This is a genomic window from Streptomyces sp. NPDC107559 (assembly GCF_055657365.1).
On the sequence record NZ_JBVKBD010000002.1, the window covers coordinates 1,026,597 to 1,084,267 of the forward strand.

At 71.1% G+C, this 57,671-nt stretch carries 45 protein-coding genes and 1 riboswitch (2 of these 46 cut by a window edge); of the genes, 13 read left to right on the forward strand and 32 right to left on the reverse strand.

The features are described 5' to 3' along the window. From ACZ7OY_RS10945 to ACZ7OY_RS10955, 3 genes are all read right to left on the reverse strand, one after another. On the reverse strand, window positions 1-422 hold the start of the coding sequence (locus ACZ7OY_RS10945) for an alkaline phosphatase family protein (protein WP_471911093.1). 784 nt of this gene lie to the left of the window's left edge; the window shows 422 of its 1,206 coding nt (coding positions 1-422); its start codon is at window positions 420-422; its stop codon lies beyond the left edge, outside the window. Continuing rightward, complete coding sequence (locus ACZ7OY_RS10950) at window positions 422-1,018, reverse strand: DUF5998 family protein (protein WP_351616559.1); 597 nt, start codon at window positions 1,016-1,018, stop codon at window positions 422-424. Before ACZ7OY_RS10950 ends, ACZ7OY_RS10945 begins: the two co-directional genes overlap by 1 nt. Before the next feature lie 96 nt (window positions 1,019-1,114). After that, window positions 1,115-4,009: a bifunctional acetate--CoA ligase family protein/GNAT family N-acetyltransferase gene (locus tag ACZ7OY_RS10955; RefSeq protein WP_471911094.1), complete on the reverse strand. Its 2,895-nt coding sequence runs from the start codon at window positions 4,007-4,009 to the stop codon at window positions 1,115-1,117. A 174-nt stretch (window positions 4,010-4,183) separates the two neighbouring features. On the opposite strand from ACZ7OY_RS10955, the gene ACZ7OY_RS10960 reads away from it, so the two are divergent. Further along, complete coding sequence (locus tag ACZ7OY_RS10960) at window positions 4,184-4,465, forward strand: HPr family phosphocarrier protein (protein WP_454397434.1); 282 nt, start codon at window positions 4,184-4,186, stop codon at window positions 4,463-4,465. Window positions 4,466-4,691: 226 nt separating this feature from the next. Here the strand turns inward: ACZ7OY_RS10960 and ACZ7OY_RS10965 are convergent, their stop codons facing one another. From ACZ7OY_RS10965 to ACZ7OY_RS10980, 4 genes are all read right to left on the reverse strand, one after another. Next, window positions 4,692-5,387, reverse strand: coding sequence for a GntR family transcriptional regulator (locus ACZ7OY_RS10965; RefSeq protein ID WP_351607372.1), 696 nt, complete (start codon window positions 5,385-5,387; stop codon window positions 4,692-4,694). 213 nt (window positions 5,388-5,600) lie between these two features. Next, the gene (locus ACZ7OY_RS10970; RefSeq protein ID WP_471911095.1) at window positions 5,601-6,353 is read right to left on the reverse strand and encodes a M23 family metallopeptidase; all 753 of its coding nucleotides are present in this window, start codon (window positions 6,351-6,353) and stop codon (window positions 5,601-5,603) included. A 13-nt stretch (window positions 6,354-6,366) separates the two neighbouring features. Beyond that, a riboswitch (cyclic di-AMP (ydaO/yuaA leader) is annotated at window positions 6,367-6,531 on the reverse strand. A 201-nt stretch (window positions 6,532-6,732) separates the two neighbouring features. Beyond that, window positions 6,733-8,121, reverse strand: a complete 1,389-nt coding sequence (locus ACZ7OY_RS10975) for a M16 family metallopeptidase (RefSeq protein ID WP_471911096.1) — start codon at window positions 8,119-8,121, stop codon at window positions 6,733-6,735. Then, complete coding sequence (locus ACZ7OY_RS10980) at window positions 8,118-9,521, reverse strand: M16 family metallopeptidase (protein WP_471911097.1); 1,404 nt, start codon at window positions 9,519-9,521, stop codon at window positions 8,118-8,120. The genes ACZ7OY_RS10975 and ACZ7OY_RS10980 overlap by 4 nt, the downstream gene beginning before the upstream one ends. A gap of 269 nt (window positions 9,522-9,790) precedes the next feature. Between ACZ7OY_RS10980 and ACZ7OY_RS10985 the strand changes: the two genes are divergently transcribed. Next, window positions 9,791-12,247, forward strand: a complete 2,457-nt coding sequence (locus ACZ7OY_RS10985; protein ID WP_471911098.1) for a DNA gyrase/topoisomerase IV subunit A — start codon at window positions 9,791-9,793, stop codon at window positions 12,245-12,247. 59 nt (window positions 12,248-12,306) lie between these two features. On the opposite strand, the gene ACZ7OY_RS10990 is transcribed toward ACZ7OY_RS10985, so the two are convergent. Next, window positions 12,307-13,377 (reverse strand): CobW family GTP-binding protein, encoded by a 1,071-nt coding sequence (locus ACZ7OY_RS10990; RefSeq protein ID WP_471911099.1) that lies wholly within the window; start codon window positions 13,375-13,377, stop codon window positions 12,307-12,309. A gap of 343 nt (window positions 13,378-13,720) precedes the next feature. Here ACZ7OY_RS10990 and ACZ7OY_RS10995 point away from each other — a divergent pair, with 343 nt between their 5' ends. Together ACZ7OY_RS10995 and ACZ7OY_RS11000 are read left to right on the forward strand one after the other, a co-directional pair. Further along, on the forward strand, window positions 13,721-14,248 hold the full coding sequence (locus ACZ7OY_RS10995) for a DUF6082 family protein (RefSeq protein WP_471911100.1): 528 nt from the start codon (window positions 13,721-13,723) through the stop codon (window positions 14,246-14,248). A 103-nt stretch (window positions 14,249-14,351) separates the two neighbouring features. Then, window positions 14,352-14,588, forward strand: coding sequence for a hypothetical protein (locus tag ACZ7OY_RS11000; protein ID WP_351146311.1), 237 nt, complete (start codon window positions 14,352-14,354; stop codon window positions 14,586-14,588). A gap of 178 nt (window positions 14,589-14,766) precedes the next feature. Here ACZ7OY_RS11000 and ACZ7OY_RS11005 read toward each other — a convergent pair whose 3' ends face one another. Further along, on the reverse strand, window positions 14,767-15,933 hold the full coding sequence (locus ACZ7OY_RS11005) for a citrate synthase (RefSeq protein WP_471911101.1): 1,167 nt from the start codon (window positions 15,931-15,933) through the stop codon (window positions 14,767-14,769). A 98-nt stretch (window positions 15,934-16,031) separates the two neighbouring features. Here ACZ7OY_RS11005 and ACZ7OY_RS11010 point away from each other — a divergent pair, with 98 nt between their 5' ends. From ACZ7OY_RS11010 to ACZ7OY_RS11020, 3 genes are all read left to right on the forward strand, one after another. Further along, complete coding sequence (locus ACZ7OY_RS11010) at window positions 16,032-17,288, forward strand: citrate synthase (RefSeq protein WP_471911102.1); 1,257 nt, start codon at window positions 16,032-16,034, stop codon at window positions 17,286-17,288. A gap of 132 nt (window positions 17,289-17,420) precedes the next feature. Continuing rightward, the gene (locus ACZ7OY_RS11015; RefSeq protein WP_471911103.1) at window positions 17,421-18,362 is read left to right on the forward strand and encodes a sucrase ferredoxin; all 942 of its coding nucleotides are present in this window, start codon (window positions 17,421-17,423) and stop codon (window positions 18,360-18,362) included. Window positions 18,363-18,526: 164 nt separating this feature from the next. Next, window positions 18,527-20,203, forward strand: coding sequence for an ATP-binding protein (locus tag ACZ7OY_RS11020; RefSeq protein WP_471911104.1), 1,677 nt, complete (start codon window positions 18,527-18,529; stop codon window positions 20,201-20,203). Between the two features lie 128 nt (window positions 20,204-20,331). On the opposite strand, the gene ACZ7OY_RS11025 is transcribed toward ACZ7OY_RS11020, so the two are convergent. From ACZ7OY_RS11025 to ACZ7OY_RS11035, 3 genes are all read right to left on the reverse strand, one after another. Continuing rightward, complete coding sequence (locus ACZ7OY_RS11025) at window positions 20,332-21,393, reverse strand: ABC transporter substrate-binding protein (RefSeq protein ID WP_384730354.1); 1,062 nt, start codon at window positions 21,391-21,393, stop codon at window positions 20,332-20,334. Window positions 21,394-21,503: 110 nt separating this feature from the next. Then, window positions 21,504-22,379 (reverse strand): ABC transporter permease, encoded by an 876-nt coding sequence (locus ACZ7OY_RS11030; protein WP_471911105.1) that lies wholly within the window; start codon window positions 22,377-22,379, stop codon window positions 21,504-21,506. Further along, complete coding sequence (locus ACZ7OY_RS11035) at window positions 22,369-23,184, reverse strand: ABC transporter ATP-binding protein (RefSeq protein WP_351607411.1); 816 nt, start codon at window positions 23,182-23,184, stop codon at window positions 22,369-22,371. Before ACZ7OY_RS11035 ends, ACZ7OY_RS11030 begins: the two co-directional genes overlap by 11 nt. A gap of 160 nt (window positions 23,185-23,344) precedes the next feature. Here ACZ7OY_RS11035 and ACZ7OY_RS11040 point away from each other — a divergent pair, with 160 nt between their 5' ends. After that, on the forward strand, window positions 23,345-24,037 hold the full coding sequence (locus tag ACZ7OY_RS11040) for a response regulator (protein WP_351607414.1): 693 nt from the start codon (window positions 23,345-23,347) through the stop codon (window positions 24,035-24,037). 79 nt (window positions 24,038-24,116) lie between these two features. Here the strand turns inward: ACZ7OY_RS11040 and ACZ7OY_RS11045 are convergent, their stop codons facing one another. From ACZ7OY_RS11045 to ACZ7OY_RS11070, 6 genes are all read right to left on the reverse strand, one after another. Further along, window positions 24,117-25,709, reverse strand: coding sequence for a solute symporter family protein (locus tag ACZ7OY_RS11045; RefSeq protein WP_471911106.1), 1,593 nt, complete (start codon window positions 25,707-25,709; stop codon window positions 24,117-24,119). Next, complete coding sequence (locus ACZ7OY_RS11050) at window positions 25,706-26,266, reverse strand: DUF485 domain-containing protein (protein ID WP_471911107.1); 561 nt, start codon at window positions 26,264-26,266, stop codon at window positions 25,706-25,708. Before ACZ7OY_RS11050 ends, ACZ7OY_RS11045 begins: the two co-directional genes overlap by 4 nt. Before the next feature lie 69 nt (window positions 26,267-26,335). Continuing rightward, window positions 26,336-27,019, reverse strand: a complete 684-nt coding sequence (locus tag ACZ7OY_RS11055) for a response regulator (protein ID WP_471911108.1) — start codon at window positions 27,017-27,019, stop codon at window positions 26,336-26,338. Further along, window positions 27,016-28,167 (reverse strand): sensor histidine kinase, encoded by a 1,152-nt coding sequence (locus ACZ7OY_RS11060; RefSeq protein ID WP_471911109.1) that lies wholly within the window; start codon window positions 28,165-28,167, stop codon window positions 27,016-27,018. Before ACZ7OY_RS11060 ends, ACZ7OY_RS11055 begins: the two co-directional genes overlap by 4 nt. Continuing rightward, window positions 28,164-28,688: a DUF1453 domain-containing protein gene (locus ACZ7OY_RS11065; RefSeq protein WP_471911110.1), complete on the reverse strand. Its 525-nt coding sequence runs from the start codon at window positions 28,686-28,688 to the stop codon at window positions 28,164-28,166. Before ACZ7OY_RS11065 ends, ACZ7OY_RS11060 begins: the two co-directional genes overlap by 4 nt. Before the next feature lie 236 nt (window positions 28,689-28,924). Further along, window positions 28,925-31,045, reverse strand: coding sequence for a DNA gyrase/topoisomerase IV subunit B (locus ACZ7OY_RS11070; RefSeq protein ID WP_384736491.1), 2,121 nt, complete (start codon window positions 31,043-31,045; stop codon window positions 28,925-28,927). Window positions 31,046-31,487: 442 nt separating this feature from the next. Between ACZ7OY_RS11070 and ACZ7OY_RS11075 the strand changes: the two genes are divergently transcribed. After that, window positions 31,488-31,718 carry a DUF7455 domain-containing protein gene (locus ACZ7OY_RS11075; protein WP_351607431.1) on the forward strand — a complete coding sequence of 77 codons (231 nt, stop codon included), beginning with the start codon at window positions 31,488-31,490 and terminating at the stop codon, window positions 31,716-31,718. A 267-nt stretch (window positions 31,719-31,985) separates the two neighbouring features. Here ACZ7OY_RS11075 and ACZ7OY_RS11080 read toward each other — a convergent pair whose 3' ends face one another. The 7 genes from ACZ7OY_RS11080 to ACZ7OY_RS11110 all read right to left on the reverse strand — a co-directional run bounded on the left by ACZ7OY_RS11080 (window position 31,986) and on the right by ACZ7OY_RS11110 (window position 43,906). Next, a complete protein-coding gene (locus ACZ7OY_RS11080; RefSeq protein WP_471911111.1) occupies window positions 31,986-32,858 on the reverse strand; it encodes a S1 family serine peptidase in 873 nt (290 codons plus the stop codon). A 134-nt stretch (window positions 32,859-32,992) separates the two neighbouring features. Further along, window positions 32,993-34,546, reverse strand: coding sequence for an RNA polymerase sigma factor (locus tag ACZ7OY_RS11085; RefSeq protein WP_384736453.1), 1,554 nt, complete (start codon window positions 34,544-34,546; stop codon window positions 32,993-32,995). Window positions 34,547-34,974: 428 nt separating this feature from the next. Continuing rightward, on the reverse strand, window positions 34,975-35,862 hold the full coding sequence (locus tag ACZ7OY_RS11090; protein ID WP_471911112.1) for a FadR/GntR family transcriptional regulator: 888 nt from the start codon (window positions 35,860-35,862) through the stop codon (window positions 34,975-34,977). A 162-nt stretch (window positions 35,863-36,024) separates the two neighbouring features. Next, window positions 36,025-38,790: an ABC transporter ATP-binding protein gene (locus tag ACZ7OY_RS11095; RefSeq protein WP_471911113.1), complete on the reverse strand. Its 2,766-nt coding sequence runs from the start codon at window positions 38,788-38,790 to the stop codon at window positions 36,025-36,027. A gap of 137 nt (window positions 38,791-38,927) precedes the next feature. After that, window positions 38,928-39,686: an NUDIX hydrolase gene (locus tag ACZ7OY_RS11100; protein WP_471911114.1), complete on the reverse strand. Its 759-nt coding sequence runs from the start codon at window positions 39,684-39,686 to the stop codon at window positions 38,928-38,930. Window positions 39,687-39,835: 149 nt separating this feature from the next. Further along, window positions 39,836-41,743 carry a glycogen debranching N-terminal domain-containing protein gene (locus ACZ7OY_RS11105; RefSeq protein ID WP_471911215.1) on the reverse strand — a complete coding sequence of 636 codons (1,908 nt, stop codon included), beginning with the start codon at window positions 41,741-41,743 and terminating at the stop codon, window positions 39,836-39,838. Window positions 41,744-42,340: 597 nt separating this feature from the next. After that, entirely contained in the window at window positions 42,341-43,906 is a 1,566-nt protein-coding gene (locus tag ACZ7OY_RS11110; protein ID WP_471911115.1) for a DUF4192 domain-containing protein, read from the reverse strand. A 149-nt stretch (window positions 43,907-44,055) separates the two neighbouring features. Here ACZ7OY_RS11110 and ACZ7OY_RS11115 point away from each other — a divergent pair, with 149 nt between their 5' ends. Both ACZ7OY_RS11115 and ACZ7OY_RS11120 read left to right on the forward strand, forming a co-directional pair. Next, window positions 44,056-46,221 carry a RecQ family ATP-dependent DNA helicase gene (locus tag ACZ7OY_RS11115; RefSeq protein WP_471911116.1) on the forward strand — a complete coding sequence of 722 codons (2,166 nt, stop codon included), beginning with the start codon at window positions 44,056-44,058 and terminating at the stop codon, window positions 46,219-46,221. Between the two features lie 318 nt (window positions 46,222-46,539). Beyond that, window positions 46,540-47,160 carry a hypothetical protein gene (locus ACZ7OY_RS11120; RefSeq protein ID WP_351614289.1) on the forward strand — a complete coding sequence of 207 codons (621 nt, stop codon included), beginning with the start codon at window positions 46,540-46,542 and terminating at the stop codon, window positions 47,158-47,160. 550 nt (window positions 47,161-47,710) lie between these two features. On the opposite strand, the gene ACZ7OY_RS11125 is transcribed toward ACZ7OY_RS11120, so the two are convergent. The 3 genes from ACZ7OY_RS11125 to ACZ7OY_RS11135 all read right to left on the reverse strand — a co-directional run bounded on the left by ACZ7OY_RS11125 (window position 47,711) and on the right by ACZ7OY_RS11135 (window position 49,816). Then, window positions 47,711-48,340, reverse strand: coding sequence for a hypothetical protein (locus tag ACZ7OY_RS11125; RefSeq protein ID WP_471911117.1), 630 nt, complete (start codon window positions 48,338-48,340; stop codon window positions 47,711-47,713). A 68-nt stretch (window positions 48,341-48,408) separates the two neighbouring features. Next, window positions 48,409-49,110 carry a ribonuclease HII gene (locus tag ACZ7OY_RS11130; protein ID WP_384727669.1) on the reverse strand — a complete coding sequence of 234 codons (702 nt, stop codon included), beginning with the start codon at window positions 49,108-49,110 and terminating at the stop codon, window positions 48,409-48,411. A gap of 82 nt (window positions 49,111-49,192) precedes the next feature. Continuing rightward, window positions 49,193-49,816: a TetR/AcrR family transcriptional regulator gene (locus ACZ7OY_RS11135; protein WP_471911118.1), complete on the reverse strand. Its 624-nt coding sequence runs from the start codon at window positions 49,814-49,816 to the stop codon at window positions 49,193-49,195. A gap of 188 nt (window positions 49,817-50,004) precedes the next feature. Between ACZ7OY_RS11135 and ACZ7OY_RS11140 the strand changes: the two genes are divergently transcribed. Further along, the gene (locus ACZ7OY_RS11140; RefSeq protein WP_471911119.1) at window positions 50,005-51,552 is read left to right on the forward strand and encodes an MFS transporter; all 1,548 of its coding nucleotides are present in this window, start codon (window positions 50,005-50,007) and stop codon (window positions 51,550-51,552) included. Between the two features lie 114 nt (window positions 51,553-51,666). Here the strand turns inward: ACZ7OY_RS11140 and ACZ7OY_RS11145 are convergent, their stop codons facing one another. From ACZ7OY_RS11145 to ACZ7OY_RS11155, 3 genes are all read right to left on the reverse strand, one after another. Then, window positions 51,667-52,575 carry an ADP-ribosylglycohydrolase family protein gene (locus ACZ7OY_RS11145; protein WP_471911120.1) on the reverse strand — a complete coding sequence of 303 codons (909 nt, stop codon included), beginning with the start codon at window positions 52,573-52,575 and terminating at the stop codon, window positions 51,667-51,669. Between the two features lie 41 nt (window positions 52,576-52,616). Beyond that, complete coding sequence (locus ACZ7OY_RS11150) at window positions 52,617-53,276, reverse strand: histidine phosphatase family protein (protein ID WP_471911121.1); 660 nt, start codon at window positions 53,274-53,276, stop codon at window positions 52,617-52,619. Window positions 53,277-53,597: 321 nt separating this feature from the next. Beyond that, window positions 53,598-54,203, reverse strand: coding sequence for a YdbC family protein (locus ACZ7OY_RS11155; protein ID WP_469388716.1), 606 nt, complete (start codon window positions 54,201-54,203; stop codon window positions 53,598-53,600). 154 nt (window positions 54,204-54,357) lie between these two features. Between ACZ7OY_RS11155 and ACZ7OY_RS11160 the strand changes: the two genes are divergently transcribed. After that, window positions 54,358-54,891 (forward strand): TerD family protein, encoded by a 534-nt coding sequence (locus tag ACZ7OY_RS11160; RefSeq protein WP_471911122.1) that lies wholly within the window; start codon window positions 54,358-54,360, stop codon window positions 54,889-54,891. Window positions 54,892-55,020: 129 nt separating this feature from the next. Here ACZ7OY_RS11160 and ACZ7OY_RS11165 read toward each other — a convergent pair whose 3' ends face one another. Continuing rightward, a protein-coding gene (locus ACZ7OY_RS11165; protein WP_471911123.1) for a vitamin B12-dependent ribonucleotide reductase crosses the window boundary here: on the reverse strand, window positions 55,021-57,671 show its 3' portion. Its footprint extends 241 nt past the window's final position; only the last 2,651 of its 2,892 coding nucleotides appear in the window; the start codon falls outside the window, past its right edge; the stop codon is at window positions 55,021-55,023.

Consider the following 57,671-nt stretch of genomic DNA (forward strand, 5'->3'; position numbering starts at 1 on the left):
TTCATCAGCTCGCCGGTGTCGGGGTTGCGGACGGTGTAACCGGGCAGGCCGTGGGCGCCCGGCGGGAGGCCGGTGCCGACGGAGGCGAGGGAGGTCGCGGTGGTGGCCGGGTAGCCGGCGGTGATCGGGCGGCCGGTGCCGCCGCGGGAGCTCGCCAGCAGCGAGGCCATGAACGGCGCCTCGTCCGGGTGCGCCCTGAGCTGTTCCCAGCCCAGGCCGTCGATCAGGAACACACAGTTGCGGTCGGCGGCGGTCAGCTCGGGGATGCCGGTGGGCAGGCCCGGGACGCCCATGCCGGCGGCGATCGTGGGCAGCAGGTCTGCGAGCGAGCCGGAGCCGTACTCCGGGACGGGGGCGGAGCCGACGGCGAGCGGCTCGGGGTGGTCCCAGGCGACGGAATCGGACGGCGAGAGAGGGGACATCAGGGGGTGACGTCCGCTGTCGCCTCGGAGATGGCCTGGGCGAAGGAGAGAGCCTGGCGGACCGTCTCCGGGCCGTCCCCGGCCTCGCTGACGCGCAGGCTGAGGTCGTCCGCCGTCGAGCTGCCCGTGTAGCCGTGGTCGGCGTCGCAGTTGGGGTCGCCGCAGGCGGCGGGCTCCAGGTCGATGCGGGAGACGGCGCCCCAGCCGATGGTCAGCACGATCTCGCGCGGCAGCGTGCCGGGGGTGTAGGACTCGGGGTTGGCGACCACCCGGCTGACCACGACGGACGAGATCCGGCCGATCTTCACGGACTCCGTGGACGTCGTGGCGTACGGCGTCGGGGAGGTGGTGTCCGCGGCCTGCTCGTCGGTGTGGCTCACGATGAAGCGGTTGCCGGTGAGGACCAGCACGGTCACGTGCCGGCGCACCTCGTTCTGGTCGAACGTGGTCTCCTGGTGGACCAGGTACGACCGGATCGGCTCGCCGCCGACGGCGGCCTCCACCGCCTCGGCCACGAGGGCCGGGTAGTAGCCGCTGCGCTCGATCGCCGCACGCAGCCCCTGGGTCGTCGTACTGGTCTTGGCCATGACGTCCATCCTACGGGGGCGCACTGACTGCGAGGCACCGCTCGGCGTACCCGACGGTTCCGTGCGGGGGAACCGTCGGGTACGGACAGCCGCCCGGTGCGCCGCTCAGTACGAGGGGAGCGTGCGCGGGCCGAGGTCGTCGCGGACGGGGGGTGGTGCCAGGCGCACGGTGGCGCCGAGGACGCTCAGTCCCCGGGGGGCGACGACGACCGGCTCCAGGGTGACCGCGACGACCTCGGGGTGGTCGTCCACCAGCCGGGAGACCCGCAGCAGCAGCTCCTCCAGCGCAGGCGTGTCGACCGGGGTCGAACCCCGCCAGCCGAACAGCAGCGGCGCCGTACGGATCGACCGGACCAGCGAGGTCGCGTCGCGGTCGGTGACCGGAACCAGCCGGTGCGCCATGTCGTCGAGCAGCTGGGACGCGGCTCCGGCGAGCCCGAACGACAGCACGGCCCCGGCCTTCGGGTCGATGACCGCGCGCACGACCGTGTCGACGCCGCGCGGTGCCATCGCCTGCACCACCGGCCGCAGTTCGTCCGGCTTCCCGAACAGCTCGGTCAGCTCGGCGTACGCCCGCCGCAGTTGCTCCTCGTCCGCCAGGTCGAGGCGTACTCCGCCCAGGTCGGCGCGGTGGCGCAGATGCGGTGCGGTGGCCTTGAGGGCCACGGGATAACCGAGGGCGCGGGCGGCCTCGGCGCCGGCCTCGGGGGTGGGTGCGGGCACCGCCTCGCGCACGGCGATCCCGTACCGCGCGAGCAGCTCGCAGGTCTCCCGGGTGCCGAGGGTGAGCCCCTGGCCGCGGTCGAGCAGTCCCCCGATCAGTCGGGCGGCGCCCTTCTCGTCGATGTCCTCGTACTCCGGCACCTTGCCCGGGTCGGCGGCCTCGCGCCGCCACTGCCCGTACCTGACGGCCTCGGCGAGGGCGCGGACCGCGCGTTCGGCGGCGGGATAGGCGGGGATGAGGCGGGAGTCCGGGCCGGGGATGCCGGGCTCGCCGGGCGTTCCGGGCGCGCCGAAGGGCTCCGAGGGGGCGTCCGCGACCGGGGAGGTCCCGGACGCCGGGGCCGGTTGCTCAGGTTGCGTGGTGGGCGGCGGTGGTGCGGAGCGGGTGGACGCCTGGGCCTGCGGCGCGGTGCTCGCCGCCGCCGACAGTGCCTCGGCGAGTCCGCCCAGCTCCACGTGCACGACCAGCACCGGCTTCGAGGGGACGGCGGCCGCGGCCGACCGCAGCGCCTGTGCCAGCGTGGCGTCCCCGACCGACTCCTCGCCGACCGCCGGTATGGCGGTCACCACGACCGCGTCGCACGTCTCGTCCGTCAGCGCCCGTGACAGCGCCCCCCGGAAGTCGTCCGCGGTGGCCCCCGTCGTCAGGTCGACCGGCGGCTGCGGCCGCAGCCCCTCGGCGAGGCAGGCGTCGTACGTCAGCACGCCCAGCGACTCGGAGTTGCCGAGGATCGCCACCCGCGGCCCGGCCGGAAGCGGCTGGCGGGCGAGCAGCAGCCCCGCGTCGACCAGCTCGGTGATGGTGTCGACGCGGATGACCCCGGCCTGCCGCAGCAGCGCGGACACGGTCGCGTGCGGCAGCCGGGTCGCCCGTACGGCGTGTCCCTGCGGTACGCGGCCCGCGCCCTGCACGACGACGAGCGGCTTCGCCGCGGCCGTCCGCCGGGCCAGGCGCGTGAACTTGCGCGGGTTGCCGATGGACTCCAGGTACATCAGGGCGACATCGGTGTCCGGGTCGTCGTACCAGTACTGGACGACGTCGTTGCCGGAGAGGTCCGCCCGGTTGCCGGACGACACGAAGGTGGACACGCCCGTGACCCCGGTGACGCCGCCGCCGCGCCGGTGCAGCCGGGACAGCAGGGCGATGCCGATGGCGCCGGACTGCGCGAACAGACCGATCCGCCCGGGACGGGGCATCTGCGGGGCCAGCGAGGCGTTCAGCCGTACGTCCGGGGAGGTGTTGATGATCCCGAAGGCGTTCGGGCCGATGATGCGCATCCCGTACCCGCGCGCGTGGCGTACGAGTTCGCGCTGGCGCTCGCGCCCCTCGGGGCCGCTCTCCGCGTATCCGGAGGAGACCACGACGAGACCCTGGACGCCGTGCTCGCCGCACTCGGTGACGACCTCGGGCACGCGCTCGGTCGGCACCGCGACGACCGCGACGTCGACGGTCCCGTCGATGTCGCGCACCGAGCGGTGGGCCGCTACGCCGTCGAGCTCGCCCTGCCCCTCGGGCAGCGCCCGGTTGACGGCGTACAGGCGTCCGGTGAACCCGGCCTCCCGGAGGTTGCCGAGGATGCTGCGCCCGACGCCGCCCGGGGCGCGGCCGACACCGACGACGGCGACGGAGCCCGGGGCGAGCAGCCGGCGTACCGATCGGGCCTCGGCGCGCTGCTCCCGCGCGCGCTGCACGGCGAGCGAGCGTGCCGTAGGTTCGAGGTCGAACTCCAGGCGTACGACACCGTCCTCGAAGCTGCGCTTCTGGGTGTAGCCGGCGTCCGTGAACACCTTGATCATCTTGGTGTTCGCGGGCAGCACCTCGGCGGCGAAGCGACGGATGCCCCGCTCGCGCGCGACGGCCGCGATGTGCTCCAGGAGCGCGGAGGCGACCCCCCTGCCCTGGTGCGCGTCCTGGACCAGGAAGGCGACCTCGGCCTCGTCGGCGGGCGCGGAGGCGGGGACACCGCCGGCACCGATGCGGTCGTAGCGCACGGTGGCGATGAACTCGCCCCCGATCACGGCCGCGAGCCCCACCCGGTCCACGAAGTCGTGGTGCGTGAAGCGGCGGACGTCCTTGGCGGACAGGCGCGGGTACGGCGCGAAGAAGCGGTAGTACTTCGACTCGTCCGAGACCTGCTCGTAGAAGCTGACCAGGCGGTCGGCGTCGTCGACGGTGATGGGCCGCACATGAGCGGTGCCGCCGTCGCGCAGCACCACGTCCGCTTCCCAGTGGGCGGGGTACTCGTGCCGGTCCTGCGGGTCCGCCGAGGTCTGCATGGGCCCCAGAGTACGGCTCGCGTACGACAACAGCGCGAGGCAGTCTGTGGGGGACGGAAGTCGGGTCGAGGCCGCGGCCGGCACCACCGGGACGGGAACCGGGTCGCTCCCGGCACCCGTCCCGGCATGTCACACTGGTCTAGACAACCCTGAGACACTGAAGGGCAGCATCACATGGCTGAGCGCCGCGTCAACGTCGGCTGGGCCGAGGGCCTCCACGCCCGTCCCGCCTCCATCTTCGTCCGGGCCACCACGGCCACTGGCGTCCCGGTCACGATCGCCAAGGCCGACGGCAACCCCGTCAACGCGGCCTCCATGCTGGCCGTCCTCGGCCTCGGCGCCGAGGGTGGCGAGGAGATCGTCCTCGCCTCCGACGCCGAGGGTGCGGACGCCGCCCTCGACCGTCTGGCCAAGCTGGTCACCGAGGGACTCGAAGAGCTTCCCGAGACCGTCTGAACCTCGCCCGCGACACATCGCGGAGCATTCGGCGCAGCACACCGCACGGTGAGCGGCGGAGCCGCGTCGGCCTTTCCGGTCGACGCGGCTCCGCTGTTTTCACACGACGTTTTGACATTCTGCGGGCATACGAAGAGCGTGCGACGGGAAATTCCCGGAACACGAGATCGAGGGCAGCGAAAATACGTCTCCACCGAATATCCCTTCTTTGTATACGGCGCTTCTGTTAATTCCGCAGACCCGTCACGTTTACGGGATGTTGCGAAGTCCTCACACGGTCGGCGCGCTCCCCCGCGCCGGAGAACCGCAGCCGGTGCGCAGCGCTCGCGCGCTCGGCGTGCAGCGCCGTGGCCGCCCGCGCACGCTCGCCGTCACCGCGCGCCACCGCGTCCACGATCGCGCCGTGCTCGGCCCAGGACTCCACGGGGTCGGCGGGCGCCTCCGTCGCGTACATCCAGGCGATCTTGTGCCGGAGCTGGGTGAGCGTGGCGGTCAGCGCCTGGCTGCCGGAGGCCTGGGCGAGCGTCTCGTGGAACCATCCGCCCAGGGAGCGCAGATCCTCGCTGTTGCCCCGCCTGGCCCGTTCCTGACCGAGCCGGACCAGGCCGCGCAGCACCTTGAGATGGGCCTCGGTGCGCCGCTGGGCGGCCCGGGAGGCGCCCAGCGGCTCCAGGAGCATGCGCATCTCCAGCAGATCGGAGGCTTCCTGCTCGGTGGGTTCCGCCACGCACGCGCCCGCGTGCCGGCGGGTCACCACGAAGCCCTCCGCCTCCAGCGTGCGCAGGGCCTCGCGGACGGGTACGCGCGAGACGCCGTAGCGCCGGGCGAGGAGTTCCTCGGTGAGCCGGCTGCCACGCTCGTAGACACCGGCGACGATGTCGTCCCGGATCGCCGTGCACACCGAGTGCGCCGGAATACGCATGACCGACCTCCGCCTTAATCCCCGTGAAACGTCGCCGATTGACATGTGTTCAGCGACTCTATTGCAATCGGACGTAATTTCCGACGGGCGGCCGGAATCCAGGGATATTTTTTGGACAGAACGGGGCCGGAAACGCCGAAAGCCCCGGCTCGATGAGCCGGGGCTTCGGTAGGTCGCGCGGTCCGTCGCCGGACGGCCGCCCGCGGGCGGGTGTCAGACGTTCACCTCGTGGCTGCGGAGGTAGGCGACCGGGTCGATGTCCGAGCCGTACTCGGCGGTCGTACGGGCCTCGAAGTGCAGGTGCGGTCCGGTGACGTTGCCGGTCGCGCCGGAGAGGCCGATCTGCTGGCCGGTGACGACCCGCTGGCCCACCGAGACACCGATGGACGACAGGTGGCCGTACTGGGTGTACGTGCCGTCGTCCATCTTGATGACGATCTGGTTGCCGTAGGCCCCGCCCCAGCCGGCGTCCACCACGGTGCCGTAGCCGACCGCGTGGACCGTGGTGCCGGTGGAGGCATGGAAGTCGATGCCGGTGTGGCTGCCGGAGGACCACAGCGAGCTGCTGGCGAGGTAGCCGGTGGAGACGTAGGAGCCGGTGATCGGCGACACGAACGTGTTGAGACGCTTGCGCTCGGCCTCGCGGGCGGCGCGCTCCTCGGCCTTTCGGGCGGCCGCGGCCCGCGCTGCGGCCTTCGCGTGGGCGATCTCCTCGGCCAGCTGCTCGGCGGCTGCCTGCTGCTGGGCGGCAGCCTGTGCGTCGACCTGCTCGGCGGCCTGGTCGCCGAGGGTGACGACCGGGGTGAGGCCCGTCTGCTCGACGGAGTTCTCGGCGGCGAGCGCGGGGGCCGCGAGGCTGCCGACGACGCCGGTGGTGGCGAGAGCTGCGATACCGGCCGCGTGCGCACTGGTGCGCTTCATCCGGCTGGGACGACGGTGCTTGCCGGAAACGCCCGTGAACGCCATGTAAGGGGCTGGTCCTTTCCTTCCCTCTCGCCTACCGGGTTAGCTGACGGGTTCGGAGCAGGAAGGTCTCCTACGGACCCCCTCGCGATGCGCGCGGGCGTCCGATTCACCCCAGGGACTGCAATGGGTCCCCGGCTCCCCTGGCTCGCGCCGTACGGGGACTCGGCGATGACTGTCCGCTGCCGCGGTTGCGGCGCACTGCCCGACGAACAGTCCAAGTGACCGTACGGGCGCGGTCTTTGGATCATCAAACGGATCGCGGTATTTGTAGCGCACGCCACAGAGCAGACAGGGCGCCTCTCCCATAATTCGGACATCCTGGAACGGGCAGGGGCCCCGGCGACCGACATGTCACCGGGGCCCCTGCCGCGCGCGTGCCCTACTCGGCGGGCACGACGGTGACCTCACCGATGCCGAGCGCCTCGACGGGCTCCTTGATCTGTGCCGCGTCGCCCACGAGGATCGTCACCAGACGGTCCACCGGGAAGGCGCTCACGGCCGCGGCGGTGGCCTCCACCGTGCCGGTCGCGGCGAGCTGCTGGTAGAGCGTCGCCTGGTAGTCGTCGGGCAGGTACTGCTCGACCTGGTCGGCCAGCGTGGCCGCCACGGCCGCCGCGGTCTCGTACTTCAGCGGCGCCACCCCGACGAGGTTCTGCACGGCGACGTCGCGCTCCGCGTCGGTCAGCCCCTCCCCGGCGAGCGTGCGCAGCACGGTCCACAGGTCCGCCAGGGCGGGACCGGTGTTCGGGGTGTCCACGGAGCCGCTGATGGCGAGCATCGCGGCGCCCGTGCCGTCCGGCGCCGACCGGAGCACCTGGCCGAACGCGCGCACGCCGTAGGTGTAGCCCTTCTCCTCCCGCAGGACGCGGTCCAGCCGGGAGGTGAGGGTGCCGCCGAGGCAGTACGTGCCGAGCACCTGCGCGGGCCAGACACGGTCGTGCCGGTCGGCGCCGGTGCGGCCGATCAGCAGCTGCGTCTGGACCGCGCCGGGGCGGTCGACGATGACGACGCGGCCGGTGTCGTCGGCGCTCACCGGCGGCACCGGGCGGGGCTCGGCCGAGGAGCCCTTCCAGGCCCCCAGGGTGTCGCCGAGCAGCTCGTCCAGGTCGATGCCCGCGAGGTCGCCGACGATCACGGCGGTGGCGGTGGCGGGGCGGACATGCCGGTCGTAGAAGGCGCGCACACCGGCGGAGTCGATCTTCGTGACCGTCTCCTCGGTGCCCTGACGGGGGCGCGACATGCGCGAGGCCTCGGGGAACAGCTCCTTGGAGAGCTCCTTGGCCGCGCGGCGCGCGGGGTTGGCCAGCTCGTGCGGGATCTCGTCGAGCCGGTTGCGCACCAGCCGCTCGACCTCGCTGTCCGCGAAGGCCGGCGCACGCAGGGCGTCGGCGAGCAGGCCGAGCGCCTTCGCCAGGCGCGAGACCGGCACTTCGAGGCTGAGCCGTACGCCGGGGTGGTCGGCGTGCGCGTCCAGGGTGGCGCCGCAGCGCTCCAGTTCGGCGGCGAACTCCTCGGCGGAGAGCTTGTCGGTGCCCTCCGAGAAGGCCCGCGCCATGATCGTGGCGACGCCGTCGAGACCGGCCGGCTCGGCGTCCAGCGGCGCGCCGAGGAGCACCTCGACGGCGACGACCTGCTGGCCGGGACGGTGGCAGCGCAGCAGCGTCAGGCCGTTGTCCAGGGTGCCGCGCTCCGGCGCCGGGAACGCCCAGGGCCTGGCCTCGCCCGGCCGGGGCTGGGGGTGGAACTCCATCGTGGCGAGCTCGGTCACTGGGCCGCCTCCTCGGTCTCGTCGGTGGCTTCCACGGTCGCCGCGGACTCCGGGTCTTCGGTGCGCTCCGCGGCGTCGGCCTCGTCCAGCGCCTCGGGGGTGGTCGGCTCGTACACGAGCACCGCGCGGTTGTCGGGGCGCAGGCGGGCCTTGGCGGCCTCCTGGACCTCCTCGGCGGTCACCTCCAGCACGCGCCCGACGGCGGTGAGGGCGAGCTGCGGGTCGCCGAACAGGACGGCGTAGCGGCACAGTTCGTCGGCGCGGCCCGCGACCGTGCCGAGCCGGTCCAGCCACTCGCGCTCCAACTGGGCCTGGGCGCGCTCCATCTCCTCGTCCGTGGGGCCCTCCTCGGCGAACCGGGCGAGCTCCTCGTCGATGGCCGCCTCGATGACCGGCACCTCGACGTCACCGGAGGTCTTCACGTCCAGCCAGCCCATGGAGGGCGCCCCCGCCAGCCGCAGCAGGCCGAAGCCGGCCGCCACCGCCGTACGGTCGCGCCGTACCAGCCGGTTGTACAGGCGGGAGGACTCGCCGCCGCCCAGGACGGTCAGCGCCAGGTCGGCGGCGTCGCACGCGCGCGTGCCGTCGTGCGGCAGCCGGTAGGCGGCCATCAGGGCGCGGGCCGGCACCTCCTCCCGGACGACCTCGCGCAGCTGACCGCCGATGACCTCGGGCAGCGAGCCGTCGCGCGGGGCGGGCTTGCCGTCGTGGGCGGCGATGGAGCCGAAGTACTTCTCGACCCAGGCGAGCGTCTGCGCCGGGTCGATGTCGCCGACCACGGACAGCACGGCGTTGTTGGGCGCGTAGTACGTCCGGAAGAACGCCCGCGCGTCCTCCAGGGTGGCCGCGTCCAGGTCGGTCATCGAGCCGATGGGCGTGTGGTGGTAGGGGTGGCCCTCCGGGTAGGCGAGGGCGGTCAGCTTCTCGAACGCGGTGCCGTAGGGCACGTTGTCGTAGCGCTGGCGGCGCTCGTTCTTGACGACGTCGCGCTGGTTCTCCATGGACTCGTCGTCGAGGGCGGCGAGCAGGGAGCCCATGCGGTCGGCCTCCAGCCAGAGGGCGAGCTCCAGCTGGTGGGTGGGCATGGTCTCGAAGTAGTTGGTGCGCTCGAAGCTGGTGGTGCCGTTCAGCGAGCCGCCCGCGCCCTGCACCAGCTCGAAGTGACCGTTGCCCTTGACCTGTCCGGACCCCTGGAACATCAGGTGCTCGAAAAGGTGAGCCAGGCCCGTACGGCCCTTGACTTCGTGGCGGGAGCCGACGTCGTACCAGAGGCACACCGCCGCGACCGGGGTCAGATGGTCCTCGGAGAGCACCACGCGAAGGCCGTTGGCCAAGCGGTGCTCGGTCGCTGTCAGGCCCCCGGAGCCTGCCTCGGCTGTGGCCGTGTGACCCATGGGCATGTACGTCCCTTCGATCGCGGACGCGGTCGTCCGACCGCGCGTTCAGTGCCTGTCCTGCCACTGTATGCAAGCGGGCGGACCATGGGCGAAGTTCCCGCGGGACGTACGCCGAGAGCGAGATCGCGTAGCCTGCGGGCAGTCGTGGAGGCAGGCGCCGCTCCACACCGGGCCGGGCGGCCGACGCCGGGTCCCCGCCCGCACTGTCAGTAGCGCGGTCCACAATGGTCCGCGTCAGAACCCGTTCACGCGTCAGCAAGGAGCCGGCAGCGATGGCCCGCCGCAGCACGAAGACCCCGCCGCCCGACGACTCGTACGAGGAGCGGATCCTCGACATCGACGTCGTCGACGAGATGCAGGGCTCCTTCCTCGAGTACGCGTACTCGGTCATCTACTCCCGCGCGCTGCCGGACGCCCGCGACGGCCTCAAGCCGGTGCACCGCCGCATCGTGTACCAGATGAACGAGATGGGCCTGCGTCCCGAGCGCGGTTACGTGAAGTGCGCCCGTGTCGTCGGCGAGGTGATGGGCAAGCTCCACCCGCACGGCGACGCGTCGATCTACGACGCCCTGGTGCGCATGGCCCAGCCGTTCTCCATGCGCGTGCCGCTCGTCGACGGCCACGGCAACTTCGGTTCGCTGGGCAACGACGACCCTCCGGCCGCCATGCGGTACACCGAGTGCAAGGCCGCCGCCGCCGCGGCCCTGATGACGGAGTCGATCGACGAGGACACCGTCGACTTCGCCCCCAACTACGACGGCCAGGAGCAGGAGCCGGCCACGCTGCCGGCTGCCTTCCCGAACCTCCTGGTGAACGGCTCGTCGGGCATCGCGGTCGGCATGGCCACGAACATGCCGCCGCACAACCTCGGCGAGGTCATCGCGGCCGCCCGCCATCTCATCCGCCATCCGGCCGCGGACCTGGACGCCCTGATGCGGTTCGTCCCCGGCCCCGACCTGCCCACCGGCGGCCGGATCGTCGGCCTCGGCGGCATCAGGGACGCGTACGAGAACGGCCGCGGCACCTTCAAGATCCGCGCCACGGTCGCGGTGGAGACCGTCACCGCCCGCCGCAAGGGCCTGATCGTCACCGAGCTGCCCTTCACGGTCGGCCCGGAGAAGGTGATCGCCAAGATCAAGGACCTGGTCGGCGCGAAGAAGATCCAGGGCATCGCCGACGTCAAGGACCTCACCGACCGTGAGCACGGACTGCGCCTGGTCATCGAGATCAAGAACGGCTTCGTGCCGGAGGCGGTCCTGGAGCAGCTCTACAAGCTGACGCCGATGGAGGAGTCCTTCGGCATCAACAACGTCGCACTGGTCGACGGCCAGCCGCTCACGCTGGGCCTGAAGGAGCTCCTCGAGGTCTACCTCGACCACCGTTTCGAGGTCGTCCGGCGCCGCTCGGAGTTCCGTCGCACCAAGCGACGCGACCGGCTGCACCTGGTGGAGGGCCTGCTGACGGCGCTCGTCGACATCGACGAGGTCATCCGGCTGATCCGCTCCAGCGACAACTCCGCACAGGCGAAGGAGCGCCTGATGGAGCGCTTCGCGCTGTCGGAGATCCAGACGCAGTACATCCTGGACACGCCGCTGCGCCGCCTGACCCGCTTCGACCGGATCGAGCTGGAGTCGGAGCAGGAGCGCCTCAACACGGAGATCGCGGAGCTGACCCGGATCCTGGAGTCGGACGCGGAGCTGCGCAAGCTGGTCTCGGCCGAACTGGCCGCGGTGGCGAAGAAGTTCGGCACCGAGCGCCGTACGGTGCTGCTGGAGTCCGCGGGCGCCCCGGCCGCCGCCGTGCCGCTCCAGGTCGCGGACGACCCGTGCCGGGTGCTGCTGTCGTCGACCGGTCTGCTGGCCCGCACGGCGAACGCGGAGCCCTTCCCGGAGGACCCCGACGCCCACCGCACCAAGCACGACGTGATCATCTCGGCGGTGCCCGCCACCGCGCGCGGTGAGATCGGTGCCGTCACCTCGGCGGGCCGTCTGCTGCGGATCAACGTCGTCGACCTGCCGCAGCTCCCGGACACCGCGTCCGCGCCGAACCTGTCGGGTGGCGCCGCGCTCACGGAGTTCGTCTCCCTCGACGACGACGAGACGCTGATCTGTCTGACCACGCTGGACGAGTCGTCCCCCGGCCTGGCCATCGGCACCGAACAGGGCGTGGTCAAGCGGGTGGTCCCGGACTATCCCACCAACAAGGACGAGTTGGAGGTCATCGCCCTCAAGGAGGGTGACCGGATCGTCGGCGCGGTGGAACTGCGCACCGGCGACGAGGACCTGGTCTTCATCACGGACGACGCGCAGCTGCTGCGCTACCAGGCGTCGCAGGTGCGCCCGCAGGGCCGTCCGGCGGGCGGCATGGCGGGCATCAAGCTCACCGAGGGCGCGAAGGTGATCTCGTTCACCGTGATCGACCCGGCCGTGGACGCGGTCGTCTTCACCGTCGCCGGCTCGCGCGGCACCCTGGACGACTCAGTCCAGACGACCGCCAAGCTGACCCCGTTCGACCAGTACCCGCGCAAGGGCCGCGCCACCGGCGGTGTCCGCTGCCAGCGGTTCCTGAAGGGCGAGGACTGCCTGTCCCTGGCCTGGGCGGGTCCCGTCCCGGCGCGGGCGGCGCAGAAGAACGGCACCCCGGCCGAGCTCCCGGAGATCGACCCGCGCCGCGACGGCTCGGGCGTGTCGCTGCCGAAGACGGTGGGCGTGGTGGCGGGTCCGTTCTAGGGCGGGAACTGTTCCAGGGCTCGGTCCCGTCGTAGTCGAGTTCCAGGGCGGGAACCGCCCTAGGACTCGGCCTCGTCGTAGTCGCCGTCGCCCTGTACGTACCTCAGGACGCCCCACATGCCGTGCTCGTCGGCGTGTGGGGCGTCGCTCGTACACGCCTCCAGCTCCTTGCTCAGGGCGGGCGCGTCGATGCCGGAGCCGATGAGCACGAGCTGTGTGAGCCGCTCCTCGCCCGGCCCCCAGGCCTGCGGGTAGAACCGCAGGAACCGCCCGACGGCGTGCACGGCGTACCGGTTCCCGGTGTCGTACGGCCCGAAGTCGACGTACCCCTTGATCCGGTAGAGCCCCCCGGGCCTGCTGTCGAGGAAGGCCATGAGCCTGCGCGGGTCGAGGGGCAGCTCGCAGGCGAAGGAGAGACTGTCGTACGCGGTGTGCAGATGCCCCTCGTGCTCACCCTCGGTGTCATGGTCGTGCAGATCGTCGAAGGACAGCTGCCCGAGGCGCTCCTCACCGGGCCGGCAGTCGAACAGGTACTCGGGATCGATACGGCCGTAGGTGGCCGGTACGACGGCGGCGGCCCGGTCCGTGAGCGACCGGACCAGGCCGAGCACCCGCTCGCCGTCCGCCGCCCGGTCGAGTTTGTTGACCACGACGAGATCGGCGAGAGCGAGGTGCCGGTCGATCTCGGGGTGCTGCGCGCGCGTGCCGTCGAACTCGGCGGCGTCCACGACCTCGACGAGTCCGCCGTAGACGATCCCGGGATGCTCGCTGGCGAGCAGCATCCGTACGAGTTCCTGGGGCTCGGCGAGCCCGCTGGCCTCGATGACGACGACGTCGATGCCGGCGGCAGGCTGCGCCAGCCGGTCGAGGAAGACGTCCAGCTCACTGCTGTCGACGGCGCAGCACAGACATCCGTTGCCGAGGGAGACGGTGGAGTCGCCGAGCGCCCCCGCCACGGCCATGGCGTCGATCTCGATGGCGCCGAAGTCGTTGACGATCGCCCCGATCCGGCTGCCGCCGCTGCGGTGGAGCAGATGGTTGAGCAGAGTCGTCTTGCCCGAGCCGAGGAATCCGGCGAGTACGATCACCGGAATCTGCGGCGGCCCCGGGACCTGGCTCGGCTGACTCAACGTACGACCTCTTTCACACCGCCGCGCACACCGGCTCACGACCGGCGCACCTACGTGGAACGTATTGCCGCCCCAGGATACGAGCCGGAAGAATCCCCGCGGAGTGAACGATTGTTAGCAGCATCGGCGGGGCAGACGTTGGGCATGGCGTCGAAGTGTGCGACCCTCGCTTCCTTCCGTGCGCCTCCTCTCCGCCTCCCCGCCGGTCAGAGCCGCTCGGCACCCTGGAGGCGGCACGCGCCGCCCATCGCTCGCCGGTCCCCACCCGTCGACCCACACTCCGACGACCGGCGGACGGTCGCTTGAATCGGGGATCTACATGGCCATACGGAAGCACTCTGCGGTGAGGCTGGGCTCGATCACAGCCGGTCTGACGCTCGCCACCGCCGCCTTGACGCTGGCCGCGCGCCAACGGCGGCTCGAGGAGGCGCGCCTGCACGTGAAGAGACTCGAGCTCGAGGAATTGAACTCCCGGCGGGCGGCCCTGGCCCATCAACAGCGCATGCACTGGGAGTTGCTGTCCATGGCCATCAGCGATCCCTCCCTGGCCTCGGTGATCGACACTTACGACAAGAGCATTCCCGCGGAGAAGCGACGCCAGTTCTTCTACGCCAACGCCTGGTACGTCAACCTCTTCCATCTCTACCGATCGGGAATGCTTGACCAGGAGGAACTGTTCGGACGTCTGCGCGAGATCTTTCAGAGCCCGTTGCTGCGGGAGTACTGGGAGGCCTCGAAGGGGCAGCGCGCGACCCTGAAGGAGTCGTCCGACGAAGCCTGGATCGGTCGCATGGTCGATGGTCTTATCAAGGATCTGGACGAAGCCGACACAGAGGAGTGGTGGGTGGTGGGCAACCCCCCGACGGACTGACCCGTCGGGCGTGTTTTGCCTTTGTGGACGCATACGCCTCATGAGGCTTAGTACCGTGGCTGCCCACCACTCTGCCCAAAACTTCTGTAAGGAAAGTTATCCCTTGAAGATCGTGCGTCGCATCGGTGTGCCTCCGAGTGCCCGTGGCAGTACGTCAGGAGCCAACTGCCCCGACGTGTTCGAGCTCAGTGACGGCAACTTTGCCGTCATCGGCACCGAGGCCACCGAGGCGCTGGACGGCGAACTCCCCACCGACGCCTCCCGCGCAGACTACGAACGCATCGTCATCGTGAGCCGGGAGACCCTGATCCGCGCCAAGGCGGACATTCCCGACGCCTGACGTTCTTTCACGAGTACGCGCACGCGTCCGCGTCGACGCGTCCCGTCAACCCACCCGGCTGCACACAACCGTTGAGCGCGCCGGGACCGATTCCGGCGAGCCGCCCGGCACCCCGTCACCGCTCGTTCAGTCACCGATGAGGCCTGGCGCCAGAACGGCACCAGGCCACACGCGCACCTCAGGCCGCGTCCGGTACCTTCACCGGCGCTCCCGGCCCCACATACCGCGCCACCGGACGGATGATCTTCGAATCCTCCGCCTGCTCCAGGATGTTCGCGCTCCAGCCCACCGCGCGCCCCGCCGCGAAGGTAGGCGTGAACATCGACCGCGGCAGACCGCAGAGCTCCATGACCACACCCGCGTAGAACTCGACGTTGGTGTGCAGTTCGCGCCCGGGTTTGAGTTCGGCGAGGATCGCCTCCACCCGGCGCTCGACCTCGACGGCGAAATCCACCCGCGGGCCGCCGAACCCCAGCGCGATCTCCCGCAGCATCCGGGAGCGGGGGTCCTCCGTGCGATAGACGGCGTGACCGAAGCCCATGATGCGCTCACCCGCGAGCACCCGCTCACGGATCCAGGGGTCGATCCGGTCGGGCGTGCCGATCGCGTCCAGGGTGTCCAGGGCACGGCTGGGAGCACCGCCGTGCAGCGGCCCCGACAGCGCACCCACGGCACCGACGAGACAGGCCGCCACGTCCGCCCCGGTCGACGCGATGACGCGCGCGGTGAAGGTTGACGCATTGAAGCCGTGATCAATGGTTGAGATCAGGTACTGCTCGACCGCGCGCGCCTTGCGCGGATCGGGCTCGACCCCGGTCAGCATGTAGAGGTAGTTCGCCGCGTACGGCAGATCCGTACGGGGTTCCACCGGGGCGAGCCCCGACCGCAGCCGGTGCAGCGCGGTGAGCAGTGTCGGTACGGCCGCGACGGCCACGACCGTGTCCTCCCGGCGCTGGGCGGCGTCGATGTCGTACACGGGGCGGAACCCCTGGGCCGCGCCGAGCAGGGACAACGCCGTTCGCATACCGGCGAGCGGGCCGGAGTCGCCACCGGCCGCGGCGATGGCCGGCAGCGCCGCGCGCACACCGTCGGGCAGCCGGCGCAGTGCCGCGGTCCCGGCGGCGAAGGCGGCGCTCCGTTCGGCGTCCGGCAGTTCGCCGTGGACCAGGAGGTGCCAGACGTCCTCGAAGCCGCGGGTTTGCGCGAGTTCGACGGCCGAGTACTGGCGGTAGTGGTAGAAGCCCTCGACCCCCCGGACGTCACCGATCTCGGTGTCGGTGACGACGACGCCCGCGAGTCCCCGCGGCACGTCGACACGAGCGGCTGCGGCCCTGTTGACGGACATGATTGCCTCCCTGGAATTGATTGAACTGTCCATGGTTGACTATTTGTCTGTCAATATTGATTGAATCAATATACCCAGGGGCCGCTACCGTGACCTTCATGCGCGATCAAGAGCCCGACGCAGGTCACCCGGGGCGGCGGCTGAGCACCAAGGAGGCCGCCGAGCTGCTCGGCGTGAAGCCCGAGACCGTGTACGCGTACGTGAGCCGAGGCCAGCTCGGCAGCCGACGCCAACCGGGCGGCCGCGGCAGCACCTTCGACGCCAAGGAGGTCGAGGCGCTCGCCCGGCGCAACCGGCGGGAGAGCGGCGGAACGTCCGGCAGCGGCTCCGAGCTGTCCGTACGCACCCGCATCACACTCATCGACAAGGACCGGTACTACTTCCGCGGCGTCGACGCCACCGAGCTGGCCGCACGGCACTCCTACGAGGAGATCGCCGAGTGGCTGTGGACGGGGCGGCTGCGCCCCGGCGTCACGTTCACCGCCCCCGAGGCGTCCACCGCCGTCGCCCGCCACGCGGTCGCCGCGCTGCCCGAACACACCGGGCCCACCGACCGGTTGCGGGTCGCCGCGATCGCCGCCGCGACCGCCGACCCGCTGCGCTTCGACCTGTCCGAGGACGCCGTGCTCGGCACCGCACGCATCCTCGTGCCCACCCTCGTCGCGGCGCTGCCGCCGATGCTCCCCACCCACCGCGACACGGGCCCGCTGGCCCACCGGCTCTGGTCGCGGCTGACCGGCCGGGACGCCGACGAGGCGTCACTGCGGGTCCTGGACACGGCACTCGGCCTGCTCGTCGACCACGACCTGGCCGCCTCCACCCTCGCGGTGCGCGTCGCGGCATCGGCCCGAGCCCATCCCTACGCGGCCGTCTCCGCCGGCCTCGGCGTCCTCGAAGGCCCCCTGCACGGCGCCGCCAGCGGACTGGCCCACCGTCTGCTGCTGGAGGTGCTCGACCAGGGGGACGCGGCGCCCGTGATCGCGGAGGAGCTGCGGGCCGGCCGCCGCGTCCCCGGCCTCGGTCACCGGCTCTACCCCGGCGAGGATCCACGCGCGCGTACCCTGTTCACCCTTCTGGAGGACATCCCCCGGGCCGCGCCCGCCCTCGCCGCCGCCCGCGACATCGTGGCCACCACCGCCCGTCACACCCCGCTGCACGCCAACGTCGACCTCGCCCTGGCCGTGCTGACCGCGTGCTGCGGGATGTCGGCCTCGGCGGGCGAGACGATCTTCGCCGTCGCCCGTACGGCAGGCTGGATCGCCCACGCCCTGGAGGAGTACGGGGAGCGACCGCTGCGTATGCGGCCGAGCGGCCACTACGTGGGGCCGCGGCCGCCGCAGCCCCTCCCGGAGTAGCGACGACGACCGGTCCGGCCATCGCCATGGCCGGACCGGGACCTGATCACCGGGCCGGACACCGGCTTGGGCGAGGTCGCCCCGGGCTCGGCCGGAAGCCACCACACGTCAAGTCAGGTTAGGCTCACCTCTGTGAGTACGTGTGCGACCGTCTCGGGGGACCTTGACGAGCCCGTTTCCGGAACCGCGGCCATGGCACGGACGTGGCTCCTGCTGGAACAGCCGGGTCCATGGGGTGTCAAGGCGCTCACTTCGAGCCACCTGGATCCGGCACTGGGCCGCGCCCTGGAGGCGGCGGCCGACGGCACGGGCGTACGCATCGCGCTCATCCGCCGCCCCGGCCCGCACGCCGACTTCGGCACGCGGCGCGTCCGGAAGGTCTACGCGGCCCACACCACGCCCGGGAACGCGTGGCTGCACAGCGCCACGACGGCCGCCCCGGAACGCCTGCTCGACCTGGACTTCGCCGCGCTCGGCCAGGGTGACCACCGGACCTTCGCGGCCGCGCTGGGCGGCCGGCCCCACACCGGGGACCCCCTCGCGCTCGTCTGCACCAACGGCAAACGCGACCGCTGCTGCGCCCTGCTCGGGCGCCCGCTCGCGGCGGAGCTCGCCGCCCGCGAAGTGGAGGGCGTCTGGGAGGTCACCCATCTGGGTGGTCATCGCTTTTCGCCGACGGTGCTCGTCCTGCCGCACGGATACGCGTACGGACGGGCCGACGCCCGGACCGTCGTGGAGGTCCTCCAGGGCGTCCAGGAGGGGCGGATCGTCACCCGGGGGTGCCGCGGGAGCTCCGCCTGGGAGCGGCCCGGCCAGGCGGCCGAGCTGGCCGTACGCGCCTCGGTGGGCGAGGACGCGGCGGGCGTGCTGAGCGTCGTACGGACGGACGGTGCCGCGCCACGCTGGGAAGTGACCGTCGCCCATGCCGACGGCCGTCACTGGCGGGTCGTCGTGGCCCAGGGCGCCTGTCTGCCGCCCCGCCCCGAGAGCTGCGGGGCCTCGCTCCTGGGTACACCGGCCCGGATGGACGTGGTGGCGGTGCGCGAGCTGACGACGGCAGCGCTGGCAAGCTGACCTCCCCCGAATGAGCGACGGCCACGCCGGCGGGCTGACCTCCCCCGAATGAGCGATGGCAGCGCTGGCAGCGCTGACCCCCCCCCCGGATGAACGACGGCCGCGCTGACGGAACGGCCGACCTCCCCTCCCGCACGACCCGCGCCCCGCGTACGGTCTGGGCCATGCGCCCCACTTCACCCGTACGCCGCCTGCGCCTGGGACTGCCCCGGCGGATGTTCTCGCAGGTCCTGCTGATGCAGGTGGCGATCGCCGCGGGGGTCGCGGTCCTGGCGACCGGTCTGTTCCTGGCGCCGCTCAGCCACCAGCTCGACGACGAGGCGATGCGGCGCGCGCTCGCGATCGCGCAGAGCACCGCCGCCCAGCCGCAGATCGCCGAGGACCTGGAGAGCACACCGGCCACGGTCGACGGGCCCGTGCAGCGGGAAGCGGAGCGGATCAGGAAGGCCAGCCGGGCCGAGTACGTCGTGGTGATGAACATGGACGGCACGCGGTGGTCGCACCGGGACCCCGCGCAGGTGGGCCACCCGGTCTCGACCGACCCCAGCCGGGCCCTGGACGGTCACGAGGTGATGGAGATCGACAGCGGCACCCTGGGACGCTCGGCGCGCGGCAAGGTGCCCCTGCGCGACAGTCATGGCGAGATCATCGGGGCGGTGTCGGTCGGCATCGAGTACAACAGCGTCCGGGCCCGGCTGCTCCACGCGATCCCGGGTCTGCTGGCCTACGCGGGCGGTGCCCTCGCCGTCGGCGCGCTGGCCGCCTGGCTGATCTCCCGGCGCGTCCAGCGGCAGACCCGCGACCTGGCCTTCTCGGACATCTCCGCGCTGCTGGCGGAACGCGAGGCGATGCTGCACGGCATACGGGAGGGTGTCGTCGCCCTGGACCGAGCCGGCCGCATACGCCTCCTCAACGACGAGGCGCAACGTCTGCTGGACCTCGGCGAGGAGGCCGTCGGCGAGTCTCCCGACCAGGCGCTCGGCGAGGGACGTACGGCGGACGTGCTGGCCGGCCGGGTGACCGGCACCGATCTGCTCACCGTCCGCGGTCAGCGTGTCCTCGTCGCCAACCGCATGCCGACCGACGACGGGGGCGCCGTTGCCACCCTGCGCGACCGCACCGAGCTGGAACAACTCGGCCGGGAGCTGGACTCCACACGCGGCCTCATCGACGCGCTGCGCGCCCAGGACCACGAACACGCCAACCGGATGCACACCCTGCTCGGCCTGCTGGAGCTGGAGATGTTCGACGACGCGGTGGAGTTCATCGGAGAGGTGGTCGGCGACCACCGTGTGACGGCGGAACAGGTCACCGAGAAGATCCAGGACCCGCTGCTGGCGGCCCTGCTGGTCGGCAAGGCGACCGTGGCGGCCGAGCGCGCTGTCGCTCTGTGGGTCTCGGACCGCACCTGGCTGCCCGACCGGCTCGTCGATCCCAGGGGACTGGTCACGGTCGTGGGCAACCTGGTGGACAACGCGCTCGACGCGGTCGCGGGCACACCGCACGCACGCGTGGAGGTCGAACTGCGCGCCGAGGGCCGTACCGCCGTGCTGCGGGTGAGCGACACCGGCCCCGGGATCCCGGCGGAGCGACGGGAGCTGGTCTTCGCCGAGGGCTGGTCCACGAAGGAGCCTCCCGCGCACGGTCAGCGCGGCATCGGACTCCCCCTGGTGCGCAGACTCGCCGAACGGCAGGGCGGCACGGCGACGGTGGGCGACGCGGACGGCGGGGGTGCGCAGTTCACGGTGGTCCTGCCGGAGGCGCTGGCCGAGGCGGAGCTGGACCCCGCCCGCCCCGTGTCCGCGCGGGCCACGGCGTGGGGGAAGACGGGGTCGCCGTGAGCGGGGCGACCGTCCGGGAGCACGGCGGCGCGGACCGCCCGGAACACCGTCAGGTGGGGGCGGCCCGCGCCTGAGGCACCACGGACCGTGGGGGCGGGGCTGTTACCGCGCCGCCCCCTGGGAGTGAATCAGCCGGTCGCCTTCTTGACGAACTCCGTGGTGTAGGTCTTGTCCAGGTCGACGTCGGCGTTCTGGATGGTGGGGTTGAACGCCTTGAGCACCTTCTCGACGGTCTCGGGCCCGCCCTCGGGCATCACACCGTCGTCGGTGAACATCGGCAGGGTGCTCTTGATGGCTTCCGCGTAGAGCGTCTTGTTGCCCTGGGAGTAGTCGGCGGGCATCTTGTCGGCGATCTCGGTCGCGCTGTGGGTGGACATCCACTTGAGCGTCTTGACGAATGCATTGGCCAACTTCTGGACGGTGGCCTTGTGCCCGTTCACCCAGTCCGTCTGCATGTACAGACTGGACGACGGGTACGGGCCGCCCAGCGCCTCCTGCGAGCCCTCGGGCGTGCGCATGTCGAGCAGGACCCGGCCCGCCTTCTTGTCCAGGATCGTGGCGACGGTCGGATCCGTCGTCATACCGCCGTCTATGGCGCCCTGCTGGAGAGCCGAGATGAAGGTGGGCCCCGCGCCCACCGCGACCGGCGTGAACTCGCTGATCTTCACCCCGTTCTTGACCGCGAGGTACTTGGTGAGGAAGTCGGTCGAGGATCCGAGGCCGGTGACGCCGAGCTTCTTGCCCTTGAAGTCCTTGGGCGAGGTGATGTCGCCGGCGGCCTTGGTGGAGACGACCTCCACCTCTCCGGGCGCATGCGAGAACTGCACGACCGACTCCACGGCCTTGCCCTTCACCTGGAGGTCGAGCGTGTGGTCGTAGAAGCCGACCGCCCCCTGGACCTGCCCGGAGACCAGGGCCGTCTCGGCCTGGACGCCCGCGGGCTCGCTCAGCAGCTCCACGTCGAGGCCCTCGGCGTCGAAGTAGCCGAGTCGCTGCGTGAGCATCGCCGGCATGTAGATGACCTTGTCCAGGCCACCGACCATGATCTTGACCTTCTCGCCCTTTCCGCCGCCCTTGGCGCCGGAGCCGGAGGACGCGGTACCGGCCGCGTCGTTGGCACAGGCGGTGAGGGAGGAGAGGGCGAGCAGTCCGGCGGCTGCCAGGGTGGCGTATCTGGCGCTCTTGCGCATGGCGGTTCACGTCCTTGTGAGATGGCGGTGCGAGACAGACGGGAAGGAGCAGTACGGGAAGGAGGAGCACGGGAAGGAGCAGTACGGCAGGGGGAAGTCCCCGGGGTGGCTCAGTCGCCGGAGCCCGACGGCTTCCACCGGAAGATGCGGCGTTCGGCGAAGGTCAGCAGCCCCTCGGCGACGAGCGCGACGACGGCGAGGATGACCATCGCGGCGTACACACCGGCCGCGTTGAAGGTCCCCTGGGACTGCGCGACGAGCAGGCCGATGCCCTTGGTCGCACCGATGTACTCGCCGACGATGGCGCCGATGAGGGCGAAGCCGAAGCTGACGTGGAGGCTGGTGAAGATCCATGAGGTGGCGGACGGGATGACCACCTGAAGGGTCACCCGGCGATCGCTGGCGCCGAGGATCCTGGCGTTGGCCACCAGGTTGCGGTCGACCTCGCGGGCACCCTGGAAGGCGTTGAAGAACACCGGGAAGAACACCAGGACGACCGCGGACGCGACCTTGGACGCGGGACCGAGCCCGAACCAGATCACGAAGATCGGAGCAAGGACGATCCTGGGTATGGAGTTGAGCACCTTGATGTATGGACCAAGGACATCGGCGAGGAAGGTGATCCTGCCCAGGGCGATACCGCACACGACACCACCGGCCACGCCGATGACCCAGCCGAGCAGCGCCTCGTGGAGCGTGTACCAGATCTGCTCGCCCAGGGAGCCGAGCGCGGTCCCGTGGGTCACCCAGGTGTAGATCTGGTCCCAGATCTTCGAGGGCATCGAGAAGTTGAACGGATCGATCGCCTTGGTCCGGGACAGGACCTCCCACAGGCCGAGGACAGCGATCAGCAGCAGCGCGCGGAACGCCGCGACGACGATCCGGCGTCTGCGCGCGGCGCGGGCCCGCGAGTGCGCGCGGCCCTGCTGGTCCGTCTCTTTTCCGGCCGGGGCGACGACAACCCCGGGCATGACCTCAGGCGACATTCGCGGCGCCCCTCTCGCGCGTGATGCGGACCTCTTCGCCGAGCGACTCCCAGATCTCGCGGTAGATCTCGATGAACCGCGGCTCCAGTCGCACCGCCTCGACCTTGCGCGGCCGCGGCAGGTCGATGTCGAAGATCTGCTTGACGGTGGCGGGCCCGGCCGTCATGACGACGACCTTGTCGGCCAGGGCGATGGACTCCTCCAGGTCGTGGGTGACGAAGACGACGGAGGCGCCCGTGCCCTCCCACAGCTCCAGCAGTTCGTCCGACATCAGGGCCCTGGTCTGCACGTCGAGCGCAGAGAACGGCTCGTCCATCAGCAGGATCTCGGGATCGTTGACGAAGGTCGCGGCGAGAGCGACCCGCTTGCGCTGACCGCCGGAGAGCTGGTGCGGGTAGCGGTCCTCGAAGGCGGCGAGGCCCACCCGGGCCAGCCATTCACGGGCCTTCTCCCGGGCCTCCGCCTTGGGCACGCCGCGAAAGAGCGGGCCGGCCATCACGTTGGACAGGACCGTACGCCAGGGGAAGGTGGCGTCCTGCTGGAAGACGAAACCGACCTTGCCGCCCACGCCGCGCACCGGTTCCCCCGAGACCAGCACCTCGCCCTCGGTGGGCTCCTCCAGGCCGCTGACCAGGGTCAACGTGGTGGACTTGCCGCAGCCCGTGGGGCCGACGACCGCCACGAACTCGCCGCGCCCGACCGTCAGGTCGAGTTCTCTGACGGCGGTGTGCAGACCCCCCGACGGGGTCTTGAAGATCTTGCTCGCGCCCCGTAGCTCGATGGCGGGGCTGGTGTCTGGGCTCATGGCCGAGGACCGTAGATCCGGCCGGTGTCCCAGCAGCAGTCTTCTGTGCGCTGGCCGATGTTTTGCTCGCAGGAGCCTGTTGTGCTCTTTTTGATCGCGCTACAAAAGCGGAGCCGAAACATGGGCTTAACGCCCGCTGGCCTTGGAAAAGAGAGGGCCAATGATTGACGTCATGGTCGTGGACGACGACTTCCGTGTCGCCGAGATCAACGCCAGGTACGTGGAGAAGGTTCCAGGGTTCCGGGTCGCCGCCCGCGCGCACAGCGCGGCCCAGGCGCTGGCCACCGTCGAGCAGGGCTGTATCGACCTGGTACTGCTCGACCACTACCTCCCCGACCGGACGGGCCTGCAACTGGTCCACCGCATGAGGGAGCAGGGGCACGGCACCGACGTCATCATGATCACGGCGGCCGGCGATGTGGCGACCGTGCAGGCCGCAATGCGCCTGGGCGCCCTGCACTACCTGGTGAAACCGTTCACCTTCGCTGCACTGCGCACCCGTCTCGACTCCTACGCGGCCCTGCGCCGCACCGTCGACCGGGTCGGCGGCCGCGGCATCGCGGGGCAGGAGCAGGTCGACCGGATCTTCGGCGCGCTGCGTACCGCGCCGGGGCCGACGGCGCCGGGCCTGCCGAGCGGGCACTCGGAGCCGACCACCGACCTGATCTGCACCGTGCTGCACCGCGCGGACCATCCCCTGTCCGCCCACGAGGTCGCCGCCGAGACGGGCCTGAGCCGCTCCACCGCCCAGCGCTACCTGCGCCATCTGGAACAGGCCGGACGCCTGCGCCTCTCCCTCAGATACGGCGACACCGGCCGCCCGGAGCACCGATACGCCTGGGTGGCACCGTAGCCGTATGTCGGCAGCGGAGCGGCGCGGCCGGGCGGCCTCCCCTGCGACGGCGCCTACGGTGCCAAAGGGCCCGGTGCCCCTACACGGCCCCGGCTCCCGTCAGTGACCGCACCTCGATCTCCGCGTGTCTGGCCTCGTCCGGTGGTTCGGCCGAGGTGACGGTACCGAGCCAGCCCGCGACAAAGCCCAGCGGAATCGAGACGAGCCCGGGGTTCTGGAGCGGGAAGTACTGGAAGTCGACACCCGGGAACAGCGACTCCGGACTGCCCGACACCACCGGCGACAGCACGACGAGCGCCAGCGCCGGAACCAGCCCCCCGTACACGGCCCACACGGCGCCACGCGTGGTGAAGCCGCGCCAGAACAGCGAGTAGAGCAGCACCGGCAGGTTCGCGGACGCGGCGACGGCGAAGGCGAGCCCCACGAGGAACGCGACGTTGAGATCACGGGCCAGCAGTCCGAGCCCGATCGCGAGCGCTCCGATGCCGACCGCGGCGGTCCGCGCCACGGCCACCTCGCTGTACGGCTCCGCCCGCCGACGGCGCAGCGACGCATACAGGTCGTGTGCGACGGAGGCCGAGGACGCGAGGGTGATCCCGGCGACCACCGCGAGGATCGTGGCGAAGGCGACCGCTGCCACGATCGCGAACAGGATCGTGCCCCCGGTGGAGTCCGCGCCGCCGCCCAGGTCGAGCGCCAGCAGCGGAACCGCCGTGTTGCCGGCCGCGTTCGACGTCCGCACCGCTTCCGGCCCCACGATCGCGGCCGCTCCGAACCCGAGGACGATCGTCATCAGATAGAAGCCGCCGATGAGCCCGATCGACCACACGACCGAGCGCCGTGCCGCCCGCGCGGTGGGCACGGTGTAGAAGCGGGACAGGATGTGCGGCAGACCCGCCGTGCCCAGCACGAGCGCCAGCCCCAGGCTGATGAAGTCGAGACGGGCGGTCCAGTTGCCGCCGTACTTCAGCCCCGGCGCCAGGAACGCGGACCCGTGGCCGCTGCGTTCGGCCGCGGTGATCAGCAGTCGGTCGAAGTCGCCGTGGAACCGCATCAGGACGAGAACGGTCAGCACGACGGTCCCCCCGAGCAGCAGCACCGCCTTGACGATCTGGATCCATGTGGTGGCCCGCATGCCTCCCAGCGACACATAGATCACCATGAGCGCACCGACACCGATCACGGTCCACGTCTGCGCCGCCGCACCCGTCCGCCCGAGCAGCAGAGCGACCAGGCTGCCCGCGCCCACCATCTGCGCCACCAGGTAGAGAACGGACACGGTGACCGAGGAGGTGCCCGCCGCGATCCGCACCGGGCGCTCCCTCATCCGGGCCGCGACCACATCGGCCAGTGTGAACCGGCCGCAGTTGCGGACCAGTTCCGCGACGAGGAACAGCACGAGCAGCCAGGCCACGAGGAAGCCCACCGAATACAGCAGGCCGTCGTAGCCGAACAGCGCGATCAGACCGGAGATACCGAGGAAGGAGGCGGCCGACATGTAGTCGCCCGCGATGGCAAAGCCGTTCTCCATGGGCGAGAAGAGACGACCACCCGCATAGAACTCCTCGGCGGAACCGTGCCGGTTGCGGCTCACCCAAGTGGTGATCCCCAGCGTCACGGCGATGAACGCGCTGAACAGCAGGAGTGCCAGCGTCTGGTGTTGGCCCGTCACGACCTACCGCCCCCGACCCCGCGGGTCAGTTCCTGGGTGTCCCAACGCAGTTCGAGCGCGGCGCGGTCCCTGTGCAGCCGAGCGTGCCGGGCATAGGCCCAGGTGAGCAGGAACGTGGTGAGGAACTGGCCGAGCCCGGCGAGCATCGCCACGTTCACGGCACCCGCCACCGGGCGCGCCATGAGTCCCGGGGCGGTCGTCGCGGTCACCACGTACGCCACGTACCAGGTGAAGAAGGCGGCGACGGCCGGCACCACGAACCTCCGGTACCGACTGCGTACCTCCTGGAATGCGGCGCTGCGCTGCACCTCCAGGTAGACGTCGGCCATGGCCCACGCCCCGTCCTCCCGCTCCTGCCGCGCCCGTGGAACGGAACCCGCCGGCAGGTTCCCGGCGTCCGCCTCACCCCAGCCCGAGGCGAGCACGTCGTACCAGGGGTCGCCGTACGGCAGGACTGCCGGCGCTTGGGCATGGTCCGGGGCCAGCCGTTCGTGATTCTCGTCGGGACTCTCGGGACCGCTCTCGCCTCCGCGTGGGCGGTCGTTGCTTGACTGCATACCCAAGCATGGACAGAACGGGAAGATCCCCGACTCTCCTTCCCCCTGCTCTTCACCCCATCAGGTGACTCAACCCGCTGGTGGGCGCGCCAATCCCTTTGCAAACGCATAACGCACCGCCTGAGCACGGTCCTTGATCCCGGTCTTGGCGAACAGGTTGTTGATATGAGTCTTCACGGTCGCCGTGGAGACGTGCAGTCTGCGGGCGATCTCCTGGTTGCTGAGCCCTTCGGCGATCAGCATCAGTACGTCGGTCTCCCGCGCGGTGAGTCCGTCGGGCGCGTCGGCGGGCACCACCGGAGCCGGTTCGGGCTCGGACAGCCGCTCCAGCAGCCGCCGTTGGATGCTCGGCGCCAGTCCCGCGTCACCGGACAGCACACTGTGCACGGCCCGTACGATCTCTTCGCCTCCGGCGTCCTTGGTGAGGTAACCGCGCGCCCCCGCCCGCAGGGCCGGAAACAGCGAGTCGTCGTCCGCGTAGGTCGTGAGCACCACCACGTGCGTCCCGGGGTACTCCGAGCGGATCCGCCGCGTCGCCTCCACCCCGTCGCAGCGGGGCATACGCAGGTCCATCAGCACCACGTCCGGCGCGAGTTCGGCCACCAGCCGCACCGCCTCTTCCCCGTCGCCCCCGGAGCCGACGACCTCGATCCCGGGCAGCAGCCCCAACAGCATCACGATGCCCTCCCGGACGACGGTCTGGTCGTCGACGACCACGACCCGCGCGGTCTTCGGCGCCGCCCCCTCGGTCATGTCGGCACCTTCAGCGTCACCACGAACCCCTCCTCGCCGGGACCGGCCCGGAGCGAACCGCCGAGCAGTTCGGCACGCTCCCGCATGCCCAGCAGACCGTACCCGCCTCCCGCCTCGGAGAGTTCGCCCGGCGAACCACCCGAGTCCCTTACGTCCAGGGTCACTTCGTGCGCCCGGTAGTCGAGCCGGACCCGGACCTCGGCGCCCGGGGCGTGCTTGCGGGCGTTCGTGAGGGCTTCCTGGGCGACCCTGCGTACTGCCTGGGACGCCTCGGCGGGCAGCGGTCTGCGCTCACCCGTAATGGTGACCTCCGCTCCGTCGGCCGCCCGGACGAGTTCCGCCAGATAGTCCTCCAGCGGTGTCATCTCCCCGCGCAGCGCGGAGAGCGCCTGCCGGGTCTCGGCGAGCCCGTCGCGGGCCATCCCGCGGGCCGCCACGACCCGTTCGAGGATCCGGTCCCGGTCGGCTCCCCGCTCGATCAGCAGTCTGGCCGCCTCCAGGTGCACGAGCTGCGCCGAGAGGCTGTGGGCCAGGACGTCGTGGATCTCCCTCGCGATGCGGGCCCGCTCCGCCAGTGCCGCGGATTCCGCCTCGGCGGCCCGTGCCGCGCGCTCCTGGGCGAGCAGCCGCTGGGCGCTGCCCCGGGCCTCGGCGTCCAGCCGCAGCACATAACCGGCGAGGGCCATGCCGGTGACGGTCGCGGCGGTCGTCAGCCAGACGTCGTTGTTGACGGCGGCGAACGAGGCGAGGGCGACGGAGGCGACGGGCAGCGCGGCGCCCAGGGGCATCCGCTCCAGCGCGGAGATCGCGCAGCCGCACCACAGGACGAGGGCCGGACCGTCGAAGCCCGCGGTCTGGGCCAGCACCGCCATCCCGAGCAGCGGGACGGCCAGGGCGAGCGACGGCACGAGCCGGTGCTGGAGAGTGGTCCGCCAGAATCCCCAGGCGAGCGCTCCGGTCACGGCGATCCCTGCGACGGCGAGCACGATGCCCCAGCCGTGCACGTGCCTGCTGTTGAACACGCTCCACAACAGCATCCCGAGGACCAGGACGCGAATGCCCCAGGACATCAGACGCCTCGGCCGCGAGAGGCCGCTGCGGCCGAGCGCCTCGGGCGACGGCCAGCGCGTCCAGGCGTTGTGCGTCATACCCGCTCCTTCCGCGGGAACAGGGGCATGCCGTCACCCCACGTCGCGGCCCGGGCATCCGCCGAGGCTGCGGTCTGCGCCCGCAGGACCAGGATGCCGGAGCGGGCCAGAAGGGTGGTCGCGAGGCCGAGCATCAGGGCCGAACTGCCCTGGTGCACACCGAGTACCAGGCCGAGCCCGAGGAGACCCGCGCGCAGAGCGATGCCGCCGATCCAGACGGCCGCACCGGCCTTGGTGCCCTTGCTCCACACGGCGCCGTCGGGCTCCACCCAGATCCGGGTGGTCCAGGCCCAGCCAGCCCCCACGGTCAGCCCGATGAGGAGTTCGACACCCAGCAGCGACACCGACGCCGTGCGGTGGTGAACGTCGAGTATGTCCGGCTCCCGCAGCGCCACCACGGCCAGGATCACGGGCAGCAGCCACCAGCGCCGGTCGGCGTCGACCTGCCGTGCGCGGAACTGCCGTCCGACCACCACGACGACCACGACGACGATCACCAACGCGTTGACCAGCCCGGACATCACAGCCTCCGTGAGCGGAAGGGGAGACCGACAGCGAGTGCCGCCGACGCCTTCGACGCTACGGAAATCCGCGGAACAGCAGATCGGAGCCAGGGTGGATCATGGGTGGATCCCGCAGGCCCGCCTGTTCCACCCGGAGGTGGAGACGGCCCCGCCGACGAGGCGGGGCCGAGCCCGCCGGCGGTGACCGGAGCCGCACCTGCCGGAGCCCGCTCCGGCTCCGGCAGGTACCCCGGCTACGCGTCGATGCGCGACCGGTCCAGCGTCGCCGCCGAGCTCGAGATGAACTCCTTGCGAGGTGCCACGTCGTTGCCCATCAGCAGGTCGAAGACCTGCTCGGCGGATTCCAGGTCGGAGAGGTTGATGCGGCGGAGGGTGCGGTGGCGCGGGTCCATCGTCGTCTCGGCCAGCTGGTCGGCGTCCATCTCGCCCAGACCCTTGTAGCGCTGGATGGAGTCCTTGTACCGGATGTTCTTGCTCTGGAACTCCATGAGCTTGTCGCGCAGCTCACGGTCCGAGTACGTGTAGACGTACTTGTCCTGGCCCCGCTTCGGCTGGATCAGCTCGATCCGGTGCAGCGGGGGCACCGCGGCGAACACCCGGCCGGACTCGACCATGGGCCGCATGTAGCGGTGGAACAGGGTCAGCAGCAGGGTGCGGATGTGGGAGCCGTCCACATCGGCGTCGGTCATCATGATGATCTTGCCGTAGCGGGCCGCCTCGATGTCGAAGGTCCGGCCGGAACCGGCTCCTATGACCTGGATGATCGCACCGCACTCGGCGTTCTTGAGCATGTCCGTCACGGACGACTTCTGGACGTTGAGGATCTTGCCGCGGATCGGCAGCAGCGCCTGGAACTCGGAGTTCCGGGCGAGCTTGGCGGTGCCGAGCGCGGAGTCCCCCTCGACGATGAACAGCTCGCTGCGGTCGACGTCGTCGCTGCGGCAGTCGGCCAGCTTGGCGGGCAGGGAGGAGGACTCCAGAGCCGTCTTGCGGCGCTGCGCGTCCTTGTGCTGCCGCGCCGCGATGCGCGTCCGCGCGGCGGCGACGGCCTTCTCCATGACCACCCGGGCCTGGGCGGCGTCGTCACGCTTCGTGGAGGTCAGGAACGCCTTGAGCTCCTTGGAGATCACGGTGTTCACGATGCGGCGGGCCGCCGAGGTGCCGAGCACCTCCTTGGTCTGACCTTCGAACTGAGGTTCGGCGAGACGGACGGTGACGACGGCGGTCAGACCCTCCAGGGCGTCGTCCTTGACGATGTCGTCCTCGGCGACGCGCAGCAGCTTCTTGGCGCGCAGGACCTCGTTCATCGTCTTGGCGACGGCCTGCTCGAAGCCGGCGACGTGGGTGCCGCCCTTGGGGGTGGCGATGATGTTGACGAACGACCTGAGTGTCGTGTCGTAGCCCGTTCCCCAGCGCAGCGCGACGTCCACGCCGAGCTCCCGGGTGACCTCCGTCGGCGTCATCTGACCGTGGTCGTCGAGGACCGGAACGGTCTCCTTGAAGGTGCCCTGCCCGGTGAAGCGGAGCACGTCACAGACGGCCTTGTCGGTGGCCAGGTACTCGCAGAACTCGCTGATGCCGCCGTCGAAGCGGAAGGACTCCTCGCCCTTGCTGCCGCCCTCTCCGAGGCCGAATTCGTCGCGGACGACGATGGTCAGGCCCGGCACCAGGAAGGCGGTCTGGCGGGCGCGCTGGTGGAGGTTCTCCAGGGAGAGCTTGGCGTCCTTGAGGAAGATCTGCCGGTCCGCCCAGTACCGCACACGCGTGCCGGTGCGGGTCTTGGCGATCCTCTTGGTCTTGCGCAGACCGCCCTGCTCGAACTTGGCGTCGGGGCCGTCGGCGGCGAACCCGCCGGGGACTCCGCGCCGGAAGCTGATCGCATGGGTGTGGCCGTTGCGGTCCACCTCGACGTCCAGCCGCGCCGACAGGGCGTTCACCACGGAGGCGCCGACGCCGTGCAGACCACCGGAGGCCGCGTACGAGCCGCCGCCGAACTTGCCGCCCGCGTGCAGCTTGGTCATGACGACCTCGACGCCGGACAGGCCGGTCTTGGGCTCGACGTCGACCGGGATGCCGCGGCCGTTGTCCCGCACCTCCACCGAGCCGTCGTCGTGCAGGACGACCTCGATGTGGTCGCAGTAGCCGCCGAGGGCCTCGTCCACGGAGTTGTCGATGATCTCCCACAGGCAGTGCATCAGACCGCGACTGTCGGTGGACCCGATGTACATGCCCGGGCGCTTGCGTACGGCCTCGAGGCCCTCCAGGACGAGCAGGTGCCGCGCGGTGTAATTGGAACCGTCCCGGTCTGCTCCTGCCAGCAGCGCTGTGGACGGCACGGACGTTTCGGCGGTCACGCGGTTCGCTCCTCGCTGAATTTCAAATGAGGCCCCTGTGGGTAAGGGCGCGGCTTGGGTTGCCGCCAAGAGGGTACCGAGGCCTGGTAGAGCCGTTGTAACGCCACCCTGCTTCCGAACTCACAGTAGTCCAGGGTCGCATACACGTTCGATCCCTCGATGGAGTGAAGTACATATCACGTTCCCTTCGACGCATGAACCATTTAGGCTCCGGGCACGTCCTCATGAACAAACCGGCAACCCGGCCGGGAGGACTTGACCATGACCGAACGCGCGAAACCGTAAGCCACCAGACACGCAATACGGCACATTCGCCGCCAAACCGGCAGCAGCCTGCCACCTCGGAAGAATCTTTCGAGGAAAAGCCACGAGCGGGAACGTTTTGGGGCTGGTTGGATGTTGACCCTGGTACGACAGCTCGTCGAGCTAGAGAAGAGGCGACGTGACTACTGTTCTGACCCCCGCGAGCCCGCTGACGGCCGCTGATCGCTGCGACCGCTGCGGCGCCCAGGCATACCTGCGCGTCGTCCTGCTGAGCGGCGGAGAACTGCTCTTCTGCGCCCACCACGGCCGCAAGTTCGAGCCGGAACTCAAGAAGATCGCCGCTGAGATACAGGACGAGACGGAGCGGCTGACCTCCGTTCCCGAATCCGCCTCCGCCGAAGAGCGCTGACGCTTCGGACCGACGACGAGCCAGCTCCGGCACAGGCCGGCGCACGGGCGGCCGCCCCTGGACCCCAGGGACGGCCGCCTGTCTCGTCATCACGACTCTCCGTACACCGGCGTGGGCCCAGGACGCCCCGCCCGCCTACCGGCGCACCGACGAAGACCCAGAGCCCGCCGCCCGGCCACCGATCACCACTCACGGTCCCCGGTCACCGACCCAGAGCATGCGCTGCCCGGCCGTCGACGCCGGTTGCCCGGCAGAGCCCCGAGGTCGTCACGCGGCGCGGTGTGCGCGCCCCGGCGAGGCACCATCGGCCCCGGCTCGCCCCAGCACCCGTACGACGTCGGACACACGCGTGTAGACACCGGGGCTTCCGGACCGTCCGCAGCCGCTCCCCCACGACACGAGCCCGATCAGCTTCCCCCCGGCCACCAGCGGGCCGCCGCTGTCCCCCTGGCAGGCGTCCCGGCCGCCCGTGGTCTCACCGGCGCACAGCATGCTGGCCGCGAGATAGGTTCCGTCGGCACTGCCGTGCGGATAGGCCCGCTCGCACCGGGCATCCTCCAGCACGTGCACATGCGCGCCCCGCAGACTGTGCACATAGTCACCGGCCCCGGTGACATCGCCCCATCCGTAGACCGTGGCGGCCGTACCGGGTGCGTAGGCGGGATCGTTCTCGGCGGCCATCCCGATGACCGAGCTCGCGGGCAGCGGCTCCGCGAGGGTCAGCACGGCGAAGTCGCCGGCGTTACTGACACTGTCGTAGTCCGGATTCACCCAGGTGTCGTGCACGGCTATCTCCTGGCCCTGGGTGGAGAGCAGGTCGGTGCGGTTCGCTATGACCTTGAGGTCGCCGGCCCGGCCCGATCCCGTCCCCAGCGCCTCGTCGCCCACGCAGTGGGCAGCGGTGAGGATCTTGTTCGAGCCGATCGCGACCCCGCCGCAGAATTGGCCCGCTCGCGTACCTCCGAACCGGTCACGGCTCGACAGCGCCACCGTCCACGGACTGGTGGACACATCGACCGGGAATCCGCCGACGACGATGCTGTCGGCGGGCGCGGGAGCGGCGGACACCAACGGTATGGCGGCCGCCGCGGCCGCCAGCACCAACGGCCGGGCCAGGGCCCGGGCAGAAAGACGCCTCATGCACGTTCCTCACTCTGGGGTGGTCGTGGGAGACCCAGAGTGATCCAGTACGCCGCGACGCGCATGCGCACACGGACGCCGAAGGCCCGGTCCCCCTCGGGAGAACCGGGCCTTCGGCTTCGTACGACTACGGTCTAGTCGAGGTAGTCGCGCAGCACCTGGGAACGCGACGGGTGACGCAGCTTGGACATCGTCTTGGACTCGATCTGCCGGATGCGCTCACGCGTGACGCCGTACACCTTGCCGATCTCGTCGAGGGTCTTCGGCTGACCGTCGGTGAGACCGAAACGCATGGAGACGACGCCCGCCTCGCGCTCGGACAGGGTGTCGAGGACGGAGTGCAGCTGCTCCTGCAAGAGGGTGAAGCTGACCGCGTCCGCGGGGACGACGGCCTCGGAGTCCTCGATGAGGTCGCCGAACTCGCTGTCGCCGTCCTCGCCCAGCGGGGTGTGCAGGGAGATGGGCTCGCGGCCGTACTTCTGGACCTCGATGACCTTCTCGGGGGTCATGTCGAGTTCCTTGGCCAGCTCCTCCGGGGTGGGCTCACGGCCCAGGTCCTGGAGCATCTGACGCTGGACGCGCGCGAGCTTGTTGATGACCTCGACCATGTGCACCGGGATACGGATGGTGCGGGCCTGGTCGGCCATGGCGCGGGTGATCGCCTGACGGATCCACCAGGTGGCGTACGTGGAGAACTTGTAGCCCTTGGTGTAGTCGAACTTCTCGACCGCGCGGATCAGACCGAGGTTGCCCTCCTGGATGAGGTCCAGGAAGAGCATGCCGCGGCCGGTGTAACGCTTGGCCAGGGAGACCACCAGACGGAGGTTGGCCTCCAGGAGGTGGTTCTTGGCGCGGCGGCCGTCCTCGGCGATGATCTCCAGCTCGCGCTTGAGCTTCGGCGCCAGCTTGTCGGCGTTGGCCAGCTTGTCCTCGGCGAACAGGCCCGCCTCGATGCGCTTGGCGAGCTCGACCTCCTGCTCCGCGTTGAGCAGGGGGACCTTGCCGATCTGCTTGAGGTAGTCCTTGACGGGGTCCGCGGTGGCACCGGCGGCCGCGACCTGCTGGGCAGGCGCGTCGTCCTCGTCCTCGTCGGAGAGCACGAAGCCGGCGCTCTCGGTACCCTCGGGCTCCTCGGCGCCGCCCTTGACCTCTTCGAGGGCCTCGTCCTCGACGAGGTCGGCGTCGTCCTTCTTGGCGCTGGTCTTCTTGGCCGCCGTCTTCTTGGCCACGGCGGTCGTCTTCTTCGCCACGGTCTTCTTGGCGGCCGTGGTGGTCTTCTTCGCTGCCGCCTTCTTGGCGGTCGCGGCTTCCTCGGCGGAATCGGCGGTGGGGTCGGCCGGGGACGCAGGGGCGGCCGTGGTGGCGGTGGCCTTCCTGGTGGTCACCGTCTTCGCCGCAACCGTCTTGGTGGCGGTGCGCTTGGCCGGACTCTTCGCAGCGACGCTTTTTCGGGTGCGCTTGGGCTCCGCGGCACTGACCATCAGCGTCACACCCTCTTCCTCGAGGATCTGGTTGAGGCTGCGCAGTACGTTCTTCCACTGAGTGGCCGGAATCTGGTCAGCTTCGAAGGCCCGACGCACGTCATCGCCGGCGATCTGCCCCTCAGCCTTTCCCCGCTCAATGAGCGCCATGACAGAGACGGACTCGGCGATCTCCGGCGGGAGCGTACGGGATGTGCTGGCCGACACGAACAACCTCTCGGAACGTTGGAAAACGGCTTCCGGCCCCGTCCACGACGGACAGGGGCCGACCACCGGCCTGGGGATGGGCCGACGGCGCGGGCGGGGGCCGGGAAGATTCACAGCGCCGGGAACGGCGTCCGTATTCCCTCCGCGGCAGTCACCTCTTAGGTCATCGCGTTGTCTCCATGAGCGTTACGCCCAATCTGCGTGGCCCGAGTCACACCCCTTAAGCGCTCAAAACCGGCCAGACATGGACAATAAGTGTCACCCGGGTTACCACCAGAGGTCGACTCCGGCACGCCCGTCGTCCCGTCGCACCGCCGGACCCCGCAGGAACCGGGGCTCCTGCGGGGTCCGGCGGAGCACGGTACGCCGACCGGGCGATGTCACAGGAGGGGGGCGACATCTCCGGCCGGATCGCCCGCGGGGCGCGGTCAGTGCTCGCGCGGCGCGGGCACCACACGGTCCACCTCAGGGTGGGTGGTGAGGAGCAGACGCATGGCCGTCTCGGCCGCCGCTCCGTCGCCCTCGGCGAGGGCTTCGACGATCCTGCCGTGGTGGGCCAGGGACGCCTCGGTCGGCCGGTCACAGCCCGTGACCGGGCCTCCGGAGACCTGGAGGGCGGCGGACACGATCCCGGAGAGGTGCTCCAGCATGCGGTTGCCCGCGACCTGGATGAGCAGCGAGTGGAACTCGGCGTCGGCCCTGGAGAAGGTGAGGGCGTCACCCTGCCCCATGGCGTGGCCCATGATCTCGACCATGTCCCCCAGCCGCTGCTGGACGTCCTCACGACCGTGCCCTGCGGCGAGCCTGGCGGCGAGCGGCTCGATCGTCCAGCGCAGCTCGCTCAGCTCGCGGCGCTGGTCGTCCCGCTGCGGCCCGAAGGCCCGCCACTCGATGATGTCGGGGTCCAGGAGGTTCCAGTCGCTGACGGGGCGCACCCGCGTGCCCACGTTCGGACGGGCGCTGACCAGGCCCTTGGCCTCCAGCACGCGGAGCGACTCGCGGACCACCGTCCGGGAGACCTCGAAGCGCTGCCCGATCTCCTCGGGCACCAGCGGCCGGTCGGCGCCCAGGTCACCGGAGACGATCATCTGACCCAGCTGCTGAACGAGTTGGCCGTGCAGTCCGCGACCGCGGCTGCCCGCGGCCCGCCGGCCCACGCGGCCCAGCTCCGGCTCGGCTCCCTCCCATACGGTAGATCCGACCCGTTCACCGACGGAGGCCTCGGTGTAGGGATAGCGGTCGAGTTCGCCCGGGCCGACGAGGCCGGAGTCGGCGGAGCGGGCGACGGTCATCATGGTGTGCGCAAGGGTACTCACGGATCCTTTGTCGGCGCCGTCTCCAACTCCCTTGAGGTCTTTGGTGAAAAGCACACGAAAGGGTGATCGCTCACCCCGTCGCAATTGACGCCTTATCGGAAAGAAATGGGCGCACTCCGGGGAGTTGTGCGCAGGCCGGGATGGGAAGCGCACGATCGGTGATCACCGGGCCCTGCTGCGCAGGGCCGTGAGCAGATAGGCGCAGAGCAGCGCGGTGAGCGACAACGTCATTGCGCCACCCACGGGTTGGACGATCACGCGGGCCGCTCCCGCCAGATACCGCTCGCCCCCGAAGGGCCACTGCCACAGGAACACCTCGCGCAGCCGCACCGAGACCCCGGCCGCTCTCCGTACAGACGCTCCCTGAAAGGCCTTCTGTACGAGTGGTACGACGACGACGGGTACCGCGACCACCGCGGCAAGCCCGGCGGAGGTGGACCGGAAGACACCCGCCGCCAGTACGCCGGCCCAGGCACAGCCGACCACGAGGCCGGCCCAGGCGAAGCACAGCGAGAACCAGTCGGCAGGAACCTGGGCGAGCTCTCGTCCGTATACGACATAGAGCGCTTCCGCGTCGCAGCCCACCGCGAGGAAGGCCAGCAGCAGCGCGGTGGCCGCGGAGACCAGGAGCTTGGCCGCGAGCAAGCCGAGCCGACGGGGCACGGTGCCGCGATCCGCCGCGAGGGCGGGATGGCGGAACTCGTCCCCGAAGGCGAGCGCACCGAGCAGCCCGGCGCCCAGAGCCGCGGGCGGCAGCGGAAGCTCCCGCGGCCAGGCCGCCAGCAGCCGCGGCTGGGGGGCGTGCCCGGCGCGGGCCAGGAGTACGGCGGTCAGAACCGAGGTGACGAGCACGGCGCCGGCCGTGAAGAACCCGGTGCCGATGCCGGTGGCACGGCGGAGCTCGTAGCGAAGGGGACGGAGGGGACTGGGGGCGGGGCGGACGGAGATCGGAGGCGGGAGGTCGGACAGCGAGTCGAGCGCGCCCGGCCCGGCGGGGCGGGGGGTGCGCGCCGCCGTACGCGGGCCCGGTGTGCGCGGGAGGTGGACGCCCGGACGTCCCGCGACACCCGTCCCGTCGGCCGCGGGAGGCTCGGCGGGCGTGGGTGACGTTCCGGAGGCGTGAGGTTCGACTGCCCCCGCCGAGGATGCCCCGTCGGGGACCGGCACGGCGGAAGCAGTCGCCCGGACCGCTACGGAGGCCGCCGCTTCGAGGGCTTCCGACACTGTCGATTCGGAAACCTCCGGCACTGCCGCTTCGGGAACCTTCGTCAGCACCACGACGACGCGCATCTCCCCGGCGCCGGGCATCTCCACGGTTCCGGCCGTCTCCCGTGCCTCGGACGCCTCTCGGGCCTTGGGTGCCTCCGGGACATTGGCCGTCTCCCCGCCGCCCGGGACGGTCGTCCTACGGGGATGCAGTGACGTGGCCGGGGACGGAAGCGATGCGTCGGTGCGCTGGGATCGCAGGTCGGCGAGTGGGGCGAGTACGTCGGGGCGTGGGAGCGGCGCGTCGGCGAGTGGGGCGACTGCATCGGTGAGCGCGAGCGGCGCGTCGGTCGTGGGCTGCCGACCGCCGACGGAAGGTGGCCTGTCGGCGGTCGGGAGCGACTTGTCGACGGACGGATGCGGAACGTCGGCGGACATCGGCTCGTCCGCGGACGGTCGCGGAAAGTCGGCGGACCGACGCGGAACATCGACGGACGGACGCGGAACGTCGGCGGACGGCGACTCGTCCGCGGACGGATGCGGTACGTCGTGGGAGGACAGACCGCCGTCGGACGGATGCGGCACATCGGCGGACGACAGGTCGCCGGCCGACGGATGCGGCACATCCGCGGACGGCAGGTCCTCGGCGGGCGGATGGGGCCGGCCGACGGGGTGGGCCGTGTCGGGTTCGGGGGAGGTCTCCGTGGGAGCGGGAGGAGAACCGACGACGAGGGGGGCGGCGTCGGGAACGACGGGGAGCCTCCCCTTGCTGTGGGCCCTCGCCCCCGACTCAGCCGCGTCGGGCAGTTCGCCGCTGCAGGGGCCGTTCGGCCCGGCCTCGGCTCCAGGCCCCATGTCGCCGGTCTCGTCGGCGAGTTTGTGTACGAGGATGCCGTGCCGGAACGCGGTCTCGCCGACGTCGGCACAGGTACTGCCGTAGACAGAGAGACGATTGCCGCCGTCCTGCGCCACCTCGACGGACCGCCGGGCGGCGCGGGCCTCCTGCGAGAGCACGGCCGCGAGCCGGGCGGCCTGTGGGCTGCGGACGACGACACGGGGGCGCAGCCGCGTGCGGGCGAAGTCCTCGGCCTCCTGGTCGGCGACGACCCGGCCCCGCTCCAGCGTGACGATCCGGTCGGCGGTGCGGGCGGCCTCCTTGGGGTCGGCGGTGGTGAGCAGGACCGTGCCGCCTTGAGTGGCGTGTGCGCGCAGCATTCCGTGCAGCCACCGGCCCTCGCGGGCGTTGAGGCCCGCTGTAGGACTGTCGAGCACCAGGGTGTGCGGGTCGGGCAGCAGAGCACAGGCGAGACCGAGGCGTCGGTCCACGCCGCGCGAGAGGGTGCCGAGGCGTTCGTGGCGCAGACTGACGAGGCCGACGACTTCGAGGACTTCGTCGGCTCTGCGCGCCGGGACCCCGGCGGCGGCGCACAGCATGCGGAGGTGGCCGCGGACCGTACGGGCCGGATGCCCCGGGACATCTCCGAGCAGCACGCCCACCTCGTGCGACGGATGAGGGATGTGGTGCAGGGGGCGCCCTCTGAAGTGGGTGACACCACGGCCGTGTTGGAGTTCGAGCATGAGTTTCAGAGCCGTGGTCTTGCCCGCGTCCGCTGCGCCGAGCAGCGTGGTCACGCGGCCCCCGCGCGCCTCGAAGGAGACGTCGTCGACCACGGGCGGACGGTCCTTGCGGTGGTTGCTGGTCAGTCCGAAGGCCTGGATCACCTGAAGCAAGATAGCGCGCTATGTCCAATTTGCCAGGTATCGCACGGCGTGCTGCGGCGGCAGACGACCGGTTGGCCCGGTGCCCTGCCCGTCATCGCGGGACGGCCCGCCGCAATGACGGCTTCCGGTGGCCGGGTTCAGACCTCGGGGCGGAGCATCGGAGGGTTGAGCAGCGTGGCGCCGCCGGCACGGAACAGCTGGGCGGGGCGGCCGCCCTGCCGGGTGGTGGTGCCGCCGGTGGGGACCAGGAAGCCGGGCGTGCCCGTCACCTTGCGGTGGAAGTTGCGCGGGTCGAGCGCCACGCCCCACACCGCCTCATAGACCCGCCGCAGCTCGCCGACGGTGAACTCGGTGGGGCAGAACGCCGTGGCCAGCGACGAGTACTCGATCTTGGAGCGGGCGCGCTCCACGCCGTCGGAGAGGATCTGGGCGTGATCGAAGGCGAGCGGCGCGACAGGTTCGCCGTCACGGCCGTAACCGCCCTGCTGCAGCAGTTCCTCCACGGGCGCCCAGCGCGCGTTGCTGGCGTCGCCGCCGGCGCGGGGTGCCGGCAGATCCGGGGCGAGCGCGAGGTGGGCGACGCTGACCACACGCATCCGCGGGTCCCGCTTGGGGTCGCCGTAGGTGGCGAGCTGTTCGAGGTGGGCACCGTTGCCCTGGGCGGGGACGTCCGGGTCGTGGGCCCGCAGCCCCGTCTCCTCGGCGAGCTCGCGCGCCGCGGCCTGTGAAAGATCCTCGTCGGCCCGTACGAAGCCGCCGGGAAGCGCCCAACGCCCCTGGAACGGCGATTCCCCCCTGCGTACCGCCAGCGCGCACAGGGCATGACGGCGCACGGTCAGCACGACCAGGTCCACGGTGACGGCAAAGGGCGGAAAGGCTGACGGGTCGTAGGGCATGCCGTGATCATAGTCGTCTTCCTGACGATAAACACTCCCTTCGCCGGTCCCGTCGACGGCTGGTCCGCTCCGTTCGAAGAGCACCTCACGGCAGCCTCCCGGCCCGGGCCTCCGAGCGACGGTGTGGTGCTCTGTGCGCTGTGCTGCGGTCACGCTCCGAGTTGGAGTCCGTCGGCCGCCTCCTCGACCATGGCGAGGCCGAGTCTGCCGACCCGCACCGAGAAGGGGGCGCCCGCGACGCGCAGACCGGTCAGGCCGATCTCGCCCAGGGGCGCGCTGCGCACGGGGCGCAGCGTGACGGTACCGGCCGGAACGTCGGGGCGGATCCCGGCGAGAGTGGTCAGCATCAGGACCCCGGAGGCTGCCGCGACGGCCGCCGGGCGGCAGGCCGCGGGGTGCGGTACGGGAGCGCTCCCGTCGGCGCGCTGCTCGCCCGCGTACATCTCCGGCAGTCGGTGGCCGAAGGTCTCGGCTGCCGCCAGGACTCCGCGCAGCAGTGAGGTCGCCTCCTTCTCGTACCCCGCGGCGGCCAGACCCGCGACGGCCACGGCTGTCTCCTGGACCCGCACGGCACCGCCGCGGTGACCGAGGGGGTTGTAGCCCGCTTCGTCGGCGCCGAGCCCGCGCAGCCCCCAGCCGGAGTCCATCGCCGGGCCGCCGAGCAGTCGGGCGAGCTGCTCCGTCCGTACCTTGTCCAGCAGACCCGGTGCCAGTTCGCCTCCACCGAGCAGGCCGGTGTCGAGCAGGTGGACGGCGAAGGCGCCGAAGTGCGTGAGGAGGCGTCCGTCCGAGGCACGCGCGGCCGCGGGCCGACCGCCGCCGGGGTGTTCGACCCAGAAGTCCTCCCGGAACGCGCTCCGCAGTGCTCTCGCCCACTGCCGCAGTCCGTCACCGCCGGGCCGTCCGCAGGCGTCGAGCAGATCGGCGCCGAGCAGTGCGGCACGGTGGGCGTGGGCCTGCGTCTCGCAGCGGGCGGGGCCGTCGGTCTGCGGGTCGTACAGATAGGTCCCGTCGTCGCCCACCGTGGTCCGCAGCCAGGTCAGACAGCGTTCGGCCGCCGGCAACAGTTCCTCGGTCTCGCGCTCGGGCAACCCCCAGCGGCGCGCCTCCGCGAGGAGCACCGGGAACAGCACGGTGGCCTCGGTGGATGTACAGGTCGGCGGCAGTCGCGGGCCCGCGTCCCGCAGCGGACCCGGGATCGCGCCCGAGCCCGGGAGCTGGGTGCGGGCCAGGACGCGCAGCGTGCTCGCGGCCAGCCGGGTGCCGAGCGGCAGGGTCATCCGGGCCGCGGTGAGCGCCTCGGCCGGCGCCAGTCCGCAGCGCCAGGGCACTCCGGCCGCGAGGTAGGTGTCGGCAGGGTGCGCCGGGTCGCGCAGCAGCAGTGCCTGGAGGTCCTCGACGCTCACCCGCATCAGGGCCTGAACGCCCGGATGCTCACCGGTCGCCCGCGCGGCGGCGAGCGGAGTCGTCGCCGCGCGGCCCACCGCGCGAACGGGCCCGGCGCCGTCCGATCGCACACGCAGTTCCAGAGCCGTCCTGCCTCCGGGAGGCAGTTCGACGTCCCAGCGCAGCAGGCCCGCCGAGGCCAGCGCGTCGGCCGGCGGCGGATCGGCGGTGACCGCCGACGTGCCGAGGGCGCAGGTCCAGCGCAGGCCGCCGTCGTGGACGCTGGCGGGCAGCTCGGGCCCCGCGGTCCCGGACGCGATGGCGCCCAGGTCGGCCAGGTCGGTGCCCAGAGCCACCTCGACCGGGAAACGCAGGGGGCGTGGCGAGGTGCTGTGCAGCGTGATCCGCTCCGTGCCGTCCGCGTGGCGGATCCGCTCGACGACGATGTCCGGATCGGGGCCGGCGCCGGGCGAGGAGCGCAGGGTCCCCAGGAAGCGGACCTGGTCCGCCGTGGTCATCCGGGCCTGGACCGCCAGCGGTTCGCGCCCGGCCACGCGGACCTGACAACGGGACAGCAGACGTCGGCCCGCTCGGTAGTACCCCTCCAGTCCCCGCCCGGTGAGCTGCGCCTGATCCGTGGAGATCGCGAGCCCGGGAAGGGCCACGCAGATCAACGCGGTGTGGGTGGGGGGCAGATCGGTGGCGCGACGCGGTGTGGGAAGCGGGGTCTGCTGCGGAGCCCCTCCTGACGGGGTGGCGGAGGGACGGCGCGCCGGGCCGCCGCGCGGGGACGGCGCCCACGCACGGTTCGTCGGCCGGGGCGGCTGCGTTCGGCCTGCGGGCGCAGGGGACGGAGGTGAAGCGGGTGATCCGTCTCCCGTGGGTCGGGCGGTGCGGTCCTGGCCCGTGGGCTGGCGGGTCCGGTCAGGGCTCCCCGGCGCGAACGGCTGGTCGCGGCCCGCACCGGAATCGTCCGCGGCCTGCGGCTCCGCGCCGGGCGGAGAGGGTGGTGCGGGAGGGTCAGCGGCAAAGGGGGTATCGGCGGAGGGGGTATCGGCGGAGGGCGGAGTGGGCTGGTCTCTGTGCATACGGTGGCTTCTTCTGCGCTCTGTGCGCCCCTGGCGTGGGCGGCGCCGGGCGGAGTGCCGGGGCGGGCGGTACGTGGGGTGTGGCGGCGCGCCCCGTCCACGCGTTCCGCCACTCAGGTGAACGGAGCGGGGAACCCTCGGGTCACGGCCCCACCGGGACAGCCCCACCGAATGGCGGTGTCACAGTGCCTCTCCCCCTCCCCCCTGTCCCTCGGCGTCACCGCGGCCGAGGCGCACGCCTCCCGCGCCGCTCGCACCCCGGCGCCGCCCGGCGGCCTTCCCCGTACCCGCACAGGACGGTCGCGTGTGGCCCGGTGCGGTGGTACCGGCGCGGTCCTCCGCCGTACCGGCCCGGCGGGCGCGACGTCGAGGCCGGGACGCCTCTGCTGGGCCGGAGGCGGCCGCGGGACTCGCGGCAGAACCCGGCGGCGGTGCGGCCGCGTCATCGGCGGCCGGCTCGGTCGTCCCGTCCGAGGCCAGGACGTCGATCTCCGTACACCCCGCTTCCACTGCCTGCTCGGCCTGCTCGGACACGGGACGCCCGCAGCGCTCGCGTTCCTGGCGCTCGGTGCGCAGGCAGCGGCGGACCGACTCCGGATCGAGGCCCTCGTTGCAGGCCTGGTGCAGCAGACGCGCGAAGAGATACTCCGGGTCGGCGCCCAGAGCCATGGCCAGCGCTTCCCTGGCCTCCAGTTCGTCGCCGGTCGACCATGCGACCCACCCGGCCAGAGTGAGCGGCGCGGCGGCGTGTTCGCCGTAGGACCCCACACAGCGACGGGCGAGTGCGCGCCAGAGCCGGAGTGCGGGGCCCGCCTCGTCGCCCTCCATCCATGCGGCGGCCCAGTCCCGGGTGGTTCGGTCCTGAAGTCCGAGGATGAGCACCGCGGCTTCGGTGTGCTCCAGCAGTTCGTCGTCTCGGCCGTCGGCCTTGAGCGTGCCGGAGACGGCAGGCGCCTCGGCGTAGCGCCGCATGACCTGCCGGGCCAGCGCCATGGTCTCGTCCGCCACCAGGGCACGGCTCGTGTCGTCAAGGATCCTGGGGACCAGCTTCCGGCCGGCGCCGTCCAGGGCCGCCTCCTGGTCGAGCGCCGCCGCCGTCTCCCAGGGCAGCAGCCTGGCCCGGAGTTCGCGCAGGGTGCCGCGCACCTGGAGTCCGGCGTAGGTGGCTGCGGCGGCCAGCACGGAGGTGCCGGGCAGGCCCATCGCGATGCCTTCGGCCGGACAGCAGGCTTCGCCGGTGCAGCAGTACGACCACAGACGGCCGTCCGAGACGCACAGCGCTTCGACGACCGGCGCTTCGAGGAGACCGCACTCGAGACGGATGTGCTGGGCCAGGGGTCGCAGCCGCTCCATGACGTGTCGGCCCGATTCCCCCTTGCCCGGTTCCTGGCAGAGGTAGGCGACCATCTGCGCGGGCCGGCGGCCCCTGCGCTCGCTGCCGGTCACCAGTCCATGCGCCAGCTGTCGGGCTGCCGAGGCCCAGTCGTCGGGGCCGGCCGGAATACCGAGCCTGGCCCTGCCGCCGAACCGGCCCCGGCCACCCTGGTCGTGCAGGGCGACCAGGACGATGCTGTCCTCCGGCCGGTACCCGAGCAGATAGGGCAGGGCGTCGGCCAGTTCGGCCGGGGTACGCAGGGTGACGTGGTGCGTGTCGGCAGCCCCTGCGAAGGCGTGGTGCTCCATGTCCGCGTGCTGTGCCATGTCGCCGTTTTCGAACGATCCAGTCGTTTCGCCGTGATTCGTCATGCGCCGACAATCTCGCGGATTGTGAAGTTCCGCTTGACCCTGTGGACAACTCCGATCAGGGACACATCATCCCGACGGAACCCCGACGGAACCCGGGCGGATCCCGGCGCAACCGCCGCCTGTCAGTGCGGTCGTGTTGTATGGACCGCATGGAGCACACGAGCAACGCGGATCTGCGGGCGGCCGCCGACACGGTCCTCGCCCGCCTCGTCGGGGACCCCACCGGCGCGGCCCGGCTGCGCGAGGACCAGTGGCGGGCGATCGAGGCACTGGTCGCCGAGAAGCGCCGGGCGCTGGTGGTACAGCGCACGGGGTGGGGCAAGTCCGCGGTCTACTTCGTGGCGACTTCACTGCTGCGGGCCCAGGGCAGCGGTCCCACGGTGATCGTCTCCCCGTTGCTGGCGCTGATGCGCAACCAGGTCGACGCCGCGGCCCGGGCCGGCATCCACGCCCGGACCATCAACTCCGCCAACACGGAGGAATGGGAGACGGTCCAGGGGGAGATCGCCGCCGGCACGGTGGACGTACTGCTGGTCAGCCCGGAGCGGCTGAACAACCCGGACTTCCGCGACCAGGTGCTGCCGAAGCTGGCCGCCGCCACCGGACTCCTCGTCGTGGACGAGGCGCACTGCATCTCCGACTGGGGCCACGACTTCCGCCCCGACTACCGGCGTCTGCGGACCATGCTCACCGATCTCCCGGCAGGCGTGCCGGTGCTCGCGACCACCGCCACCGCCAACGCGCGTGTGACCGCCGATGTCGCCGAACAACTCGGCACCGGGGGCACGTCGGACGCCCTGGTGCTGCGCGGCCCGCTGGACCGGGACAGCCTGAGTCTGGGGGTGCTGGCGCTGCCGGACGCCGCCCACCGGATGGCGTGGCTCGCCGACCACCTGGACGAGCTGCCGGGGTCGGGAATCATCTACACGCTCACCGTGGCTGCCGCCGAGGAGGTCTCCGCCTTCCTGCGGCAACGCGGGCACACCGTCGCCTCGTACACGGGAAAGACGGAGAACGCCGACCGGCAGCAGGCCGAGGACGATCTGCTCGGCAACAAGGTCAAGGCGCTGGTCGCCACCTCCGCCCTCGGGATGGGATTCGACAAGCCCGACCTGGGTTTCGTGGTGCACCTGGGGTCGCCCTCCTCCCCCATCGCCTACTACCAGCAGGTCGGCCGTGCCGGTCGCGGTGTCGAACATGCCGAGGTGCTCCTTCTTCCCGGAAAGGAGGACGAGGCGATCTGGGAGTACTTCGCCTCGCTCGCCTTCCCGCCGGAGGATCTGGTGCGCCGGACCATCGACGTGCTCGCCCACGCGGGCCGGCCGATGTCGCTGCCCGCTCTGGAGCCGTTGGTGGAACTGCGCCGCTCCCGGCTGGAGACGATGCTCAAGGTGCTCGACGTGGACGGGGCGGTCCGGCGGGTCAAGGGCGGCTGGGTCGCCACCGGGCAGCCGTGGACCTACGACACGGAGCGGTACGCCTGGGTGGCGCGGCAGCGGAAGGCCGAACAGCAGGCGATGCGCGAGTACGCGCGGGCGACGGACTGCCGGATGGAGTTCCTCCAGCGGCAGCTCGACGACGAGGGCGCCAAGCCCTGCGGCCGGTGCGACAACTGCGCGGGCGCGCGCTTCGTCGCCGACACGTCCTCCGTCTCGGTGGAGGCCGCGCGCGGCGATCTGGGCCGGGCCGGCGTCGAGGTGGAGCCGCGCCGTATGTGGCCCACGGGACTGCCGGCGATCGGTGTGGAGCTCAAGGGGCGGATTCCCGCCGCCGAACAGGCCTCTTCGGGGCGCGCGCTGGGGCGATTGTCGGACATCGGCTGGGGAAACCGGCTGCGGCCGATGCTCGCGCCCACGTCCCCCGACGGGCCGGTTCCGGACGATGTCGCGAAGGCCGTGGTGGGTGTGCTGGCCGACTGGGCGAAGGGTCCCGACGGCTGGGCCTCTGGCGCTGCGGACGCCCGGCAGCGCCCGGTGGGTGTGGTCACGGTCGCCTCCCGCACCCGGCCGCGGCTGGTGCAGTCCCTGGGCGTCCGTATCGCGGAGGTCGGCCGTCTGCCGCTGCTCGGAAGCATGGAGTACGCGGGGGACGCCGCTGCGGTCTTCCGCAGCAACAGTGCTCAGCGCCTCAAGGCGCTCGACGGGGCGCTGACCGTGCCGCCCGCGCTCGCTGCCGCGCTCGCCGAGGCCCGCGGGCCGGTCCTGCTCGTGGACGACTTCACCGAGACCGGCTGGACGCTGGCGGTGGCGGCCCGGATGCTGCGCCGGGCGGGCGCTCAGGAGGTGCTGCCGCTGGTGCTCGCCGTGCAGGGCTGACCGGGCGCGGGACACGGGGCGCGGGACATGGGGCGCGGGCACTCGAATTCGCCACGCTCCGTTCCCTCACCAGCGCAGAACGGACCGTGCGAAGCCGCCCCGCGTATCACCGGGTGAAACACGGGGTAGGGATATAAGTCACACACGGCTACATACAGGTCGGTGGCCCCATTTGCTCGTTGCCGCATCCAAGTTCGACAGCAAGAATTGAGCTCCGCTCCCCGCACGGCTCGTCCGTGACCAGGTAGGGCTTTGCTGCGGTGCGCGCTCCCCCGAATCCGACCCGCCCGCAGTGGGCGCGTAGCCGAAGGGAGGACCGTGACCTTCGGATTCGCTCCGTCCTCGGCAGCATCGTTGTCGACATCCACGTCCGCCGCTTCCGTCAGCCGCATGCTCGAACCCGCGGAATGGGCCGCCGCAGGGATTCCGCTGCTGCGCAACCCACGAGAGGTCGTCAGCGGCCTCCATTCCCGGCACAGCCCTCGGCCGGCGATGGCGGTCGTGGCGGTTCTCGACCAGGAGGAACGCGTCCAGGCGAGTGCCTCCTTCGTCCGCCGGTCGGCTCCGGCCGACGGCTGGATGTTCCGTAACGCGCTGCTCGCCCAACTACGCCGGGTCATTCCGCACGACCTGCGGCGCCGCACCCCGGTACGCACCGCGGTGCTGCTCTACTGCCGTGAGGGCGACGCCCGCTGGACGGAGGAGGACGGCGCCTGGATGTGGGGGCTGCGCGACGCCTGCACACTGCACGGGCTGCGGTGCGGGGCGTACATCACGCTGACCGACGACGGCTGGCAGGTCTTCGGCGAGGGCCGTGGTGGCCGTCGTCCGCACGCCGACTCGGCGCCGGAACCCTTCGCGTTGTCCGAGATGCCGCCACGTATCCCCCGGACCGGTGGCGCCGCTTCGGAGGTCCTGCTGCGGGCGGCCGCCCGCTGAGGTCCGGCCGCCCGGCGGCACGGGCGGAGTCCGGCCCGTGCGGTCCGGGTGAGCACGGGCCACCGGCGTGGGCACGGACGGCGGGCTCGGCCGCGCCCCGAGAGCGTGCTCCGTACAAGACAGGACACGGTCGCGGACAGCGGGCGTGCACCGCACGTCGTGGCGCCACAGCGGCAGCGGGTCGTGCGTCGCCGCGCCCTCGAGGCGCCGCCGAGCCGCGCACGGCCTCCTGCGAGGTGGTGCGCTTCCGTACGGAGCATGGCTTCCGTACGGAAGCGTGACCTGGCTTCGCCATGGGGTGTCCGTACCGTCCTGACATCGCCGGGACTGCCAGGTGCCGAGAGCTCGCAGGACTCGCTTCCGGCCACAGCGGGGCGGGCGGCAAAGCCCGCCCCACGGCGCGGCCTCCGTGCGGCATTCCCGGAGCGGGCGTGGGCGCGCCCGGAGCGCACGCCCACGGCCGCCCGGGCATGCCGAAACGCCCACCGTGCCGATGCCGCCACGGCGGCACCCCGTCGCTCCGGCGTCTGCCGGAACCGACGTGCTGGATTCAGGCGCCTGCGCCCGGCAGCGTGTTGATCTGCTGCGAGTCACCGCAGACGATCAGCAGCACACCGGCCTTGGCCCGAGCGAGCGACAGCGCGGAGGCGGCAGCGTCGGCCGTGCCGCCGTTGACGGCCACGACGACCACGGGACGGGATCCCGCACGGCCCGCGATGGTGACGTCGGTGTAGAAGACGTCGTCTCGCGCGTCGTGCTGCGCCCAGTAGGAGGCTTCGCCGAAGGACAGCTCGTGAGCGGCCCAGGGGTGCGGATCGCCGGTGGTGAGCACAAGTACGTCACCGGGGACTCGACCCGAGTCCAGGAGCAGATCCACGGCTTCCTCCGCGGCGTCGAGCGCACCCTCGGCCGAAGCCGGGATCAGCTGGAGCTGCGGAGTCGCCGGGGCGGCGGGGACGGGAACAGCGGGGCCCGAAGGTTCGGGCTTGGCCACGTCGCGCGGAGTGCGTTGCACCGGCGGCGCGGGCCGAAGAGGTCCGGGACGACCGGGGCGCGACGGCGCCGCGGGACGTGGTCCGGGTACGGGACGGGGGGTCGGCGCAGTGCGGCCGCTGGCCGGAGTGGCGCGGGGACCCTGGGCACTCTCGTGAATCTGAGGCTCCTCGGGAATGAGAGGCATGAGCTGTTATTTATCAAACATTGGTGCGGCTCGCGTCAGCGGGTGACACATCGACGCGAGCGGAATCGTCAGAAGTCGAAGCCGAGCTGACCCTCGATCTCCGGAACGCGTCCGTCCGCCCAGCTGCGGGCCTTCTTGAGATGCCGCCACTGGGGCAGCGCATCAAGATACGCCCACGACAACCGGTGGTACGGGGTGGGGCCCCGCTCCTCCAGCGCGGCCTTGTGGACGGGCGACGGATAGCCCGCATTGTCCGCAAAGCCGAAGTCTGCATGGTCGATGCCAAGTTCGGCCATCATTTTGTCGCGCTGCACCTTGGCGATCACCGAGGCCGCCGCGACGGCCACGCAGGACCGGTCGCCCTTGATGACCGTGCGCACCTGCCAGGGCGCGCCCAGGTAGTCGTGCTTCCCGTCGAGGATCACCGCGTCGGGCCGGACCGGCAGGGCTTCGAGCGCGCGCACCGCCGCGAGCCGCAGCGCCGCCGTCATCCCCAGGTCGTCGATCTCCTCCGGAGAGGAGTGACCCAAGGCGTACGACGTCACCCACGTCCGGAGTTCCAGGGCGAGTTCGGTGCGCCGCTTGACGGTGAGCAGCTTCGAGTCGGTGAGCCCCTGCGGGGGCCGGCGCAGTCCGGTGACCGCCGCGCAGACGGTGACGGGACCGGCCCACGCACCGCGCCCCACTTCGTCGACACCGGCAATGACCTTCGCTCCGGTCGTGGCGCGGAGGGAGCGCTCGACGGTGTGGGTAGGTGGTTCGTACGGCATGGCGCCCTTAGCCTACGCCGCCCGGATCCCCGTGCGACACCCCGGATTGCCCGAGCGCCCTCGGCATCTCGTCGCAACGCCCTCAGGCACCGGCGGGACGCAGCAGCGGCATCATCAGCTGGTCGATCATCTCCTCGATCTCCAGGTCGCTCCATTCGCTGACGCACATCTTCGATCGATACATCATCATGGCCGGGATGGCGTCGAGGACGTAGCTGCTGACCGCGTCGGATCGGACCTCATTCCGCCCGATACCACGCTCGATGATCTCACGCAGCATCCTTATGGTCGGCTCCACGACCCCTCCGACGATCACCTGATGGAAGCGTTCCGCCTGCGCCTGGTCGCATTCGTGAATCACCGAGCGCAGGGCGAGGCCGGGGCGCGAGAACATCGCCGCACGTGCCTGCAGGCACAGCGCGATCAGGTCCGAGCGCACGCCTCCCAGGTCGGGGGCCGCGTCCAGTCGCGGGAGTCCGGCCTGGAGCGCGTCCGCGACCAGATCCTCCTTCGACGGCCATCGCCGGTAGACCGCGGCCTTGCCCGTCTGGGCACCGGCGGCGACTCCTTCCATCGTGAGGCTGTTCCAGCCGACCGTGCCGAGTTGCTCCAGCGCGGCGTCCAGGATCGCGTGTTCGAGTACGGCGCCACGCCGCCGGAGCGAGGCCGCCTGAGCGGGGGCGGCCGTCCAGCGCGAAGTAACCATCTGAGCGTCTCCAACGTGCAGGGGAAGCGGGCGTTTCCGGGGACAAGTGGGGTGCCGTGCGGCGCCGTTGGGGGACACGCCGGACGGCAAAGCATTAAGTGAACGCTTGCGTTCACTATCGGGGACTCACTACCGTTGACGCGACAGTGAACGCGAGCGTTCACTAACGCTCTTGTGGGGGACCCATCGTGACAACCTCTCAGTTGACCAAGAACCAGAAGCCAGGAGCTGCCCGCCGGGAGGGGCATCCCGGCATAGCGCTCACGGTCATCGCGGCCTGCCAACTCATGGTGGTACTCGACGCGACGATTGTGAACATCGCTCTCCCGCACATTCAAGACGCGCTCGAATTCAGCACGACCGATCTCACCTGGGTGGTCAGCGCCTACACCCTCACCTTCGGCGGGCTGCTGCTGCTCGGCGCGCGGGCGGGTGACATCCTGGGCCGCCGCCGAGTGTTCATGACCGGCATCCTGCTGTTCACCTTCGCCTCGCTCCTGGGCGGACTCGCCCAGGAGCCCTGGCAGTTGCTCGCGGCGCGCGCCCTGCAGGGCATGGGTGGCGCGATCGCCTCGCCCACCTCGCTGGCGCTCATCACCACCACCTTCCCGGAGGGCCCGGAACGCAACCGGGCCTTCGGTGTGTTCGCCGCCGTGTCCGCGGGCGGCGGAGCCATCGGCCTGCTCGCGGGAGGCATGCTCACCCAGTGGCTCGACTGGCGGTGGGTGCTCTTCGTCAACGTGCCGATCGGTGTGCTGATCGCCGTACTGGCCCCGCTCTACATCAACGAGTCCGAACGGCACCCCGGACGCTTCGACATCGCAGGCGCGCTGACCTCGACGGTAGGCATGGCGTCCTTGGTGTACGGCTTCATCCGAGCCGCCGAGGAAGGCTGGCGGGACGGCCTCGCCCGCGGTTCCTTCGGGGTCTCGGCAGTCCTGCTGATCGCCTTCGTGTTCATCGAGAGGCGGGCCCGGGAGCCGATCACCCCGCTGCGGATGTTCAGCGACCGCAACCGCTCGGGCACGTACGTGATCATGCTGAGCCTCGCAGCGGCGATGTTCGGCATGTTCTTCTACATCGTGCTGTTCGTGCAGAACGTGCTCGGCTACAGCCCGATCATGGCGGGTGTCGCCTTTCTGCCCGTGACGGCCGCGATCGGTATCGGGGCCGGGCTGTCGCAACGCTTCCTTCCGGTGCTCGGCCCCAAGCCGTTCCTGCTCACCGGCTCCGCACTCGTGGTGGTCGGACTCGCCTGGCAGTCCCTCATCAGCCCCGACAGCTCCTACGCGGGCGGGGTACTGGGGCCGATGCTGATCTTCGGCTTCGGTATGGGGCTGAACTTCGTCACGGTGACGGTGACCGCGGTCTCCGGGGTCGCCCAGCACGAGGCGGGTGCCGCGTCCGGGCTGCTCAACGCGACGCAGCAGGTGGGTGGTTCGCTCGGCCTGTCCATTCTGACCACCGTGTTCGGCACGGCCAGCAAGAACGAGGCGGAGAAGCAGCTGCCGAAGTTCCTCGCCGACGGTTCGGCGGAACAGAAGGCGGAGTTCGCCAGGACGCACCAACTGCCCGCGCCCTGGGGGCACGAGGTACTCGCCGAGGGCATCTCCACGGCGTTCGTCCCGGCCGCCGCCATGGCCCTGCTCGCCCTGGTGACGGCCTGGCTGGTGATCCGGGTCCGCAAGAGCGATCTGGAGGCGCTCGCGGGGACGGCGGGCCCCACGGCCGGCTGATCCGGTCGGCCCCACGAGGCACCAGGGGTGACCGGACCGCCGACGGTCCCATGACGGGGCCGTCGGCGGTCCGGTCCCCCGCATCGGTTCACGCGGTCCGGCCCCCGCACCGGTTCACGCAGACGTCGGCAGGGCCCAGTCCGGCAGGGCCTCAGTCTGCTCCAGCCAGCCGGCCGGCGGTGCCCCCGCCTTGCCCGCGGCCAGCACCCCGCCCACGATGGCGCAGGTCGTGTCCACGTCGCCGCCGACCTGTGCGGTCGTCCAGAAGGCCTGTTCGTAGTCACCCAGCGCTCGCGCCGCCGACCAGAGGGCGAAGGGCACCGTGTCATGGGCGGTCGTACGCCGTCCGCAGCCCAGCACGGCCGCGACCGTGCCCGCGTCACCGTAGTCCAGCATGCTCCGGGCGCGCCGCAGCCCCGCGCCGACGGCGCTCTTCGGGATCAGCGCGACGACTCCGTCCAGCAGCTCCTCGGCGCTGGGCGGCCCGCCCGGGGCGCCCGCCAGCGCGGCGGCCGCGGCGACGGCCATGGCGCCGACGACGGCCTCACGGTGCTGGTGCGTCGGATAGGCGGAGATCTCCGCCTGGTGGGTCGCCTGCTCGGGATCGTCCGCGTAGTAGGCGCCCAGGGGCGCGATCCGCATCGCGGCGCCGTTGCCCCAGGAGCCCTGTCCGTTGAAGAGCGCCGCGGCCAGCTCACGCCAGTCGCCGCCCTCCCGGACGAGGCGCAGCAGGCGGTTGACCGCAGGGCCGTACCCGCGGTCGAAGTCGTGGTGCTCGGCGAAGGACCGGGCCAGGGCATCCTGGTCGATGCGGTGGTGGGCGGCCAGGACGGCGACCACGGAGCATGCCATCTCGGTGTCGTCGGTCCACTGCCAGGGGCCGGGCGGCAGCTCTCGCTGCTTGAGCAGGGGATAGTTCACGGGTACGAAGAACTGCGAGCCCAGCGCGTCCCCTACCGCCAGTCCGCGCAGGCTCGCCAGGGCGCGGTCCAGGCGCCCGTCGCGTGAGGAATCAGGGGTCATCGCTCTCCCACTCTATCCGGTGATCCCGTACGGTTCCGGCTCTATCCGGTGATCCCGTACGGTTCCGGATCTCGCCAGCGCACGAACGGCCGGTCCAGCGTGTACCGGCCGTCGTCCCCCAGAACGAGCATCCGGACCTCCGCGTTCCCCGGATTCGACAGCGACTCGAATTCCGCGACCGTCCAGTGGAACCAGCGCATGCAGAACAGTCGCATGGCCAGTCCGTGGGTCACCAGGAGCACGTTCGGCGGGTGGTCGGGGTCCTCGAAGCTGCGAAACAGGCTCTCCAGGAAGCCGCCGACCCGGTCGTACACATCGGCGCCGGACTCGCCCTGGGGGAAGCGGAAGAAGAAGTGCCCGTAGGCGTCCCGATAGGTCTTCTGCAACCGCACGTCGTCGCGGTCCTGCCAGTTCCCCCAGTCCTGCTCGCGCAGCCGCGGCTCCTCACGCACGCGTATGAGCTCGGGGTCGAGGTGGAAGGCCTGGAAGGTCTCGTGGGTGCGGCGGTACGGGGAGACGTACACGCTGACGCGCTCGCGGCCGAACACCTCGCGCAGGCGTTTGCCCGTCTCCTCGGCCTGCCGCCAGCCCCGCTCGGTCAGGGCGAGGGCATGGTCGGGTTCCCGCTCGTAGACGGTGTCATCAACATTGCCCGTCGACTCGCCGTGCCGGACAAGGACGATGCGCCGTGGTCGTGCCATGCCAAAACCCTAGATCGAGTGGCGGCCCGGCGAAGACTTCTGCGGCCCGTATACGGCGTAGGTCACACAGAACTCACACCAGGGGCCACATCAGCACCACGTCGACCGAACCGGACCCCGGCCAGGCCAGCCGGGTCGAGGCCGCACGAAAGCACCCGATCAGCACGCCGAGGCCGCACGAAAGCACCCGATCAGCACGCCGCACGCCGCACGGAAGCACGTGATCAGCACGCCGCACGTCGTACGGACATTCGATTCAGTCGCTGTGCCGAGGTCCCTACGACGGCACGGAAGCGCACCCGATCGCCGGGCCGGCGCTCGTCACACCGTCCAGCCCGGCTCCATCTCCACGATGTCCCCGGTCAGCGCGGCGACGTCCGCCTCCAACTGGGCCCGCAGTGCGAGCCGCTCCACCCGCTCGGTGCGGTACTTGCCGTGCTCGGCCTCCGAGCGCCACATGGACAGGACCAGGAACTCGGGCCCCGGCGCCTCGCCGAACAGCCCGCGGATCATGCCGGGCGAACCCGCCATCGCGGGGTTCCAGACCTTCTCCTGCATGAGGGTGAAGTGTTCGGCGCGCTCCTCGTGGACGCGGCAGAGGGCCACCCGGATCAGGTCCGCGTCCGTGAAGCGCGGCTCGAAACCGGTCTTCACGTCGAAGCGGTGGTCGAACAGCTTGACCTGGCTGTCCTTGAACGTGCCGGCCTGGGACGCCGCCAGCCGGTCGTGGGAACGGGCCATGAAGGAGTCGTAGAACGCACGGCTCTCCCAGAACGCGAAGACATGCGCCACCGAGGGCCGTGCCCTGCTCCAGCCCCCGCCCTGCCCCCGAAACCCCGGCTCGCCGAGAAGCCCCGCCCACTTTCGCTGCCCCCGCTCGAAGCCGCGGCGGTCCACCACGGTGCAGCGAATCCACTTGACCAGCACCGCGCCATCGTACGGCCCGGAGCGTGGCGCCCGTCACGGTGCGGCCGAGAGCAACCGCCCGATCGCCACGCGCGCGTGGCAGGATGGACAAAAAGCCCTGCGGAAAGGGCAGTTCGGCCCGAGGACAGCAGGGCGCACGGGGAAGGGGAGTCCGGTGAGCGGCCTCAGCAAAGGCATCCGCAAGGTCGAAGTCGCGCTGAAGTGGGATCCGAGTCCGCCGGGGGAGCCCCCCACCGACCTGGACATCGTCGCCGCGACGTATCTCGCGAGCGATCCGCACGGCACCCCTGCCTACGCGGTGTACTTCGACAGCCGCTCCCCCGACGGCACGATCTACCTCAACCGGGACAGCAAGGACGGCAAGGGGTTCGGCTGGGACGAGGTCATGACCCTGGAGCTCGACCGGCTCGACGCCCGGTACGCGCGCGTGGTGGTCGGCGTCGTCATCCAACAGCGCACCGCCGACCGGACGTTCGTCGGCGTACTCAACCCGGGACTGCGTATCCGCGAGGGCTATGTGGTCCTGGCCGAGGACGACTTCGGCAATGTCCTCGGCGCGACGGCCGCGACGGTCGCGGAGTTCGTCCGCGACCCGTCGGGGGGCTGGACCTTCCGCCCACGCGTCGAGGGTTTCGACGGCGACCCCGCGACCTTCACCCGGACCATGGGCCGGGAGCAACGGCCCTGACCCACACCCCCGTGGCACTGCGGGCGCCGACGGGAAGAGGGGTGCCGACCCATGGTCGGCACCCCTCTTCTCAGGAACCCGGCGTCAAATGCCCCGGCGTTTCAGGGCACTTGCCGCCTGGCCCGCTGGTCAGCTGCAACCGCTGGTCGAGCCGCAGCCCTCGCAGATGTAGCAGGAGCCGGCCCGCTGCATCTTCGTACCGCAGGAGAAGCACAGCGGGGCGTCGGCCTGGATGCCCAGCTGCATCTCCACCAGCTCGGCGCTGGTGTGGACCTGCTTGGGAGCGGCCGGCGCGGGCGCCTCGGCCTTCGGCGCGGCGACGGCCTTCAGGTCCGTCTGGCGCGGAGCGGACTGGGCCAGAGCCTCGACGTCGATCTCCTCCTCGGCCGGCTCGTAGGAGCCGGTCTCGAGGTGGCGCTGGCGCTCCTCGGCGGAGTGGATGCCGAGCGCGGAGCGGGTCTCGAAGGGCAGGAAGTCCAGCGCCAGGCGGCGGAAGATGTAGTCGACGATCGACTGCGCCATCCGCACGTCCGGGTCGTCCGTCATGCCGGCCGGCTCGAAGCGCATGTTGGTGAACTTCGAGACGTACGTCTCCAGCGGCACGCCGTACTGGAGGCCGACGGAGACCGCGATGGAGAAGGCGTCCATCATGCCCGCGAGGGTGGAACCCTGCTTGGACATCTTCAGGAAGACCTCGCCGAGACCGTCGTCCGGGTAGGAGTTGGCGGTCATGTAGCCCTCGGCGCCGCCGACGGTGAAGGACGTGGTGATGCCGGGACGTCCCTTCGGGAGGCGCTTGCGGACCGGGCGGTACTCGACGACCTTCTCGACCGCGGTACGGATGGTGTCCTCGGCCTTCGCCGTGACCTCGGCCTTCTCCTTCTCCTTGGTCTTCGCGGAGAGGGGCTGGCCGACCTTGCAGTTGTCGCGGTAGATGGCGAGCGCCTTGACGCCCATCTTCCAGCCCTCGAAGTAGACCTCCTCGACGTCCTCGACGGTGGCGGTCTCGGGGAGGTTGACCGTCTTGGACAGGGCGCCCGAGATCCACGGCTGGATCGCGGCCATCATGCGGACGTGGCCCATCGCGGAGATGGAGCGCTCGCCCATGGCGCAGTCGAAGACCTCGTAGTGCTCGTGCTTGAGGCCGGGGGCGTCGACGACATTGCCGTGCTCGGCGATGTGGGCGACGATCGCCTCGATCTGCTCCTCCTGGTAGCCCAGGCGGCGCAGGGCCTGCGGCACGGTGCCGTTGACGATCTGCATCGAGCCGCCGCCGACCAGCTTCTTGAACTTGACCAGGGCGAGGTCGGGCTCCAGGCCGGTGGTGTCGCAGGACATCGCGAGACCGATGGTGCCGGTCGGGGCGATGACGGACGCCTGGGAGTTACGGAAACCGTTCTGCTCGCCGAGGCGGACGACGTCCTGCCAGGCCTCCGTGGCGGCGGCCCAGATCGGGGTGTCCAGGTCGTCCATGCGGACGGCCGTGCCGTTGGCGTCGGCGTGCTGCTTCATGACGCGCTGGTGGGCGTCGGCGTTGCGGGCGTAGCCGTCGTACGGGCCGACGACCGCGGCCAGTTCGGCCGAACGGCGGTACGACGTACCGGTCATCAGGGAGGTGATCGCGCCGGCGAGGGCGCGGCCGCCCGCGGAGTCGTACGCGTGGCCGGTCGCCATCAGCAGGGCGCCGAGGTTGGCGTAGCCGATGCCGAGCTGGCGGAACGCGCGCGTGTTCTCGCCGATCTTCTGGGTCGGGAAGTCCGCGAAGCAGATGGAGACGTCCATCGCGGTGATGACGAGCTCGACGACCTGGGCGAAGCGCTCGACGTCGAAGGACTGGTGGCCCTTGCCGTCGTCCTTGAGGAACTTCATCAGGTTCAGCGAGGCGAGGTTGCAGGACGTGTTGTCCAGGTGCATGTACTCGCTGCACGGGTTCGAGCCGTTGATACGACCGGACTCCGGGCACGTGTGCCACTGGTTGATCGTGTCGTCGTACTGGATGCCCGGGTCGGCGCAGGCCCAGGCGGCCTCGGCCATCTTGCGGAACAGGGACTTGGCGTCGACCTCCTCGATGACCTCGCCGGTCATACGGGCACGCAGGCCGAACTTGCCGCCGGTCTCGACGGCCTTCATGAACTCGTCGTTCACGCGGACCGAGTTGTTGGCGTTCTGGTACTGGACGGACGTGATGTCGTCGCCGCCCAGGTCCATGTCGAAGCCCGCGTCACGCAGGGCGCGGATCTTCTCCTCTTCCTTCACCTTGGTCTCGATGAAGTCCTCGATGTCGGGGTGGTCGACGTCGAGGATGACCATCTTCGCGGCGCGGCGGGTGGCACCACCGGACTTGATCGTGCCGGCGGAGGCGTCGGCACCGCGCATGAAGGAGACCGGGCCGGAGGCGTTGCCGCCGGAGGAGAGCAGCTCCTTGGAGGAGCGGATGCGGGAGAGGTTCAGGCCGGCGCCGGAGCCGCCCTTGAAGATCATGCCCTCTTCCTTGTACCAGTCGAGGATCGACTCCATGGAGTCGTCGACGGCCAGGATGAAGCAGGCGGAGACCTGCTGGGGCTGCGGGGTGCCCACGTTGAACCAGACAGGGCTGTTGAAGCTGAAGATCTGGTGCAGGAGGGCGTACGCCAGCTCGTGCTCGAAGATCTCGGCGTCGGCGGGCGAGGCGAAGTACTTGTGGTCCTCGCCGGCCTTCCGGTACGTCTTCACGATGCGGTCGATCAGCTGCCTGAGACCGGTCTCGCGCTGCGGGGTGCCGACGGCGCCCCGGAAGTACT

Bases quoted from the DNA above. Each gene is read 5' to 3' on its own strand.
- ACZ7OY_RS10960 (WP_454397434.1), top strand. From the start codon at position 4,184: ATGGCTGAGCGCCGCGTCAACGTCGGCTGGGCCGAGGGCCTCCACGCC.
- ACZ7OY_RS11055 (WP_471911108.1), bottom strand. From the start codon at position 27,019: ATGACCGAGGGGGCGGCGCCGAAGACCGCGCGGGTCGTGGTCGTCGAC.
- ACZ7OY_RS11145 (WP_471911120.1), bottom strand. From the start codon at position 52,575: ATGACCCCTGATTCCTCACGCGACGGGCGCCTGGACCGCGCCCTGGCG.
- ACZ7OY_RS11115 (WP_471911116.1), top strand. From the start codon at position 44,056: ATGGAGCACACGAGCAACGCGGATCTGCGGGCGGCCGCCGACACGGTC.
- ACZ7OY_RS10970 (WP_471911095.1), bottom strand. From the start codon at position 6,353: ATGGCGTTCACGGGCGTTTCCGGCAAGCACCGTCGTCCCAGCCGGATG.
- ACZ7OY_RS11050 (WP_471911107.1), bottom strand. From the start codon at position 26,266: ATGCAGTCAAGCAACGACCGCCCACGCGGAGGCGAGAGCGGTCCCGAG.
- ACZ7OY_RS11010 (WP_471911102.1), top strand. From the start codon at position 16,032: ATGCGCGATCAAGAGCCCGACGCAGGTCACCCGGGGCGGCGGCTGAGC.
- ACZ7OY_RS11030 (WP_471911105.1), bottom strand. From the start codon at position 22,379: ATGTCGCCTGAGGTCATGCCCGGGGTTGTCGTCGCCCCGGCCGGAAAA.
- ACZ7OY_RS11035 (WP_351607411.1), bottom strand. From the start codon at position 23,184: ATGAGCCCAGACACCAGCCCCGCCATCGAGCTACGGGGCGCGAGCAAG.
- ACZ7OY_RS11025 (WP_384730354.1), bottom strand. From the start codon at position 21,393: ATGCGCAAGAGCGCCAGATACGCCACCCTGGCAGCCGCCGGACTGCTC.
- ACZ7OY_RS11080 (WP_471911111.1), bottom strand. From the start codon at position 32,858: ATGAGGCGTCTTTCTGCCCGGGCCCTGGCCCGGCCGTTGGTGCTGGCG.
- ACZ7OY_RS11100 (WP_471911114.1), bottom strand. From the start codon at position 39,686: ATGCCCTACGACCCGTCAGCCTTTCCGCCCTTTGCCGTCACCGTGGAC.
- ACZ7OY_RS10980 (WP_471911097.1), bottom strand. From the start codon at position 9,521: ATGCCCATGGGTCACACGGCCACAGCCGAGGCAGGCTCCGGGGGCCTG.
- ACZ7OY_RS11040 (WP_351607414.1), top strand. From the start codon at position 23,345: ATGATTGACGTCATGGTCGTGGACGACGACTTCCGTGTCGCCGAGATC.
- ACZ7OY_RS11060 (WP_471911109.1), bottom strand. From the start codon at position 28,167: ATGACGCACAACGCCTGGACGCGCTGGCCGTCGCCCGAGGCGCTCGGC.
- ACZ7OY_RS11110 (WP_471911115.1), bottom strand. From the start codon at position 43,906: ATGACGAATCACGGCGAAACGACTGGATCGTTCGAAAACGGCGACATG.
- ACZ7OY_RS10955 (WP_471911094.1), bottom strand. From the start codon at position 4,009: ATGCAGACCTCGGCGGACCCGCAGGACCGGCACGAGTACCCCGCCCAC.
- ACZ7OY_RS10950 (WP_351616559.1), bottom strand. From the start codon at position 1,018: ATGGACGTCATGGCCAAGACCAGTACGACGACCCAGGGGCTGCGTGCG.
- ACZ7OY_RS11125 (WP_471911117.1), bottom strand. From the start codon at position 48,340: ATGCCTCTCATTCCCGAGGAGCCTCAGATTCACGAGAGTGCCCAGGGT.
- ACZ7OY_RS11020 (WP_471911104.1), top strand. From the start codon at position 18,527: ATGCGCCCCACTTCACCCGTACGCCGCCTGCGCCTGGGACTGCCCCGG.
- ACZ7OY_RS11065 (WP_471911110.1), bottom strand. From the start codon at position 28,688: ATGTCCGGGCTGGTCAACGCGTTGGTGATCGTCGTCGTGGTCGTCGTG.
- ACZ7OY_RS11130 (WP_384727669.1), bottom strand. From the start codon at position 49,110: ATGCCGTACGAACCACCTACCCACACCGTCGAGCGCTCCCTCCGCGCC.
- ACZ7OY_RS10985 (WP_471911098.1), top strand. From the start codon at position 9,791: ATGGCCCGCCGCAGCACGAAGACCCCGCCGCCCGACGACTCGTACGAG.
- ACZ7OY_RS11150 (WP_471911121.1), bottom strand. From the start codon at position 53,276: ATGGCACGACCACGGCGCATCGTCCTTGTCCGGCACGGCGAGTCGACG.
- ACZ7OY_RS10965 (WP_351607372.1), bottom strand. From the start codon at position 5,387: ATGCGTATTCCGGCGCACTCGGTGTGCACGGCGATCCGGGACGACATC.
- ACZ7OY_RS11135 (WP_471911118.1), bottom strand. From the start codon at position 49,816: ATGGTTACTTCGCGCTGGACGGCCGCCCCCGCTCAGGCGGCCTCGCTC.
- ACZ7OY_RS11005 (WP_471911101.1), bottom strand. From the start codon at position 15,933: ATGTCCGTCAACAGGGCCGCAGCCGCTCGTGTCGACGTGCCGCGGGGA.